General features: G+C 54.0%; 57 protein-coding genes and 3 tRNA genes (2 of these 60 only partly in view). 35 read left to right on the top strand and 25 right to left on the bottom strand.

Annotated features, from left to right (window positions below):
- The 5 genes from rodA to lipB all read left to right on the top strand — a co-directional run.
- Positions 1 to 1,132: the 3' portion of a rod shape-determining protein RodA gene (gene rodA, locus RKA07_RS17545; protein WP_200202039.1), read on the top strand. It extends 11 nt beyond the left edge of the window; 1,132 of the gene's 1,143 nt are visible here — the last part of the coding sequence; its start codon lies off the left edge, out of view; the stop codon is at positions 1,130 to 1,132.
- A gap of 101 nt (positions 1,133 to 1,233) precedes the next feature.
- Positions 1,234 to 2,157, top strand: coding sequence for a septal ring lytic transglycosylase RlpA family protein (locus RKA07_RS17540; protein ID WP_200202038.1), 924 nt, complete (start codon positions 1,234 to 1,236; stop codon positions 2,155 to 2,157).
- Positions 2,158 to 2,204: 47 nt separating this feature from the next.
- Positions 2,205 to 3,386: a D-alanyl-D-alanine carboxypeptidase family protein gene (locus RKA07_RS17535; protein WP_200202037.1), complete on the top strand. Its 1,182-nt coding sequence runs from the start codon at positions 2,205 to 2,207 to the stop codon at positions 3,384 to 3,386.
- 29 nt (positions 3,387 to 3,415) lie between these two features.
- Positions 3,416 to 3,685, top strand: a complete 270-nt coding sequence (locus tag RKA07_RS17530; protein WP_200202036.1) for an HP0495 family protein — start codon at positions 3,416 to 3,418, stop codon at positions 3,683 to 3,685.
- A 5-nt stretch (positions 3,686 to 3,690) separates the two neighbouring features.
- Entirely contained in the window at positions 3,691 to 4,350 is a 660-nt protein-coding gene (lipB, locus tag RKA07_RS17525; protein WP_310966945.1) for a lipoyl(octanoyl) transferase LipB, read from the top strand.
- On the opposite strand, the gene RKA07_RS17520 is transcribed toward lipB, so the two are convergent.
- A complete protein-coding gene (locus RKA07_RS17520) occupies positions 4,329 to 5,423 on the bottom strand; it encodes a GGDEF domain-containing protein (RefSeq protein WP_200202034.1) in 1,095 nt (364 codons plus the stop codon). The two genes, lipB and RKA07_RS17520, sit on opposite strands and share 22 nt — an antisense overlap.
- A gap of 342 nt (positions 5,424 to 5,765) precedes the next feature.
- Between RKA07_RS17520 and RKA07_RS17515 the strand changes: the two genes are divergently transcribed.
- Positions 5,766 to 7,211, top strand: coding sequence for an ABC1 kinase family protein (locus RKA07_RS17515; RefSeq protein ID WP_310966944.1), 1,446 nt, complete (start codon positions 5,766 to 5,768; stop codon positions 7,209 to 7,211).
- On the opposite strand, the gene RKA07_RS17510 is transcribed toward RKA07_RS17515, so the two are convergent.
- A complete protein-coding gene (locus tag RKA07_RS17510; protein WP_200202121.1) occupies positions 7,151 to 7,594 on the bottom strand; it encodes a YqaA family protein in 444 nt (147 codons plus the stop codon). The genes RKA07_RS17515 and RKA07_RS17510 overlap by 61 nt on opposite strands.
- 196 nt (positions 7,595 to 7,790) lie before the next feature.
- Here RKA07_RS17510 and RKA07_RS17505 point away from each other — a divergent pair, with 196 nt between their 5' ends.
- Both RKA07_RS17505 and RKA07_RS17500 read left to right on the top strand, forming a co-directional pair.
- The gene (locus RKA07_RS17505; RefSeq protein ID WP_200202032.1) at positions 7,791 to 8,033 is read left to right on the top strand and encodes a GrxA family glutaredoxin; all 243 of its coding nucleotides are present in this window, start codon (positions 7,791 to 7,793) and stop codon (positions 8,031 to 8,033) included.
- A 38-nt stretch (positions 8,034 to 8,071) separates the two neighbouring features.
- Positions 8,072 to 8,392: an AtaL-like protein gene (locus RKA07_RS17500; protein WP_310966942.1), complete on the top strand. Its 321-nt coding sequence runs from the start codon at positions 8,072 to 8,074 to the stop codon at positions 8,390 to 8,392.
- Positions 8,393 to 8,443: 51 nt separating this feature from the next.
- Here the strand turns inward: RKA07_RS17500 and RKA07_RS17495 are convergent, their stop codons facing one another.
- Positions 8,444 to 9,706, bottom strand: a complete 1,263-nt coding sequence (locus RKA07_RS17495) for a 6-phosphofructokinase (protein WP_200202030.1) — start codon at positions 9,704 to 9,706, stop codon at positions 8,444 to 8,446.
- A gap of 155 nt (positions 9,707 to 9,861) precedes the next feature.
- On the opposite strand from RKA07_RS17495, the gene mpl reads away from it, so the two are divergent.
- From mpl to RKA07_RS17475, 4 genes are all read left to right on the top strand, one after another.
- Positions 9,862 to 11,256, top strand: a complete 1,395-nt coding sequence (gene mpl, locus RKA07_RS17490; RefSeq protein ID WP_310966941.1) for a UDP-N-acetylmuramate:L-alanyl-gamma-D-glutamyl-meso-diaminopimelate ligase — start codon at positions 9,862 to 9,864, stop codon at positions 11,254 to 11,256.
- 36 nt (positions 11,257 to 11,292) lie between these two features.
- A complete protein-coding gene (locus RKA07_RS17485) occupies positions 11,293 to 11,964 on the top strand; it encodes a flavin prenyltransferase UbiX (RefSeq protein ID WP_310966992.1) in 672 nt (223 codons plus the stop codon).
- Positions 11,965 to 12,049: 85 nt separating this feature from the next.
- Positions 12,050 to 13,189, top strand: a complete 1,140-nt coding sequence (locus tag RKA07_RS17480; protein ID WP_310966940.1) for an acyl-CoA dehydrogenase family protein — start codon at positions 12,050 to 12,052, stop codon at positions 13,187 to 13,189.
- A 144-nt stretch (positions 13,190 to 13,333) separates the two neighbouring features.
- Entirely contained in the window at positions 13,334 to 15,256 is a 1,923-nt protein-coding gene (locus tag RKA07_RS17475) for a hypothetical protein (RefSeq protein WP_310966991.1), read from the top strand.
- A 171-nt stretch (positions 15,257 to 15,427) separates the two neighbouring features.
- Here RKA07_RS17475 and RKA07_RS17470 read toward each other — a convergent pair.
- Positions 15,428 to 15,514 (bottom strand) — tRNA-Leu (locus RKA07_RS17470).
- Between the two features lie 254 nt (positions 15,515 to 15,768).
- Between RKA07_RS17470 and rnr the strand changes: the two genes are divergently transcribed.
- The 8 genes from rnr (at position 15,769) to alr (ending at position 24,030) form a co-directional block, all read left to right on the top strand.
- Positions 15,769 to 18,273, top strand: coding sequence for a ribonuclease R (gene rnr, locus RKA07_RS17465; protein ID WP_310966939.1), 2,505 nt, complete (start codon positions 15,769 to 15,771; stop codon positions 18,271 to 18,273).
- A gap of 15 nt (positions 18,274 to 18,288) precedes the next feature.
- Complete coding sequence (gene rlmB / locus RKA07_RS17460) at positions 18,289 to 19,026, top strand: 23S rRNA (guanosine(2251)-2'-O)-methyltransferase RlmB (protein ID WP_200202025.1); 738 nt, start codon at positions 18,289 to 18,291, stop codon at positions 19,024 to 19,026.
- A gap of 231 nt (positions 19,027 to 19,257) precedes the next feature.
- A complete protein-coding gene (gene rpsF / locus RKA07_RS17455; RefSeq protein WP_200370257.1) occupies positions 19,258 to 19,701 on the top strand; it encodes a 30S ribosomal protein S6 in 444 nt (147 codons plus the stop codon).
- Positions 19,702 to 19,726: 25 nt separating this feature from the next.
- Positions 19,727 to 19,957 (top strand): 30S ribosomal protein S18, encoded by a 231-nt coding sequence (rpsR, locus tag RKA07_RS17450; protein ID WP_007154918.1) that lies wholly within the window; start codon positions 19,727 to 19,729, stop codon positions 19,955 to 19,957.
- Between the two features lie 25 nt (positions 19,958 to 19,982).
- Entirely contained in the window at positions 19,983 to 20,849 is an 867-nt protein-coding gene (locus RKA07_RS17445; protein ID WP_200202023.1) for a YybS family protein, read from the top strand.
- Positions 20,850 to 20,869: 20 nt separating this feature from the next.
- On the top strand, positions 20,870 to 21,316 hold the full coding sequence (gene rplI, locus RKA07_RS17440) for a 50S ribosomal protein L9 (RefSeq protein ID WP_310966934.1): 447 nt from the start codon (positions 20,870 to 20,872) through the stop codon (positions 21,314 to 21,316).
- 231 nt (positions 21,317 to 21,547) lie between these two features.
- Positions 21,548 to 22,954, top strand: a complete 1,407-nt coding sequence (gene dnaB, locus RKA07_RS17435) for a replicative DNA helicase (protein WP_200202021.1) — start codon at positions 21,548 to 21,550, stop codon at positions 22,952 to 22,954.
- Positions 22,954 to 24,030, top strand: a complete 1,077-nt coding sequence (gene alr, locus RKA07_RS17430; protein WP_310966933.1) for an alanine racemase — start codon at positions 22,954 to 22,956, stop codon at positions 24,028 to 24,030. The genes dnaB and alr overlap by 1 nt, the downstream gene beginning before the upstream one ends.
- 5 nt (positions 24,031 to 24,035) lie before the next feature.
- On the opposite strand, the gene RKA07_RS17425 is transcribed toward alr, so the two are convergent.
- Positions 24,036 to 24,392 carry a hypothetical protein gene (locus RKA07_RS17425; RefSeq protein ID WP_200202118.1) on the bottom strand — a complete coding sequence of 119 codons (357 nt, stop codon included), beginning with the start codon at positions 24,390 to 24,392 and terminating at the stop codon, positions 24,036 to 24,038.
- Positions 24,393 to 24,557: 165 nt separating this feature from the next.
- Here RKA07_RS17425 and RKA07_RS17420 point away from each other — a divergent pair, with 165 nt between their 5' ends.
- The gene (locus RKA07_RS17420) at positions 24,558 to 25,436 is read left to right on the top strand and encodes an SDR family oxidoreductase (RefSeq protein WP_200370255.1); all 879 of its coding nucleotides are present in this window, start codon (positions 24,558 to 24,560) and stop codon (positions 25,434 to 25,436) included.
- Positions 25,437 to 25,463: 27 nt separating this feature from the next.
- On the opposite strand, the gene fnr is transcribed toward RKA07_RS17420, so the two are convergent.
- Positions 25,464 to 26,219, bottom strand: a complete 756-nt coding sequence (gene fnr, locus RKA07_RS17415; protein ID WP_200370247.1) for a fumarate/nitrate reduction transcriptional regulator Fnr — start codon at positions 26,217 to 26,219, stop codon at positions 25,464 to 25,466.
- 98 nt (positions 26,220 to 26,317) lie between these two features.
- Entirely contained in the window at positions 26,318 to 27,253 is a 936-nt protein-coding gene (gene ylqF / locus RKA07_RS17410) for a ribosome biogenesis GTPase YlqF (RefSeq protein ID WP_200202017.1), read from the bottom strand.
- A 214-nt stretch (positions 27,254 to 27,467) separates the two neighbouring features.
- Here ylqF and RKA07_RS17405 point away from each other — a divergent pair, with 214 nt between their 5' ends.
- The gene (locus tag RKA07_RS17405) at positions 27,468 to 27,905 is read left to right on the top strand and encodes a Spy/CpxP family protein refolding chaperone (protein ID WP_200202016.1); all 438 of its coding nucleotides are present in this window, start codon (positions 27,468 to 27,470) and stop codon (positions 27,903 to 27,905) included.
- Positions 27,906 to 27,996: 91 nt separating this feature from the next.
- Here RKA07_RS17405 and lipA read toward each other — a convergent pair whose 3' ends face one another.
- A complete protein-coding gene (lipA, locus tag RKA07_RS17400; RefSeq protein WP_200202015.1) occupies positions 27,997 to 29,040 on the bottom strand; it encodes a lipoyl synthase in 1,044 nt (347 codons plus the stop codon).
- Positions 29,041 to 29,195: 155 nt separating this feature from the next.
- Complete coding sequence (locus RKA07_RS17395; RefSeq protein WP_200202014.1) at positions 29,196 to 30,473, bottom strand: O-acetylhomoserine aminocarboxypropyltransferase/cysteine synthase family protein; 1,278 nt, start codon at positions 30,471 to 30,473, stop codon at positions 29,196 to 29,198.
- 161 nt (positions 30,474 to 30,634) lie between these two features.
- Here RKA07_RS17395 and RKA07_RS17390 point away from each other — a divergent pair, with 161 nt between their 5' ends.
- Entirely contained in the window at positions 30,635 to 30,967 is a 333-nt protein-coding gene (locus tag RKA07_RS17390) for a DMT family transporter (protein ID WP_200202013.1), read from the top strand.
- Here the strand turns inward: RKA07_RS17390 and RKA07_RS17385 are convergent.
- Positions 30,961 to 31,395, bottom strand: coding sequence for a PACE efflux transporter (locus RKA07_RS17385; RefSeq protein ID WP_310966930.1), 435 nt, complete (start codon positions 31,393 to 31,395; stop codon positions 30,961 to 30,963). The two genes, RKA07_RS17390 and RKA07_RS17385, sit on opposite strands and share 7 nt — an antisense overlap.
- 84 nt (positions 31,396 to 31,479) lie before the next feature.
- A tRNA-Met gene (locus tag RKA07_RS17380) sits at positions 31,480 to 31,556 on the bottom strand.
- Positions 31,557 to 31,819: 263 nt separating this feature from the next.
- Here RKA07_RS17380 and RKA07_RS17375 point away from each other — a divergent pair.
- A complete protein-coding gene (locus tag RKA07_RS17375; RefSeq protein ID WP_200202011.1) occupies positions 31,820 to 32,203 on the top strand; it encodes a nuclear transport factor 2 family protein in 384 nt (127 codons plus the stop codon).
- A gap of 9 nt (positions 32,204 to 32,212) precedes the next feature.
- Positions 32,213 to 32,977: a pseudouridine synthase gene (locus RKA07_RS17370; RefSeq protein ID WP_200370246.1), complete on the top strand. Its 765-nt coding sequence runs from the start codon at positions 32,213 to 32,215 to the stop codon at positions 32,975 to 32,977.
- Here the strand turns inward: RKA07_RS17370 and ychF are convergent.
- The 8 genes from ychF to RKA07_RS17330 all read right to left on the bottom strand — a co-directional run bounded on the left by ychF (position 32,967) and on the right by RKA07_RS17330 (position 39,967).
- A complete protein-coding gene (gene ychF, locus RKA07_RS17365; RefSeq protein ID WP_200202009.1) occupies positions 32,967 to 34,058 on the bottom strand; it encodes a redox-regulated ATPase YchF in 1,092 nt (363 codons plus the stop codon). The genes RKA07_RS17370 and ychF overlap by 11 nt on opposite strands.
- 114 nt (positions 34,059 to 34,172) lie before the next feature.
- Positions 34,173 to 34,766, bottom strand: coding sequence for an aminoacyl-tRNA hydrolase (gene pth, locus RKA07_RS17360; RefSeq protein WP_200370243.1), 594 nt, complete (start codon positions 34,764 to 34,766; stop codon positions 34,173 to 34,175).
- Between the two features lie 21 nt (positions 34,767 to 34,787).
- On the bottom strand, positions 34,788 to 35,435 hold the full coding sequence (locus RKA07_RS17355; protein WP_200370353.1) for a 50S ribosomal protein L25/general stress protein Ctc: 648 nt from the start codon (positions 35,433 to 35,435) through the stop codon (positions 34,788 to 34,790).
- 185 nt (positions 35,436 to 35,620) lie between these two features.
- Positions 35,621 to 36,571 (bottom strand): ribose-phosphate pyrophosphokinase, encoded by a 951-nt coding sequence (locus RKA07_RS17350; RefSeq protein WP_200202007.1) that lies wholly within the window; start codon positions 36,569 to 36,571, stop codon positions 35,621 to 35,623.
- Positions 36,572 to 36,623: 52 nt separating this feature from the next.
- Positions 36,624 to 36,698 (bottom strand) — tRNA-Gln (locus tag RKA07_RS17345).
- A gap of 19 nt (positions 36,699 to 36,717) precedes the next feature.
- The gene (ispE, locus tag RKA07_RS17340) at positions 36,718 to 37,581 is read right to left on the bottom strand and encodes a 4-(cytidine 5'-diphospho)-2-C-methyl-D-erythritol kinase (protein ID WP_200202006.1); all 864 of its coding nucleotides are present in this window, start codon (positions 37,579 to 37,581) and stop codon (positions 36,718 to 36,720) included.
- Positions 37,578 to 38,213 (bottom strand): lipoprotein insertase outer membrane protein LolB, encoded by a 636-nt coding sequence (gene lolB / locus RKA07_RS17335; protein WP_200202005.1) that lies wholly within the window; start codon positions 38,211 to 38,213, stop codon positions 37,578 to 37,580. The genes ispE and lolB overlap by 4 nt, the downstream gene beginning before the upstream one ends.
- The gene (locus tag RKA07_RS17330; RefSeq protein WP_310966928.1) at positions 38,213 to 39,967 is read right to left on the bottom strand and encodes a tetratricopeptide repeat protein; all 1,755 of its coding nucleotides are present in this window, start codon (positions 39,965 to 39,967) and stop codon (positions 38,213 to 38,215) included. The genes lolB and RKA07_RS17330 overlap by 1 nt, the downstream gene beginning before the upstream one ends.
- A 246-nt stretch (positions 39,968 to 40,213) precedes the next feature.
- Here RKA07_RS17330 and hemA point away from each other — a divergent pair, with 246 nt between their 5' ends.
- The 4 genes from hemA to RKA07_RS17310 are packed head-to-tail and all read left to right on the top strand — an operon-like array spanning position 40,214 to position 44,183.
- Positions 40,214 to 41,503, top strand: coding sequence for a glutamyl-tRNA reductase (gene hemA, locus RKA07_RS17325; protein ID WP_200202003.1), 1,290 nt, complete (start codon positions 40,214 to 40,216; stop codon positions 41,501 to 41,503).
- Positions 41,500 to 42,585 (top strand): peptide chain release factor 1, encoded by a 1,086-nt coding sequence (gene prfA / locus RKA07_RS17320; RefSeq protein ID WP_200202002.1) that lies wholly within the window; start codon positions 41,500 to 41,502, stop codon positions 42,583 to 42,585. Before hemA ends, prfA begins: the two co-directional genes overlap by 4 nt.
- Entirely contained in the window at positions 42,578 to 43,444 is an 867-nt protein-coding gene (prmC, locus tag RKA07_RS17315) for a peptide chain release factor N(5)-glutamine methyltransferase (protein ID WP_200370230.1), read from the top strand. The genes prfA and prmC overlap by 8 nt, the downstream gene beginning before the upstream one ends.
- Positions 43,434 to 44,183, top strand: coding sequence for a molybdopterin-synthase adenylyltransferase MoeB (locus tag RKA07_RS17310; RefSeq protein WP_200370227.1), 750 nt, complete (start codon positions 43,434 to 43,436; stop codon positions 44,181 to 44,183). Before prmC ends, RKA07_RS17310 begins: the two co-directional genes overlap by 11 nt.
- A gap of 151 nt (positions 44,184 to 44,334) precedes the next feature.
- On the opposite strand, the gene phrB is transcribed toward RKA07_RS17310, so the two are convergent.
- Positions 44,335 to 45,753, bottom strand: coding sequence for a deoxyribodipyrimidine photo-lyase (phrB, locus tag RKA07_RS17305; RefSeq protein WP_310966926.1), 1,419 nt, complete (start codon positions 45,751 to 45,753; stop codon positions 44,335 to 44,337).
- A 156-nt stretch (positions 45,754 to 45,909) separates the two neighbouring features.
- On the opposite strand from phrB, the gene RKA07_RS17300 reads away from it, so the two are divergent.
- The 6 genes from RKA07_RS17300 to RKA07_RS17275 are packed head-to-tail and all read left to right on the top strand — an operon-like array spanning position 45,910 to position 50,520.
- The gene (locus RKA07_RS17300) at positions 45,910 to 46,719 is read left to right on the top strand and encodes a DUF432 domain-containing protein (protein WP_200370207.1); all 810 of its coding nucleotides are present in this window, start codon (positions 45,910 to 45,912) and stop codon (positions 46,717 to 46,719) included.
- Positions 46,720 to 46,770: 51 nt separating this feature from the next.
- Positions 46,771 to 47,631, top strand: coding sequence for a mechanosensitive ion channel family protein (locus RKA07_RS17295; RefSeq protein WP_200202116.1), 861 nt, complete (start codon positions 46,771 to 46,773; stop codon positions 47,629 to 47,631).
- Entirely contained in the window at positions 47,612 to 48,109 is a 498-nt protein-coding gene (locus RKA07_RS17290; protein WP_200201997.1) for an ATP-dependent zinc protease family protein, read from the top strand. Before RKA07_RS17295 ends, RKA07_RS17290 begins: the two co-directional genes overlap by 20 nt.
- Entirely contained in the window at positions 48,106 to 49,011 is a 906-nt protein-coding gene (gene rimK / locus RKA07_RS17285; protein WP_200201996.1) for a 30S ribosomal protein S6--L-glutamate ligase, read from the top strand. The genes RKA07_RS17290 and rimK overlap by 4 nt, the downstream gene beginning before the upstream one ends.
- Positions 49,012 to 49,014: 3 nt before the next feature.
- On the top strand, positions 49,015 to 50,079 hold the full coding sequence (locus tag RKA07_RS17280) for a succinylglutamate desuccinylase/aspartoacylase family protein (RefSeq protein WP_200201995.1): 1,065 nt from the start codon (positions 49,015 to 49,017) through the stop codon (positions 50,077 to 50,079).
- Between the two features lie 15 nt (positions 50,080 to 50,094).
- Positions 50,095 to 50,520 (top strand): secondary thiamine-phosphate synthase enzyme YjbQ, encoded by a 426-nt coding sequence (locus tag RKA07_RS17275; protein ID WP_200201994.1) that lies wholly within the window; start codon positions 50,095 to 50,097, stop codon positions 50,518 to 50,520.
- 13 nt (positions 50,521 to 50,533) lie between these two features.
- Here RKA07_RS17275 and amn read toward each other — a convergent pair whose 3' ends face one another.
- The 5 genes from amn to RKA07_RS17250 all read right to left on the bottom strand — a co-directional run.
- Complete coding sequence (amn, locus tag RKA07_RS17270) at positions 50,534 to 52,009, bottom strand: AMP nucleosidase (RefSeq protein ID WP_200370205.1); 1,476 nt, start codon at positions 52,007 to 52,009, stop codon at positions 50,534 to 50,536.
- Between the two features lie 62 nt (positions 52,010 to 52,071).
- Positions 52,072 to 53,526 carry an MFS transporter gene (locus RKA07_RS17265; protein ID WP_310966922.1) on the bottom strand — a complete coding sequence of 485 codons (1,455 nt, stop codon included), beginning with the start codon at positions 53,524 to 53,526 and terminating at the stop codon, positions 52,072 to 52,074.
- Between the two features lie 218 nt (positions 53,527 to 53,744).
- On the bottom strand, positions 53,745 to 54,326 hold the full coding sequence (locus tag RKA07_RS17260) for a TMEM175 family protein (RefSeq protein ID WP_310966920.1): 582 nt from the start codon (positions 54,324 to 54,326) through the stop codon (positions 53,745 to 53,747).
- A gap of 73 nt (positions 54,327 to 54,399) precedes the next feature.
- Positions 54,400 to 54,648, bottom strand: a complete 249-nt coding sequence (locus RKA07_RS17255) for a DUF6868 family protein (protein WP_310966919.1) — start codon at positions 54,646 to 54,648, stop codon at positions 54,400 to 54,402.
- On the bottom strand, positions 54,645 to 54,972 hold the end of the coding sequence (locus RKA07_RS17250; RefSeq protein ID WP_310966918.1) for a diguanylate cyclase domain-containing protein. The gene runs 1,127 nt beyond the window's last position; 328 of the gene's 1,455 nt are visible here — the last part of the coding sequence; its start codon lies beyond the right edge, outside the window; it ends in the stop codon at positions 54,645 to 54,647. The genes RKA07_RS17255 and RKA07_RS17250 overlap by 4 nt, the downstream gene beginning before the upstream one ends.

The raw sequence follows: 54,972 nt of genomic DNA, 5'->3' as shown, positions 1-54,972 counted from the left end.
GGAAGTGTTCAGTTCAACAGCCAGCAACCCCCTTGGTCGCCCGAGAGGTTTATGGTCTGCACTGCATCTGGATCCTATTCTGCTTTTCTTGCTCATTGTCCTGATTTCCTGCGGCTTTTTCGTGTTGTACAGCGGCGCCGACCGAAATCTGGATGTCGTAAAGGCCCAGGGCGTGCGCTTTGCCGTCGCATTTGTTGTGATGTTGGTTTTCGCCCAGCTTGATCCCTCTGTATTCAGGCGTTGGGCACCTTGGCTTTACGTACTTGGCCTAGCGGGCCTGGTTGCTGTGCTATTTGTGGGGGTTGGGGCGAAAGGTGCACAGCGTTGGTTAGCGTTGCCGGGATTGCCCAGGTTTCAGCCATCGGAGCTGATGAAGCTTGTTGTCCCCATAATGGCCGCCTGGTATCTGTCGCGGCACTTCTTGCCGCCGAAGCTGTCACGCATTGGTGTCGGGCTGGCTATTGTCCTGCTCCCGATGCTTCTGATTGTGAGGCAGCCCGATCTCGGGACTTCGCTTCTTGTGGGTATGGCGGGTCTGTTTGTTGTGTTTTTTGCCGGTATGAGCTGGAAACTCATAGGCGCATTTTTGGCAATGGTGTCTGTAGCTGCGCCAGTAATGTGGTTTTTCGGAATGCGCGAGTACCAGAAGCAGCGTGTCTTGACACTGCTTGATCCCCAGAGTGATCCGCTGGGTGCAGGTTGGAATATTATCCAGTCCAAAACCGCCATCGGCTCTGGCGGCCTGGATGGCAAAGGTTGGCTTCAGGGCACTCAGTCGCACCTTGAGTTTCTTCCGGAAAGCCATACTGATTTTATAGTGGCGGTACTGGCAGAGGAGTTCGGGTTTGTAGGGATTCTGATACTACTCAGCGTGTACTTCCTGATTATTTTGCGGTGCCTCTTTATCGCTGTGACTGCCCAGGATTCATTCAGTCGCCTTGTTGCGGGTGCGCTGACCATGACCTTCTTTATTTATGTGTTCGTTAACGTGGGCATGGTAAGTGGCCTGCTACCGGTTGTAGGGGTGCCTTTGCCGCTTGTGTCTTATGGTGGAACATCAACCGTTACCCTGATGGCGGCGTTTGGCATTCTGATGTCCATACACACCCATCGCCGGATGATCACGGCCTGATGTCAGGCCGGTAATGGTGATACGGGGCGCGAACCCGTTACAATGGTCGCAAGAGCTGTATTTTCCATTCAGCAGCGCATATTTCAGAGGGCATCTGTACAGTGATACCACATAGCGCAGGGTTATGGTTGTTGGGCTTGGCGGCTCTGGCGCTTGCCGGCTGCGCATCGGCTCCGACGCCTGCACCGGCCGGTACCGACCATTCATCACGCTACACCATTACTCAAGACCGGGCACCCACGGGAAACTTTGATGCCTCTGGCTTGTCAGATGCAGTGCCCGTATATCAGGCCCCGGTAAGGGCCGGGAACAAATCTCCCTACACAGTTTGGGGCAAACACTACACGGTAATGGACAGTAATGACGGCTATGTCGCTCGCGGCACCGCAAGCTGGTATGGCGAAAAGTTCCACGGTCACAAAACGTCTAATGGTGAAACCTTTGATATGTACCAGATGTCCGCAGCCCATAAATCTCTGCGGATACCGGGTTACGCAAAAGTGACTAATCTGGATAACGGGCAGTCTGTGATTGTGCGGGTTAATGACCGTGGGCCGTTCCACGGTGATCGCCTCATTGATTTGTCTTACGCAGCGGCTAAAAAGCTGGGTTATCAGTCACGCGGAACCGCCCGTGTAGAAGTCGCATCGATTACCGTGAAGCCCGACGGCAGCATGTTTCTTGCTGGTCAGCCTTTCGCGCTGGATGGGCAGCAGGTGAAGCGGCCGGTGCAAACGCAAACTGCGAACAGCGCATTTGACGGCCAGGGCGGCGGGCTGTTTGTTCAGCTTGGCTCCTTCAGCAGCCGCGACCCGGCAGAAAAACTACAGACCCGCGCCGTGGATAGACTTGGTAGCTCCTTGGGGAGTAACTCTGTGCGAGTACGTGCAGTAGATACTGCTTCAGGGCGCTTTCACCGGGTTCAGGTTGGGCCTTTTCAGGATGAAGGCAGTGCGCGAAAGACGCAGCGCCTTTTGGAAACTGAAGGATTTGCGCAATCAATTGTGCTGACAGACTCTGACTGAGCGTCAGATCACTTATAAAACACACTTAACGACGAACGAATGGACCCATGGCATTAAAATCAGTTTTCCGCTCACTCTCTTTTGCTTCAGCACTCCTTACGTTTGTGCTGATGCTTACGGTTTCAGGCAAAGCAATTTCCCAGACCGTGCTGATTCCTTCACCGCCGCAAATTGCTGGTAGTTCCTACGTGCTGATGGACCCGAAAAGTGGTCGCATCATCATGGAAGAGAACAGCAACGAGCGCTTGCCGCCGGCCAGTCTGACAAAGATGATGACAGCGTACATTGTTGAGCGCGAGCTGGACGAAGGCCGGATCAGCATGTCCGACATGGTTCCTATCAGCGTAAAAGCATGGAAAACAGAGGGCTCCCGTACGTTTGTTAAAGAGGGCACCAGTGTTTCCGTAGAAGACCTTCTCAAAGGCGTAATTATTCAGTCAGGCAACGATGCTTCGGTAGCCCTGGCGGAATTTGTTGCCGGCAGTGAGGGCGCTTTCGTAGATATTATGAATCAGCAGGCTCAACTTCTGGGCATGAAGGACACCCACTTTCAGAATGCTACCGGCCTGCCTGCCGCAGATCACTTTTCTACCGCCTATGACCTGGCTGTTCTGGCGCGTGCGATTATCAATGATTACCCGGAAAACTACCCGATCTACGCGGAGAAGCACTTTACGTACAACAATATCCGTCAACCCAACCGTAACAGCCTGCTATGGCGCGACGATAGTGTTGATGGCCTCAAAACCGGCCATACCGAAGAGGCAGGGTACTGTCTTGTTGCTTCAGCCAAGCGCAACAACACGCGCTTTATTGCAACAGTGATGGGAACCAGCAGCTCTGAGGCGCGATCCCAGGAAATCCAGAAAATGCTGAACTACGGGTTTCGCTACTATGAAAGTGAGCGCTTGTTCCGGGCGGGGCAGGAGCTGATTGAGGCCAAGGTGTGGGGCGGTCAATCTGACAAGCTTTCCGTGGGCATGCTTGAAGATGCCTACGTGACCATTCCTCGCGGATCCCGTGACAGCCTTGAGTCCAGTGTGGATCTTGATTCAGTGATCAAGGCACCGGTTCGTGCCGGTGATGAGCTCGGTCGGGTGAAAGTGTCCTTTAATGGGGAAGTGCTGATTGATCAGCCAGTGCTTGCTCTGACGGAGGTTCCTGAAGGCGGTTTGTTCAAGCGAATCTGGGACGCCATCAAGTTGTTTTTTGTTCAGTTATTCCAGTAAGGGCCAGTTGAGCCCGGGAGAAAAACGGCATGAGCGAGCCGAAAGCGCCAAAAATAGAGTTTCCCTGTGATTACGGTATCAAGGTGATTGGCGATGCCGCACCGGATTTCAAAGAGTTTGTCGTAGCGGTTGTTCAGCAGCACGCTCCGGGAATCAAGGAAGAAGATGTCTCTGTTAAAGACAGCAGGGAAGGTCGGTTCTGCTCGGTACGGCTGAATATTCTGGCTACTGGCGAGCCGCAGCTAAAGGCCTTGTTTGAGGACCTCAAGGCCAGCGGCCGTGTTCACATGGTGTTGTAAGCACCATGCCTGAACTCATTGTCAGGTCTTTGGGCCAGCAGCCCTATCTGGAAACCTGGGAAGCCATGAAAAGCTTCACGGCAGAAAGGGGTGACGACACCAATGATGAGCTTTGGTGTCTGGAGCATCCTCGGGTCTACACCCAGGGCCAGGCTGGCAAGGCCGAGCATATCCTGGCGCCGGGTGATATCCCGGTGATTCAGGTAGACCGTGGTGGACAGGTGACCTATCACGGACCTGGTCAACTGGTGATTTACCTGATGATTGGGCTTACCCGTCGCAAGATAGGGGTGAGGGGGCTGGTCGACATTATTGAGCAGGGCATAGTACGCACGCTTGCTGAGCTTGATATTGCCGCAGAGCCCCGGCCAGATGCGCCAGGTGTTTATGTGGGTGATGCAAAAATTGCTTCCCTGGGATTGCGGGTTCGCCGTGGATGTTCGTTCCACGGTCTTGCGCTGAATGTCGATATGGACATGGAGCCATTTGGCAGGATCAACCCCTGCGGGTATGCGGGACTGGCCATGTGCCAAACCAGTGACTTTACCTCAGCGTCTATTGATGCTGTTGAGCAGCTGTTGGTAGCCCAACTTGTTTCAGGGTTGGGCGACTCTGTAGTAAGTTATCGAAACGGCTGGGATGATCAGGCAGGCCCGTCAATCTGATACATACAAACACGGTTGCGGCCGAGGGCTTTTGCACGGTACAAGGCTTCGTCTGCATGCTGGAGAAGTTTGTCGACAGATTCCGCCCCCTCGATGCTTGCTACGCCAATACTGGCAGTGCAGTGGACTGCTGTCTGCGCCACCATCACAGCTTTCTCGGCGATTGCCTCACGAATCCTGTTGGCAATCTGCACTGCACCGTCTGCATTGGTTTCCGGCAGTAGCACCAGGTATTCCTCACCTCCCCAACGAGCGGTGGTGTCCAGTTTCCGGGCCTCCTCATGCAGTGTGTTTGCAACCAACACAATCAGCTCATCGCCTACATGGTGTCCGTGGGTATCGTTTACACTTTTGAACAGGTCAATATCTGCTAACAACACGGCAAATGGCCGGTTGGTACGAAGATAGCGTTCGTATTCCACTTCCAGTTGAGCCAAGGCCTCCCTGCGGTTTGCAAGGCCGGTGAGTGTGTCATGCTTGGCGGCGTACTCGAACTCTCGGGCCAGCGCCAACAAACCAAGTTTGCTCCGTCGCCGGCTCTGATCAAGGATGTAGCAGGTGATCATTTCAAAGCCGAGGGCTACAACCATGGTAATCCGGAAGCTGGTGCTATAGGGCAGATTCAGTAATTGGTCAGCAAGCGGGCTGAAGAACAGCAGCGTAACCCCCGTAAATCCGAATAGACAGGCGCCAACACCAAACCGCGCATCGCTGATGTAAAAAATGATGGGTGGGTAGGCAAAGAGCCAGATAATCGCCGAGCCATTCTCTAACGCGCTGACCGACACATAGATAAACACCGTGGTTGTCAGGCCAATAAACGCGCGACGCTGAAAGGTTTTGTGGCGGAACGCAGCGTAAATCAGCAAATTGATTGTCATCAGAATGGCAAATGCTATCAGCAGGCCAGCCGCGAGGTGCTCACCTTGCTCGACAGAACGGGAGGCAAAAAAGGCCAGCAATGGCACTGCAGAGATACTCAGCCAGTTGATCAGAACCGGAACTGGAATTTCACCCGATACCTGAAGCTGAGAGCGCCCATTTGCGGGAAGCTCAGGAGCAATTTTCGACATAGTGTGAGCAGGTTCTTTTGATAATTATCAGTTATTTTGATTCCGCATCCATTCAATAGTAAACGGTATTCTGGGCAGAAGTTGTGTAATACCGTAAAAACAGCCAGAGGATGACAACAAACTATTCCCCGGTAGCCTGGCTGTGTGGGCATCAGAGCAGGTATAAACCGGCAGGCAGAGGCGAGCAATGGCAGGTAAGCCGCTGAGCATGGGTCGCAGTGGAGAGGTCAGGTAGCAGAAGTATCCGTATAATGACATGAGCCACCTGCTGCTGTTACGTTTAGAGTACAAGTGAGGGGTTCTTGCAGGGTGGGTAAATTTTCAGATCCGGACAGGTCTTACATGTCATCCAGACGCTCAGGTAATTCAGTCTCCCGTATCAAGACCGGCAGCTTTGAACGTCGGTTGAGTTTGACTCGCGCCGGGCTTTTCGCCGGCACGCGGGTGGCCTCGCACATGGCAACGAACTGGTTCAGCAGCAAGGATAAGCGGGATAAACGCCACCGTGCCATGTTATCCAAGCAAGCCCATCTTCTGGTGGAGGAGCTGGGAAAACTGAAAGGCAGTGTGGTTAAAATCGGTCAGGTGATGGCGCTTTATGGTGAGCATTTTCTGCCTGAAGAGGTCACTGAAGCCCTACACACCCTGGAAGATCAGACTACCTCGCTGGAGTGGTCTGCCATCGAGCGGGTTCTCAAAGCCGAGCTGGGCAGTGATAAATTTGCTGAGCTTGAGATAGACCCCGAACCCATTGGGGCCGCATCTCTGGGGCAGGTGCACCGTGCATTGCGGCGAAGTGATGGCCTGGAGCTGGTGCTCAAAGTCCAGTATCCGGGTGTCGCCGATGCGGTTGATAGCGATCTGAATGCGGTGGCTCAGTTACTCAGAGTGGCTAGGTTGGTGAGCTTCGGGCCAGAGTTTGAGGACTGGCTGGAAGAGGTGCGACAGATGATGCACCGGGAAGTTGATTATCATCTTGAGGCTCGCACCACAGAGAAATTTCGCCAGATGCTCAAGAATGACCCCCGGTTTGTGGTTCCCCGGGTGTTGCCGGAGTATTCAGGTGCGCAGGTTATTGCCTCAACCTATGAGCATGGGCATTCCGTAAGTGCTGGCGTTGTTCGGGAGTTGTCACTGGAGCGCCGCAGTGCGCTCGGAGAAGCCGCGCTTGAGCTCTTCTTTCGGGAGCTGTTCGTGTGGGGTGAGATCCAGACCGACCCCAATTTCGGAAACTACCGTATTCGCATTGCCGGAGAAGATGGCAATGGTGTGGAGCATGATCGCATAGTGCTGTTGGACTTTGGTGCTGTGCAGTCTTACTCAAGCGAGTTTCTTGACCCGGTTATCCAGATGATCCGTGCATCTTATGAGAACGATCTGGATGCAGTGATCGATGGGGGCGTAAAACTGCGTTTCATGAACACTGACTGGCCGAAGGATGTGTTGGAGAAGTTTGGCGAGGTGTGCATGTCGGTTCTGGAGCCCTTGTCCAGCGACCATGCAAGCTGGCCTGACTACGCGGTTAACGAGAAGGGCCAGTATCGTTGGAAGCAAAGCGACTTGCCGTCAAGAGTTGCGCGACAGGCTGCACGTTCAGCCATAAGCCGTTATTTCCGCGTGCCACCCAGAGAGTTTGTATTCCTCAACCGAAAGCTCATTGGGGTGTATACCTTTATTGCTGTGCTGCACTCGGAGTTCAACGGCGAGCCCTTGTTACGCAAATACCTTTATGGCGAAGGTGATGATATGCCTGATGCTTCTGCAACCAGCCAGATCACAAAGGCGTAACGCACGCCTTTGCCTATACCTACAAGCACAATGAAGTTGAGCCAGGGCACGCGCATGATGCCGCCAACAAGCGTCAGCGCGTCGCCGCCCAGAGGTAGCCAGCCCAGTAGCAAAGACCACTGGCCGTAGCGGTTAAAACTGTTTCTTGCTTTGTGCAGTTGCGTTTCACTCAAGGGGAACCAGCGCTTGTGCTTGAAGCGGTCTACCTGCCTGCCGATGATGCCGTTCACCACAGACCCCAATGTATTGCCCAGCGTGGCCCAGAACCACAGCCACCACATGGGATAGCCCTGAACAACCAGGGTGCCAGTCAGTATCTCCGAGTAGGCAGGCAACAGAGTAGCCGCTGCAAACGAGGTCAGAAATAATGTCAGGTAAACCACAGAGTTGTCCTTACGGTGATGGGTGTTTGGGTCTTTTGCCCCACGAGGCGGCACTAAGTATGAACCGTTACTATAGCGGCTATTTAGAGCTTCAATTTTTTAATTTTCCTCAATCATGTCATCATGAATTCAAGTTTATTTACACCCCTTATAACCGCCCGGGAATCCTTCCGGGGTATCTATTTTGGAGGCTTTTATGGAACAGGTAACGATTTACGGCCGTTCAAGTTGCGGGTTTTGCGTGCGTGCAAGGAGTCTGTGTGAGTCTCGCAATATGCCGTACACCTGGGTGGATATGATCGAGCATGGCATGACCAAAGAAGACATTGCCGACAAAATTGGGCGAGCTGTACACACCGTGCCGCAGATTTTGGTGGGGGACAGATACATAGGCGGGTACGATGATTTTGCAAGCTACGTGCGGCAACTGGAGGCTTAGTCGTTTGTAGAATCTATCTGGCAGGTAAGGAGCGCAGTATGGAATTTGAGCATGTGGTTCAAGTTAATGACCTGAAGGATTCGTCCATCCCCAACCTGACCCGGAAGCAATTGTGGGAAGGCTTGGTCATGCGTGCAGAGGCGCCCCAACATTTTGTGATTGGCCTTGGGGAGTTCGAGCTCGATTGGCAAACCGATAAACGCCTGAAACGGAGCCTTGAGCTGCCCGGCCTGGTTGTTGATGATCTGGTTACCTTTGATGAAGGCCAGTTTGTACATTATGAAATTATACCAACGGCCACGGTTGCCGGTGGAAGTCTCACAATGACAATAGAAGAGCCAGAGCCGCAGAATTGCTGATCAGGACCCGGCTAACAGGGTCCCGATCAGCACTGTAGTTGCTTTAATCAATCAGAGCTTGAAATCGGTTTTCAGCTTCTTTTCTGCAAGGGTGTTTTTGAGTTTCGCCACCCGCGGCAGGCCGTTGTCAAACGGAGGGAAATTCTCGCCTGCGATCAGAGGTAGCAGGTAGTCGCGGCAGTCCTGGGTAATACCAAATCCATCATCCGTAATGTAATGGATGGGCATCTTCTTTTCCTGGTTAGCAACTTCGCTAAGCGGGGCTTCACCAATCGACCAGACGTAAGGTTTGGATTTCTCACGAACAATCGTAGGCATAACTGCCTGTTTGCCTGCCAGAGCCATTTCTACAGCCGCTTTGCCAACGGCGTAAGCCTGCTCAACGTCGGTTGCAGAGGCAATGTGCCGAGCACTGCGCTGGAGATAATCCGCAACCGCCCAGTGGTACTTGTGCCCCAGAGCCTGCCTGACCATATTGGCCAGTGCCGGCGCTACGCCACCAAGCTGAGTGTGACCAAATGCATCTTTGGCGCCGGCATCTGCAAGGAAACGGCCGTCTTCGTACTGGGCACCTTCTGAAGCAACCACCACGCAGTATCCATATTCCTTAACACAGAAATCGACCCGCTCCAGAAATGCTTCGCGGTTAAACGGAATTTCAGGGAACAGGATAATGTGGGGCGGCTCGCCTTCACCCTGACCAGCCAGACCACCAGCGGCTGCGATCCAGCCTGCGTGACGGCCCATGACTTCAAGGATGAACACCTTGGTGGAGGTTTCGCACATGGACTTGATGTCCAGACTGGCTTCCAGGGTGGATGTGGCGATGTACTTGGCTACAGAGCCAAAGCCAGGGCAGCAGTCGGTAAACGGCAGGTCGTTATCGACTGTTTTGGGAACGCCGATGCAGGTAATGGGGTAGCCCAGCTTCTCGCCAATTTGTGAGACTTTGTAGGCGGTGTCCTGGGAATCGCCGCCACCGTTGTAGAAGAAGTAGCCGATGTTGTGTGCGCGGAATACTTCGATAAGGCGCTCGTATTCCCGGCGGTTTTCCGAGATGTTCTTCAGCTTGTGGCGGCAAGATCCGAACGCACCGCCTGGGGTGTGGATCAACTCCTGAATGGCTTCATCACTTTCGAGGCTGGTATCGATCAGCTCTTCGTACAGCGCGCCCAGAATGCCGTTGCGACCTGCAAACACTTTGCCGATCTTGTCCGAGTGCTTACGGGCGGTCTGGATGACCCCGCAGGCACTCGCGTTGATTACAGCGGTAACACCGCCAGACTGAGCGTAAAATGCGTTCTTGATGGCCATCTCGGGGTGGAGTCTCCAGTTGATTCGACGATGGTGCAGATGATACGTCAAATGCGCGCAATTTTCATGGCAGGAAGTGCGGATAGCAATGCGCTTGACGGCACTGAAAGGATACGGGAGGCTTGTCGGGTTTCAACGTAGAGGGCAGGCGGCGAATGCATATTCATATACTGGGGATTTGTGGCACGTTCATGGGCAGTCTGGCTGTTCTTGCAAGGGAACTCGGCCACACGGTGACCGGTTCCGATCAGGGCGTTTATCCGCCCATGAGCACACAACTGGAAGCCCAGGGTATCAGCCTGATGGAAGGCTACCGCTCGGAACACCTTGAGCCAAAGCCTGATCTGGTGCTGATCGGCAACGCGATGTCACGGGGTAACCCGGAGGTAGAGGCGGTGCTTAACCGTAACATTGACTATATGTCTGGCCCCGAATGGTTGGCTCGGGAGGTGCTGCGGCATCGCTGGGTGTTGGCCGTTGCCGGTACTCACGGCAAAACCACCACCACAGCCATGCTCCTCTGGATTCTTGATCAGGCTGGGTTTGCGCCCGGGTATCTTGTGGGTGGCGTGCCGAAAGATTTTCCGGTTTCAGCGAGTCTCGGCGATAGCGACTTTTTTGTAATTGAAGCCGATGAGTACGACAGCGCCTTTTTCGACAAGCGCTCCAAGTTTGTCCATTACCGCCCCCATACCCTGATACTGAATAACCTTGAGTTTGATCACGCCGATATCTTCGAAAACGTAGAGGCCATCGAGCGACAGTTTCATCATCTGGTTCGCACGGTTCCGTCTCAAGGCATGATTATTCGCCCAAGCCTGGATGAGCATCTGGATAAAGCTCTCGATATGGGGTGCTGGAGCCCGGTTCAGGATATGGCTATCGGGAGCGAAACAGCCGCATCGGTTGATTGGCGTGCCGAGCTGCTATCCGAAGACGGTAGCCGATTTATGGTGGTTCATCACGAGCAGCCCGTTGCCGTGGTGAAGTGGAGCCAAACGGGTATGCATAACGTTCGCAATGCCCTTGCAGCCATTGCTGCGGCAAAGCATGTGGGGGTAACGCCCGATCACGCCGTGGCCGCGCTGTGTCGCTTCTCTGGCGTAAAGCGCCGTATGGAACTGCTGGCGGATATTGGTGGAGTTAAAGTTTACGACGACTTCGCTCACCACCCAACCGCCATAGAGACCACCCTGGACGGATTGCGCAATCAGGTGGGGAAGGAGCCGGTTATCGCCCTCATCGAGCCCCGCTCCAACACTATGAAACAGGGCGTGCACCAGCATACGCTGCTGCCGAGTGCTGCGTTGGCAGATAAAGTGTATTGGGCCAACCTGAACACTATGGACTGGCTGCCGGAACTGGTCTCCGTTTGGCAGTCCGGTAATCCGGAATCAAGTAAACACCTTGTAGAGTCCACAGTAGAAGGGCTGATTGAGCGTGTAATGGCAGATCTGCCGAGCCCCTGCCACATTGTCATTATGAGTAACGGTGGCTTTGGTGGCGTTCACGGTAAGCTCATAGCCGAGCTTGAACGTATTCATGGCTGACCCGGCACAGAAGGAGTTATATCGTTGACCCAACCCATGCCTGAGAGCGTGTCGAAAGCCCCGACCATAAACCTGGCGTTCACCGGAGCATCCGGTGCCCAATATGGCCTGCGCTTGCTGCAATGCCTGGTGGCAGCGGGTTGCCGGGTTCATGTAATGGTCAGCAAGGCGGCACAAATTGTTATTGCGACTGAAACCGACCTGAAGCTGCCGGGAAGCCCGTCAGCTATGCAAAAGGTGCTGACGGAATACGCATCAGCCCAGCCGGGCCAAGTAGTGGTGTTTGGGCGTGAAGACTGGTTTTCGCCACCGGCTTCCGGTTCTGGTGAAAAGGCCCCTTTGGTGGTGTGCCCCTGCAGTACAGGGACCTTGTCCGCAATGGCTACTGGCGCCAGTAACAATCTGATTGAGCGCGCGGGCGATGTGGCGCTTAAAGAACGACGCCAACTGATTCTGGTGACCCGTGAATCGCCATACTCACAAGTGCATCTGGAAAACATGCTGAAGCTGACCCAAATGGGAGCGGTGATCATGCCGGCCAGCCCCGGGTTCTACCACCGCCCGGAATCGATAGAGGATCTCGTGGACTTTATCGTGGCTCGAATTCTGGATCATCTGGGCCTGCCCCAAGACCTGATGCCCCGTTGGGGTGAGGCTCGAGTGAACGCCAAAATGAGTCGCAACGATGGTTTTGGCCAGCAGGATTGATGGTTTTAACCATTGAGCAAACCTGCCTGCAAGAAGAGACTTGGTGAACGCTAGTTACAACACTGTTCACTGACTGAGGTTTACCATGATTCCACGTACGCTCTTCGATGCAGACCTTGACGGCTTTCGGGATTCCGTCCGGAAATTTCTTGAACAAGAAGCCGCGCCCTACCACGAGCAGTGGGAAAAAGACGGGCAGGTCAGCCGCGAGCTATGGCAAAAAGCTGGCGAGCTGGGTTTTTTGTGCCCCACCATGCCTGAAGAGTACGGCGGTGTTGGCGCTGACTTCCGATACAGCGCGGTTATTATGGAAGAAGTCTCCCGTGCCGGGCTCTCAGGTATCGGCTGGACGCTGCACTCCGATATTGTTGCCCCCTACATACTGAACCACGGCTCCGAAGAACAGAAAAAGCAATATCTGCCGAAAATGGCGTCGGGTGAAATGATTACGGCTATCGCCATGACCGAACCGGGTGCCGGTTCCGACCTGCAGGGTGTGAAAACCACAGCCATCAAGGACGGCGATCACTATGTTCTGAATGGTTCCAAGACCTTTATTACCAACGGGCAAATGGCCGATCTGGTGATTGTTGTCGCCAAAACCGACCCAAAAGAAGGTGCGAAAGGCATCAGCCTGTTCCTGGTGGAATCTGCCTGGGAAGGTTTCCAGAAAGGCCAAAACCTGAACAAAGTGGGAATGAAGGCTCAGGATACGTCCGAGTTGTTTTTCCAGGATGTAAAGATCCCTGAAACTCACCTGCTGGGTGCGCGCGAAGGGCAGGGCTTCTTCCAGTTGATGCAAGAACTCCCTGCTGAACGCTTGCAAATTGGCCTGACTGCTATTGCTTCTGCAGAAGCAGCTTGGCAGTGGACGCTTGATTACGTGCAAGAGCGTAAAGCTTTTGGTAAGCCAGTGATCAAGTTCCAGAATACCCGTTTCAAAATGGCAGAAATGAAAGCAGAGATTGCTGCGGCAAGGGTGTTCACCGACCGCTGCCTGGAACTCCATCTGGAGAAGAAGCTGGATATACCTACTGCAGCCATGCTGAAGCAGTACACCACAGACTTGCAGTGCAAAGTACTGGATGAATGTGTGCAGCTGCACGGTGGCTATGGCTACATGTGGGAATACCCGATTGCCCGTGCCTGGGCTGATGCGCGAGTTCAGCGCATTTACGGTGGAACCAACGAGATCATGAAAGAGATCGTTGCCCGCGCGTTTTAAATCAGGTTAAAGGAAAGCCTCGGGCCAGTTCCCGGGGCTTTCTTGTTACTAAACTTTACAGATTGCCAAACCTATCAAGGTCTCCAGCTTCTACATCCCCTAAAGTAACGGCACAACCTCTAACAAGGATAAACGGTTGCCGTGATGAAGCCCCTTATTTTCCTGCCTGTTTCTGTACTTTTTCTCGCCATTGCCGGCTGCGGCAAGGAATCCGATGAGCTGCCTGTAGATGGCCGTGAGTTCGACGGGGTGCAATACAGCGACCCGGCACCCTATACAGGAAGGGTGATAGACGGCTATCTCAAAAATGCCCGGGTTTGGTTGGATATGGATGGCGACAGCCAGTACACGTCTGGGCCAATGGAGTATGAGCTGGCATCCGGTCGCAAGGTTGTTCTGCCTTCCGGAGAGCCTACTGCCATGAGCGGTGAAGATGGTCAGTTCTCTTTGGATATCTCGGAGCTCCAGTTGGACCCAAAGGTTGGGCCCAATATCAATCCAGCTAAGTTTCCTTTGTATGCGCTGGCGCTGCCTGGCAAAGCCGTGGAACAAACCCGCTCTGGAGACTTGGCGATTCCCAGCGCGTTTATGCTTTCTGCCGCGCCAGGCGTTCGTAATATTACCCCTCTGACAACGCTGGCTCGTTATCGCAGACTCACGACACTGGGACCGGTGGCGGATTCCGGGAGTTCGTCTTTATCCGGTTTTGCCGGCATTAATTTGTTGAGGGATTATGTTCTCGCTGAAGATGACCGCGCCCATGCTTATGCGCGAGCCATGGCCCGCTTCTCAGCCAGTCAGTTTCCGAAAGCATATAACGATAAACTGGCTGAGCCAGAGAGCGATGGCACAGAGCGATTCCTCAGCCCGCAGGGGGCTTTTCTTCTTGGGGTTTCCCTGTTGCAGAATGCCGATGATGTTGTTGCAGTTGTAGATTCGGCCGCTCAAGGCAACTACGCAAACGTGGATGTTGACGAGCTTGATTTGCCCTTGGTTCCGGTGGAATTGAGCGATCCTGTGCTGCTGACCAGTCAGCGTGTTTATGCATACTCCGAACGTTCAGGCACTTTGCCGGCTAACCGTTCAGACTTACAGGTGTCCGCGGAGCTGATGTTTGATTACAGCGAAGATGGTCGCCTGCAATCGATAACCTCTGAAGGCTGTCTCGCTCCATCGATGAAAGAGATTGCAAGGCTGATCAGTGTGAATGGGTATATGGCCAAGCTCAGTACCCAATGGCTGCCTTCAGCATCACTGTCGCCTCAGAGTAAAACTGCCTACTATAATCCCGGTGTTGATGAGCGACTGGTATTTGACTGGGTTGCACGCACGGCAAGGTTCGAAACCGGCACTGCCTGTCACCAGCCCAAGGGTACTCAGCCAGGATCAACTGAGATAGGAGGAGAGTCCGAGGTAACATACAGTTGGGGTCTTGATGCTGGAAAGCTGGCGAAGCTGGACGCGAAAATTCACCAGTCAGACGGCCCAACAATTATTCGAACCCTGGTACCAAAAACCGCCACCGCGCCAGATGCGCCCGAGGGTTTTCCGGGATATCAGCTTCTGGAAGATGGAGTTGAGCTTGAGTCGTTGATCTACGGAAGCCAGTTCGTTGACTGCAAGGGCATAGTGGCTGACTCTGATCAGAATGCAGCGCAAGTGGTCACGGGGGTTTATGGGTATGAGTTTGCGGGCTATGAGCCTCAACCTGCGGCCTTTTCAGGGCTTGCCCTGGAGTTTGATACCCGGGATGGCCTCAAACGACCGCTGCGTTATGGCTTCCTGGCGCCAGAGATGTCCGGGCTCAGCACTGTTGATGCGGAGAATGGATTTGAGTGGGTGTTGTATTACCCGTCAAGAACCAGCGAGACACCTCTTGGCGGTACGCCCAATCTCATCCAAAACGCCTATCTCAAGAGTTACAGTGCCAACCGTGCCTGTGGCCGCAAGTTCGAAGACGAACCGTCGGGAGTTTACGCCCGGATTGAGTACCGCTACAAAAACCTCTCCGAGTATCTTGTCGAGTTGCTGAACCAGGATGAAGTCCCTGAAAATAGAGGGAGGTAGCCGGCAAATCAAGAGCGCATCAGAGTTTCGCAACAAAGGTGCGCGTCTTTAATTGAATACAGTGCGAGAGTAAAGCAGGGCACAGAACAATGCCAAGCATAGAAAATTCGAGCTAAGTGCAGTGTTTTGAAAAAAATGTTAGTGTCTTCATCCATTTCTTGGGGAAAGAAATGGTGCCGAGGAGAGGACTTGAACCTCCACGGGGTTGCCCCCACTAGCACCTGAAGCTAGCGTGTCTACCAATTTCACCACCTCGGCAGGTGATTTGCAGCTTTGCCGTTAGTTTGTTGAAAACTGGGCGTTTCTGCCTAAGATGAACAAGGCGTCTCATCCGATGGCGCGTACTTTAGTAATTCCGGCCTAAGCTGTCAAACATTTTTTTTGTAAATACTTGGCAAGTAATTGTGCGTATTAAAGGTGGGTTGTTAGGCAGTTACTGCCTGCCGACGTATACTGTGTTGTTAATGTATATGAAGGGTGCCGCTGTGGCGCCGCATTGAGCAAGGATTTTAATGGTTTCCAGGAATAAAAAACACAAAGACCCCCACGCCAGTCGTGAGGCTCAAAAATATGATAACCCGATCCAAAGCCGGGAATTCATAATTGCGCACTTGAAAGAGCGGGGGGCGCCGGCAACACACGAAACATTGTGTTCCGAGCTTGGGCAGACAGACCCGGAAGGCATCGAAGCGCTCCGGCGACGCTTGATTGCCATGTGCCGTGATGGACAGCTTATCTGTAACCGGCGTGATGCATACCTGCCGATTGAAGAGGCCGATTTGGTTAGTGGTCGGGTTATTGGCCACAAAGATGGCTTCGGTTTTCTTGTGCCGGACGATGGCGGATCTGATCTTTTTCTCACCGCTCGGCAAATGCGCCAGGTGTTTCACGGCGACCGGGTAGCAGCCCGGGTAGACAGGGTCGACGACCGTGGCCGGCGTGAAGGCGTTATTGTTGATGTGATAGAACATCGCACGCAGCAAACGGTAGGGCGCTTCTTTAATGAAAGCGGCATTACCTATGTGGTGCCAGAAAACGCCCGCATCAATCACGAAGTGTTGGTGCCCAAAGAGCATGTGGGTGATGCGGTCCATGGTCAGTATGTGGTTGTGGATATCTTGCGCCAACCTACTGTGCGTACCCAGCCTACCGGCAAGATTGTCGAGGTTTTGGGTGAGCATATGGCGCCTGGGATGGAAATCGACGTGGCTATCCGCTCATACGATATTCCCCATAACTGGCCTACCGAAGTAGGTGCTCAGGCCGCCGCTATTGCCGCTGAAGTTGAAGAGAAGGATAAGAAGAATCGGGTCGATATCCGCAATATGCGTCTGGTGACCATTGATGATGAGACCGCCCGGGACTTCGATGATGCGATTTACTGTGAGCCCCGAGGCAAGGGGGGCTATCGCCTCGTAGTAGCGATAGCTGATGTGTCTCACTATGTGCGCACAGGCTCGCCGCTTGATGAGGAGGCGCTGCGCCGGGGCAACTCTGTGTACTTCCCGGATCATGTGGTGCCCATGCTTCCAGAGAAGCTGTCCAATGGCTTGTGCTCCCTGAATCCGGATGTGGATCGGCTCTGCATGGTGGCGGATATGACCATCAGCGCCGCAGGTAATATCAGTGGGTACACCTTTTATCAGGCGGTTATGCGCAGCCATGCACGGCTGACCTATAACAAGGTCAGTGACATGCTGGAGCGGCCAGATACAGAGCCGGGTTATCGCTTGTCGGCCCAGTACGCGGATGTGCTGCCGCACCTGCATAATCTGTACGATCTCTACAAGTTGCTGCGCAAAGCACGAACAGAGCGTGGGGCCATAGACTTCGAAACTACCGAAACCCGCATTGTTTTTGATGCTAATCGAAAAATCGAAGAAATTGTGCCGGTGCATCGTAACGACGCCCACAAAATTGTAGAAGAAAGCATGCTGTGCGCTAACGTGGCGGCTGCACGCTTCCTTAAGAAGCACAAGATGCCAGCCCTTTACCGGGTACACGACGGGCCCTCCGAGGAGCGCCTCAATTCGGTACGCTTGTTCCTGGGTGAGCTGGGTCTGCAGTTGGGTGGTGGTGACAAGCCGAGTTCGGCTGACTACCAGGCGCTGCTGGCCCAGATCGTGGATCGGCCGGATGCCAACGTCATCCAGACCGTTATGTTGCGGTCGCTGAGCCAGGCTGTGTACAGTCCGGAAGAAAGCGGCCACTTTGGTTTGGGTTTTCCAAGCTACGCTCACTTTACCTCGCCGATTCGCCGCTACCCTGATTTGATTGTGCACAGAGCAATCAAATCCCGAATCCACAATCCTGAGGTGACCAAGGATGTGGTTTCACCGGCTGTGCACGACGCTGCATTGGTAGAGTATCCCTACGATTACGCCAAAATGGAGCAGCTGGGCGAGCATGTGTCGATGACAGAACGGCGCGCTGACGATGCTACCCGCGATGTTATGGCGTGGCTCAAGTGCGAGTTCCTGAGCGACCACGTGGGCGAGGAATTTGATGGGGTGATTGCAGCTGTTGTGCCCTTCGGATTCTTTGTCGAGCTTTCGGGCGTATACATTGAAGGCCTTGTGCATGTTTCTACCCTCAATGGCGACTATTTCCAACACGACGCTGCCAAGCATCGTCTGATTGGTGAGCGCACGGCTATCAGCTTCCGCCTGGGAGATGAGTTGCGCGTTCGTGTCATGCGGGTTGGCATGGAAGATCGCAAGATCGACCTGGAGTTGGTCAGTGAGCCCAAGCGTCGGCAAGCAGATCGCGATGCCTTGGGGGTGTCCAAGCGCGAGACACGCGGTAAAGATGGCAAGCGGGCCGATAAGGGTCGTGGTCGTGGCGGAGCGTCTACTGGTGCAAAATCCGGTAAATCTGGGCGCAGTAGCAAGCCTGCGAGTGCGAAAGCGCAGTTGGTTGCAGAGGCTGCTCGTGATGCGGGCAAAAAGCCCAGGAAAGGTGCAGCGAAGCCAGATGGGGTGAGTAAACCACGCAAGCCCCGCAAGACAGGCAAATAACAGGAATTCGAATCAGTGTCCCAGGAATTTGTATTTGGCTGGCACGCGGTTGAAGCAGTTCTCAAGCGTGAGCCAGGAAGGTTGCAGCAGGTCTGGATTCAGACCGGTCGTCAGGATAAGCGCGTAAAAAGTATCACTGACACTCTGGATGAGCTTGGGGTGAAGTGGGGCGTTGTACATCGTCGGGAGCTGGATGAGCGGGTAGGTGGCGTTCATCAGGGTGTTGTTGCCGCAGTCAGTGAAAGTCGCGAATGGACAGAGGGTGATCTTCTGGCTCAGCTTGCAGCCAGCGACAAGCCCCCGTTTTTACTGGTTTTGGACGGCGTAACCGACCCCCATAATCTGGGTGCGTGTATGCGCACCTGTGATGCAGTGGGCGTGCAGGCCGTAATTGTACCCAAAGATAAGTCCGCTTCGTTGACTGCTGTCGCCCGAAAGGTTGCTTGTGGTGCGGCGGAAACAGTACCTTTTGTACGCGTGACTAATCTGGCGCGTTTTCTGCGCACGCTGCAGGATCAAGGGGTTTGGTTGATTGGTACCGCAGGCGAAGCTGAAGCCACGCTGTATCAAGCAGACTTCAAGGGGCCGGTGGCGCTGGTGATGGGGGCAGAGGGCAAAGGTATGCGCCGGCTCACCCGTGAGCACTGCGACCAACTGGTCAATATCCCCATGCTTGGTCATGTGGATAGTCTTAACGTTTCCGTTGCTACTGGTGTTTGTCTGTATGAGGCTTTGCGCCAGCGCCTTGGTTAACTCTTGCACAGAAGGCTGCGTACGCCTAGAATACGTGACCCCTTTTCCGGGGGAAGGTTTTGTATTGCCTTTAATCAGGCTTGCAAGGCTTCGCTTTTGATCAAGTCTTTTTTGTTAAAGCCTTATTGATAGAGCAAAAAAACCGGCGGCACAGGCTGCCACCTCCTTGCTTTCATGCTTCCTGGTCAGTCCGGGAATTAGCGAAAGCTGTTTAAACCGTAGGGAGAACTCATGCGTCACTACGAAATCGTATTTATGGTACACCCGGATCAGAGCGAGCAGGTGCCCGCGATGATCGAGCGTTATACCAGCCTCATCACTGAAGATGGCGGCAAGGTAGATCGTTTGGAAGATTGGGGCCGTCGTCACATGGCATACCCGATCAACAAGATTCACAAGGCTCACTATGTGCTGATGAACGTTGAATGTTCACAGGCAGCAATGGACGAGCTGACTCACAACTTCCGGTTCAACGATGCCATCATCCGTGACCTGATTCTGCGTCGCGATGAAGCTGTTACCGATATGTCTCCGATGAAAGCCGCTGAGTCCCGCGAGGACCGTCGTTCCGGCGGAGAAGATCGTCCGCGCCGTTCAGCTGAATCTTCTGATGACCGTCACGGCGAAAGCCAGGACGATTCTCAGACAGCGGATTCCCAGGACGAAGAAGAGTAATTAACCGGAGTTGAGGAGTTACGTTATGGCTCGTTTTTTCAGACGTCGTAAATTCTGCCGCTTCACGGCAGAAGGTGTTAAAGAGATCGATTACAAGGATCTGGACACCCTGAAAGGCTACATTACTGAAACCGGCAAAATCGTGCCTAGCCGTATTACTGGCACAAAAGCACGTTATCAGCGTCAGCTGGCTACCGCTATCAAGCGCGCCCGCTACCTGGCACTGCTGCCGTACTCGGATAGCCACGATAACTAAGAACAGATAGACAGGACTTGGGACCATGCGTGCACTGGCACAATTTGTAATGCGCGGTCCCCTGCAGGCCAGCGGGGTAGCAGCAGTCACTACTGCAATACCTTTGTTGTTCTGGATTGGCGCAGCGGTTGTTGGCCTGGTTATTCTCAGGCTTGGCATCAGTCAGGGGCTTAATATTGGCCTTTGGGCATTACTTCCAGCTCTTGGTTGGAGTGTGTTCGGGGGCGATCCTACAGCTCTGGCGGTGCTACTGCAGGTGATGCTTATGGCATCCATGCTGAGAACAACCCTGTCCTGGGAAAGAGCCCTTCTCGGAGGGAGTTTTCTGGCGATCGTCATGGGGCTTGTCTTGCCCATGGTGTATCCCGGTTTGATGGACGAGCTCGTTCGCACCGGGGTCAGTTTTTACGAGCAGTACAATGCTGAGGTGGCCCGTGCTCTTGGGAGTGATCTTGAGACGGTTATTCGGGACACCATGAACGCCAGCATGGCCGGTAGTTATCTGGCAGTCGGCGTGGGCATGACAATGCTGGCAAGGTCGTGGCAGTCGGGGTTATATAATCCTGGCGGTTTCCGCAAGGAATTTCATGATCTCAAGCTGTCACCCGCCGTTGCTGTGGTTCTTATCGCCACCATGGTTGTTGGCCCGTTTCTCGGGTTGAATGCTATGTTGCTGGTCTGGATAGCCGGAACGCCGATGTTTTTGGCGGGCCTGGCACTGATTCATGGCATTGTTGGTCGTAAAAATCTGAGTGGCCAGTGGCTTGCAATGTTTTACGTTGCACTGGTGCTTCTGGGCCCAAGCCTGATGATTCTGTTAGTGGTTCTGGCTTTTGTGGATAGCTGGCTGGATATCCGGAGGCGAATAAAGCCTGCCGGGCCGGCTGAATAAAGCACGAAGAGGTTAACGAGATGGAAGTTATTCTGCTCGAGAAAGTTGCAAACCTTGGCACCCTGGGCGACAAGGTAAAAGTTAAGTCCGGTTACGGCCGTAATTACCTGCTTCCTTACGGCAAGGCTGCGCCTGCCACTGAAGCAAACGTGAAGGCGTTCGAAGAGCGTCGTGCCGAGCTTGAGAAAGCAGCAGCCGAGAAGCTGGCAGCAGCTCAGACCCGCGCTGAGGCTCTGGAAGGTGCATCCTTCACAGTAACCTCCAAAGCAGGCGATGAAGGCAAGCTGTTCGGCTCCATCGGTGTGCGTGATATTGCTGACGTAATCACTGCTGCAGGTACCGAAGTAGAGAAGAGCGAAGTTCGCTTGCCAGAAGGCCCGCTGCGGTCAACTGGCGAATACGAAATCGAGCTTCACCTGCACTCTGATGTTGAAGTAACTGTTAAGCTGGCGGTTATTGCTGAGTAAGCTGTCTTCTTCGGAAGCAGTGCCGGGCTTGCCCCGGTCTCTGTAATACGCTGGTGGCCGGGTGTAAGCTTTTCGGAGATTGCAGGCGGTCAACCCAACAGGCCCGAACCGTTTAATACGGCTTTCGGGCCTGTTGCTTTCTGGTATGCTGTTAACTCCGGTAACCCCCTCCATTGCTGCGACTTTCCACAAACACTGTCGTGGCTGTGATGTTCAACTGAAGATGTGTTCATGGCCAAGCCTAATCTGAAACCTGCAATCACCGATCCGGAAACCAGCCGCATCAAGGTGCCTCCTCATTCCGCTGAAGCGGAGCAGGCCGTGCTGGGTGGTCTGATGCTGGATAACCGGCGATTTGATGAAATTACCGAGATAATCTCCGCTGCCGATTTTTATCGTCAGGACCATCGGCTTATCTTTGGCGCGGTGGAGCGGCTGGCTAGCGAAAACGAGCCGCTGGATGTTGTCACTCTGGCTGAGTTCCTGGAGCGTGCTGGCGATATCGAAGATGCCGGTGGCTTGTCCTATCTCGCGGAGCTGGCAGAGAAAACACCGGGTGCTGCCAACATTCGAGCCTATGCAGAGATCGTCCGGGAGCGCTCTATCCTTCGGCAGCTCGTGGAAGTTTCAGGCACAATTTCAGACTCAGCGTTTAACCCTCAAGGGCGCAACAGCAGCGAGATTCTGGATGAGGCAGAGCGCAATGTATTCCAGATTGCCGAGTCCAGAGTCAAGGAAGGTTCGGGCCCCCAATCCATCAACCCGATTCTGACCAAAACCCTGAGCCGTATTGAAGAATTGTTCGAATCCGGTGAGCAAACCACAGGGCTTACTACCGGATTCCGGGATCTGGATGAGCAAACCTCCGGTATGCAGCCGGCCGATCTTATTATTGTGGCGGGGCGACCCTCTATGGGTAAAACCACCTTCGCCATGAACATCGTCGAGAATGCACTGATCAGTACCGGTACTCCGGTTCTCGTATTCAGTATGGAGATGCCAGCAGATGCTCTGGCCATGCGTATGCTTTCCTCTCTCGGCCGCATTGACCAGAGCAAGGTTCGCGGCGGAAAGCTGGAAGAAGATGATTGGCCAAGGCTTACCTCTGCTGTCAGTCTGCTTAAAGACAAACCTTTGTATATTGATGATACGCCGGGTCTTAGCCCTACTGAGCTACGCTCTCGCGCACGCCGTATTGCCCGTGAGAACGGAGGCAAAATCGGCCTGATTATGGTGGATTATCTGCAGTTGATGAGGGTGCCAGGGAACACCGAAGGCCGGACCGCGGAGATCTCCGAGATTTCCCGGTCTCTGAAAGGCATAGCGAAAGAGCTTAGTTGCCCGGTGGTCGCACTTTCGCAGCTTAACCGAAGTCTTGAGCAGCGCCCCAACAAACGCCCGATTAACTCTGACTTGCGTGAGTCGGGTGCGATTGAGCAGGACGCAGACGTCATCATGTTTGTTTATCGTGATGAGGTGTACAACGAAGATACGCCAGACAAGGGCGTGGCCGAAATTATCATCGGCAAGCAGCGTAATGGCCCTATTGGCACCATACGCCTTGCGTTTATCGGTAAATACACAAAATTTGAAGACCTCGCTAGCGGTGACTACGGGGACTATGGTGGAGAATACTGATGCCACGGAGTACCGTCGCTCGCATTGATCTTGATGCCTTGCGTGCCAACTACCGCAAAGCTTGCGAGCTTGCGGGCGGTGCCGAAGTTATGGCTGTTGTAAAGGCTGATGGGTATGGACATGGCATCGCCAGGATCGCATCTGCACTGGCGAATATTGTGCCCAAGTACGCGGTTGCTTGTATTGAAGAAGCTTGGGCTATTCGGGCAGCAGGCCAGGCTCAACCTGTAGTGTTACTCCAGGGCGTACATGCGGCAGGTGACCTGGCGGACTGCGTACAAAATAACTTCGAGCCGGTACTGCATGGTGAACACCAGCTTGCGTGGATGGAGCAGGGTGGTGCTGTGCCTGCCTTCTGGCTGAAAGTAAATACCGGTATGAACCGTTTGGGCTTTCGTGCAGAGGATCTGCCTGCCGTTATGGCCAAGCTGGAAAAAATGGGAGCTACGTCCAGGTTGCTGGGCTTTGTAAGCCATTTTGCCTGTGCCGACGATGCCGGGAGCACAATGACACTAGCCCAGACAGCGAACTTTGAAGCGGCAACTTCACCTTGGCCCTCAATGATGAAAAGTGTTGGCAATTCTGCAGCCCATTTCATTCCCGGTCAGCCGCTGTTTGATTGGAGTCGACCTGGCATCATGCTCTATGGTGGCTCACCGATCGTCGGGAAAACGGGGCCCGAACTTGGTCTTGAACCAGTGATGACCCTTGAGGCGCCGCTAATCACTACCCGGGTTGTTAAGGCAGGTGAAAGCGTTGGTTATGGCGCTGCCTGGGTTGCAGAGCGCGACACCCGAATGGGTATGGTTGCCGTTGGCTACGGAGATGGGTATCCCCGCCATGCCGGAACGGACACGCCTGCTGCCATTGCTGGCTGTCGTATCCGGCTGATTGGTCGGGTTTCGATGGATATGCTGGCGGTGGATCTGAGTAATGCGCCAGAGGCCATGGTGGGAGATCCTGTTGAACTTTGGGGCCGCACTGTTGGAATCGATGAGGTCGCAAGTTGTGCTGGCACTATCTCCTATGAGCTCTTGACGGGCCTCACCAGCCGGGTTCCGAGGATTTCCCGGTAACCTGGTCAGGTATTTTCCGGCTCATGGATGATTTCTTCAATGAAATCCAGAATGGCGGCCAGGCTGCGGTCATCCAGTTTTTTAAGTACTTTGTGGACAACCATCTTGCTGCCCTTAAGCATGCTGCTAATGCCAACTTTTGCCATGCTTAACATCATCTTGCTTGCTCTTAGTCGCCGCAGAGGCTCGATGAAAAAAAAGTCCAGGCCTGCGTCGGTCATATCTATGATCAAGTTGTAGAGCTTGTCGACGGCCTCTTTGTCGGCTTTGCCCCGGCTGCGAAGTTCTTCCACTGTATAGAGGGCGCGCGTGCGCAACTCGTCGGGAATGGGGGCAACAATATGGCTGTGGTGTTTCAGCATGGTAGTCCTTGTGTTGTATGCTTCTGATAAAGATGACAGTGCTGTGCAGAGTCGCCTGGCGGCATCGTGAGATGCGATCATTCTACGAAGCGGCAGAATGAAGCCATTGGCTATAAAGGGCATCTGGCCCGTCATATCAGTAATATCCGGAGGCATTGAACCCTAGTGCATGTACTTGTTGTTCACGATTACGGCCCTTTGGGGAAAGTTCTGCTTGAGCGGCTCAGGGAAACCTCTCTGCATGTCAGTCCTTTGCTCGTCAGTGATCCTGCGGGAGCTAACCTCAGTGCTCTGGAACGCTGGATTCCGGAAGACACCGATCTTATTGTCAATGCGCTCTGGCTGGCAGATCCGGAAGCTGCAGAGTGCGACCCCGAAGGTACCCATAAAGCAGCATTTTCACTTCCGGTGGCTATTGCGGAGTTTGCCCGCGACAAAGGCATGGCGTTGTTCCAGTTATCATCGTGTTATGTTTTTGATGGTCGTAAACAAAGTGGCTATATCGCCTCCAATCCTGGTCAGCCGGTGAATGAGTTGGGCAGCTGGCAGTGGGAGTGTGAGCAAGCCTTGCGCACACTTTTACCCCGGCACATCATTTTGCGCACCGGCTGGAGTCTGGGTCGGTTTATTCGCAAGGTTCAAGCCAGCACTGCGGCAAATGAGACTCTGACATTGCCAGGACGCTGTGTTGGGCAGCCCGTATCACTGAAAGACCTTGCCAGAGTAATGACCGCTGTTATCCAGCAACTAGATTGCGGTGCAGAGGTGTGGGGGACATACCAGTATGCTGGCGCCGAAGAAATCAGCCTGTATGAGCTGGGACTTGCCATTGCTGGCTTGCCGGGTATTCCGGAAGATATTCACGTTGTGGATGAGATGCCACCATGGGGTGCTCTTGAGCCGCCTAATACAACGCTGATCTGTACCAAAATCCGCAATACATTTGGAATCAAGCAACAACCCTGGCGTTCCGGGTTGGCTAATGAGTTAGCGATGTTGAAGGAAGGTAGGGTTCGGGTGGAAGCCGGCACGCCGACGAAATAGCGGCAGCCGGTTTTGGTAAAAAGCCGTTTACTGCTGGCAGTTTTGGCGGGAAAACTCCCGGGTGACCAGTTGCAGAGCTTCAACATCCAGTAATTCTACCTCGCGGCCTCGCGCGCGGATAATGCCCTGGTTCTGGAAGCGAGTGAAGACGCGGCTGACTGTTTCAACGGCTAGTCCAAGAAAGTTGGCGATATCATTTCGTGCCATCGGCAGGCTGAAATTGGTGGGTGACATGCGCCTGCGCTGGAAGCGGCTGGACAGCGAAAGAAGCAGTGCAGCAATACGCTCTTCCGCAGTGTTCTTGCTAAGCAGCATGGCCAGTTGATGGCTGTTCTGAATCTCCTGGCTCATCAGGCGGTACATGTGGTGCTGTAAATCCGGCAGTTTGCCTGTGAGCTCCTCGAGTTTGTCTATCGGAAACTCGCACACGCTGGTACGCTCCAGCGCTTTGGCAGTGCACGCATAGGATTCACCGCTCATGCTGTCCAGGCCTACAAGCTCTCCCGGCATGAAGAAGCCTGTAACCTGCTCCTCACCACCTTCGGTAATAATCGACGTTTTGACTGAGCCACTTTTTACTGCGAAGCAGGAGCGAGAAGGCGTGCTTTGATCGAAAATATGCTCGCCACGATTGTACATGCGCCCCTGCTGCACTATGTCCTCCAGGCTGTCCAGGTCGTTGTCCTGAATGGCCAGAGGCAGGCACAGGTTGCTCAGGCTGCACTCTTGGCAGGATGCCTTGAGAGGCGAGGGTGCTTGGCGAAATCTAATTGCTTGAGCCATTTTTGGTAAACCGTCCAAATTGATGCAAGTCAAACGTTCACTCTAATACGCCGGCACTGGTTTGCCAATGATCAAATCTAAGGATATGCATATTTAGCTTAATGCCGGCGGCCGGAGCGTGTTGCTTTAGCGGTGGCTTTCTTCTCCGCAAGTTTTGCTTCCTTTTCGGCTTCTGCAACTGCAGCTTCTTTCATTTCCCGCTCCACCATTTCCGGTGTCTCCAGAGAGATCCGCCCTAGCGTGCCAGCACGGAATTCATTGAGCAGCACTTCAGAGACTTTGTTCAGGTCCGGGACTCCGCCGCGGCCGAGGAAGCGCCGCTTTTTTGCAATACCGTCCATGAGTGCCAGGCCATCTGCCGGCAACTCGTCAAAACCGTATCGGGCTTTCACTAGCTCGGGGTAGGCTTCCCGCAGGTAGTCTGCCTCAAACATCGCAATGTCTTCGAAATCCAGAACGGAGCTGCGTATGGCGCCGGTGATTGCCAGCCGGTATCCGCATTCCTCGGGTGAGAGTTTAGGCCAAAGAAACCCCGGAGTATCGTAGAGCAAGATATTATCCGGCAGTTTGATGGTTTGTTGTGCCTTGGTAACCGCTGGCTCATTACCGGTTTTGGCAACCGGACGGCCCGCGAGGGTGTTGATCAGTGTGGATTTGCCGACGTTGGGTATGCCCAGAATCATTACCCGCAAAGCGCTTATCTGGCGATCGTGGTTAGGGGTCATTTCCCCGGCTAGCCGCAGTATGTCCAGCGCTTCGCCCCGTTGATTGTGGGTGAGGGTGATGGTTCTTACGCCCCGCTCTCTTTCAAGCCAGGTTTGCCATTGAGCTGTGATTGCCGGGTCAGCGAGGTCACGCTTGTTAAGGACTCTTAGCAGCGGTGTATCGCCGCGCAAGGCGGGCACCAGAGGGTTTTCGCTGCTGAAGGGGATGCGGGCGTCCAGTACCTCAATGATGAGGTCCATCTGAGGCATGATCTTTTTGATCTCCTTGCGGGCTTTGTGCATGTGCCCTGGAAACCAGTTAATGGCCATCGGTTACGCTCCGTAAGTATGTGAATGGCGCCATTATGAAGGGGAATGACCAAACTTTCACATTTGTTTCAATGCGCTGGTGTGGCGGCTTTTGAGCGGGCCTGGCTCACAACCTGTACAAAAAGAAGGGGTGTTGGGGTGAAAAGCGAGGTCGGGATGCTTTAGGCTGTGAAACCAGTCGATTAACCAAACCAAATTGTTAACGGAGATGTTTATGAAGCTCGCAAAACTGTTCGGTACTGCTCTTGTGGCATTGAGCCTTTCTGCACCTGTACTGGCTCAGCAAGCAGGTGGGCAGCCGGATCAGGTTGACCAGTTGGCCCAGATGGTAGGACTGTCCGAGGATCAGCAAAAAGAAATTCGTGGCATTCTTGAAAAAATGCAGGGCGAGATCGGTTCCTTGCGCGAAGAGGCTCGTGCCCTGCAAGAGCAGATGCAGGCTGAGATCAAGGCAGATTACAATGAAGCTGCTATCCGCGAGCAGGGAGAAAGCTTGGGCGACGTGACCGGTGAGATCGCTACGCTTTCAGCACTCATGCAGGCCAAGGTGGATAGAGTGTTCACTCAAGAGCAGCGTGATGAGCTTGACAAGAAAATGCAGGAAATGCGTCAGCAAATGCAGCAGCGCCAGATGATGCAGCAGGGTCAGTAATACAAGCCTTGTTGCCTTCTTGTCTTTCCCGATAGGTAAGGCAAGAAGGACGTGTGCATTGCTTGCGTAGTGCTTTCTTTCGGTTAATGCCTTATTCGACGTGTTTGACAGGAATCTGCAGTGCATTTGAGGCTGCAGGCACCTCCGGGACTGCAAGCCCCAGATTGTTTTTGTCGAACACCCTGTCGGCCCGGTAGCTGGAGCGCACCATGGGGCCTGAGGGTACTTCCATAAACCCTTTCTCCAGGCCTATGTCTCGGTACTGATTAAACTCTTCCGGAGTCACATAGCGCTCTACGGGCAGATGGTTTGGCGTTGGGCGCAGGTACTGGCCCAGAGTGAGGATATCTACGCCAATCTCACGCAGGTCGTCCATGGTGGCCAGGATTTCTTCGTGGGTCTCGCCCAAGCCGAGCATCAGGCTGGTTTTGGTGAGCACGTCTGGCCGGTATTGCTTGGCATGGGCCAGCACACTGAGCGTCTTCTCATAGCCTGCACGAGGGTCGCGCACCCGGCGTGTCAGCCGTTCTACGGTTTCTACGTTCTGCGCAAACACCTCAAGGCCGGAGTCCAGTACCTTCTCTACATCAGTCATTACCGCATCGAAGTCCGGCGTTAACGCCTCTACAGCGACTTCCGGTGTGCGTTTTTTGATGGCCGAAACACAGGCAGCGTAGTGGGCAGCACCTCCATCATCCAGGTCGTCTCGGTCTACAGAGGTCAGTACAATGTAACGCAGGCCCATGAGCTCAACAGACTTGGCAGTGTTTTCCGGCTCGTCTTTGTCCAGCCAGCCGTTGGGGTTGCCGGTGTCTACAGCACAGAAGCGACAGGCGCGAGTACACACAGACCCCATCACCATGATAGTTGCCGTGCCGGCGGTCCAGCATTCGCCTATGTTGGGGCAGTGGGACTCCTGGCATACAGTGCTAAGCCGGTTTTCAGTGACGTTTTTTCGCACAGCTTCAAAACGTTCCCCACCAGGCATTTTGGCTCTTAGCCAGCTGGGCTTGCGCTCAACTGACATGGGCTCCTGGTTTGCCGAGCGCTTCTGGCCATCTTTGATAGCCGAAAAGCCATGCTCATTACGGAATTTGGAACCACTGGTGACGCGGGGCTTAGCGCTTTCGCTCATTGCAACCGAACTCTTGGTTAAGGCTTGGGTATCCTTAGAGAATAATCCGCTGGCAGGGCAGTTACAAGGCAGGTAAGGGCAATCACGGGGTGTAATGAGGGCATACCGGGCACGACTTTCGTCGTACCCGGTTGGAGGCATTTGGTTGAATCTGATTAAGCCTGGGCTTTTTCCAGTGCCTGGGTAACATCCGCGAGAATGTCATCAATGTGCTCAATGCCGATAGATAAGCGCACCAAGTCTTCGCTTACACCCGCATTTTTGAGCTCTTCGGCGTTTAGCTGGCGGTGAGTAGTGGTGGCCGGGTGGCAAGCCAGTGACTTGGCATCACCAATGTTCACCAGACGGTAGATCAGATCCAATGCATCAATAAACTTTGCACCTGCTTCACGCCCACCTTTGATGCCGAAGCTCACAATTCCGGACGCTTTGCCGCCACAGATCTTGTCGCAGGTCGCTTTATAGGGGCTGTTTTCCAGCGCAGCGTAGTTTACCCATTCAACAGCAGGGTGATTTTGCAAGAAGTTGGCAACCTTCTCAGCGTTCTCGCAGTGGCGCTCCATGCGCAGGCCCAGCGTTTCCAAGCCCTGCATGATCAGGAAGGAGTTAAATGGGGAAAGTGCAGAGCCGGTGTTGCGCAGTGGCACAACGCGGCAGCGGCCGATAAACGCAGCAGCACCCAAGGCTTCGGTGTAAACCACACCGTGATAGGAGGGGTCTGGTTCGTTCATCATCGGGAACTTGGCACCGTTGGCCTTCCAGTCAAACTTGCCAGAATCCACAATAATGCCGGCTACGGTTGTACCGTGACCACCGATGTACTTGGTGAGGGAGTGCACAACGATATCTGCGCCATGCTCGAAAGGGCGGCAGATATAGGGTGTTGCTACGGTATTATCTACAATCAGCGGAATGCCGTGTTTGTGAGCGATTTCGGCCCAGCGTGCAATATCTACCACGTTGCCAGCAGGGTTGCCGATGGACTCGCAGAACAGTGCGCGGGTCTGGTCATCAATGGCTTTTTCAACTGCATCAAAGTCGTCGTGGGCAACCATACGGCATTCAATGCCCTGGTTCGGCAGTGAGTGTGCAAACAGGTTGTAGGTGCCGCCATACAGCTGGCTGGTGCTTACTATGTTGTTGCCAACCCGGCAGATGGTTTGCAGGGCGTAGGTGATGGCAGACATGCCAGAGGCAACTGCAAGAGAGCCTACGCCGCCTTCAAGAGCAGTCATGCGCTCTTCAAGTACCGAGTTGGTCGGGTTCATGATTCGGGTGTATATATTGCCGGCAACCTTCAGGTTGAACAGATCTGCACCATGCTGGGTGTCGTCGAACGTGTAGGACGTAGTCTGGTAGATCGGTGTGGTTGCGGCTTTTGTGGTCGGATCGCCTTTGAATCCGGCGTGAAGGGCAATCGTCTCGAATTTCATAGTAACTTCCTTGCGAATGGATGGTTGGCGTTGTTGGTTTAGGGCGTCAGTATGCCATATAGATTTGGCGGGGTTTATAACGGTATGCAATCGTGGCATGCCTGAACATAATATGCAGGCCCGACAGGGCGATAAACCATTGAGAGTGAAGGGTATGGCTGATGAATAGTTGGGTTCTGCTGGGGGTGGCTATAGTGGCGGAGGTTGTGGCCACTTCTGCGCTTAGAGCGAGTGAGGGGTTTTCCCGGCTGGCGCCGTCTTTAATCGTTGTTTTCGGCTACGGCTTGGCGTTTTATCTGCTTTCGCTGGCTTTGCGCACGATTCCGGTCGGTATCGCCTACGCGATTTGGGCGGGGCTTGGCATCGTGCTTATTGCGGCTGTGGGCTGGATAGTGTTCGGAGAAAAGCTGGATGCCTGGGGACTGGTTGGTATGGGGCTGATTATCTCTGGTGTGTTTGTGTTGAATGTTCTGTCCCGGACAGGAGTTCACTGACCGGGAGGCGTCTCTGCATCCGTATCGGGGAAAATGGTGTCGTAGCACCAGGTAAAAACGAAGGCATACACCAGATAAAACAGTGCAAAAGAGACATCAACAAGAAGCGCTTCCAGCAGGCCTATACCCATCCACCAGGCGATAATTGGCAGGAAAGCGATCAATAGGCCTGATTCAAAACAAAACGCATGAATGAGGCGATGCTTCAGGGATTTATGTGTTGAGCCAGTAAACCGCTTGAGTGCGTGGTCAAAGCCCAGGTTGAAGATGTAGTTCCATAAGGTGGCAAGCGTTGCCCCGATAAGGCCGAGCACGCCGGTTTTTTCAAGGGAGTAACCGAAGGCAAAGGCTGCGAGGGGAACGGAAATGAGCAGCCCGATGACTTCAAAAGAAACAGCTTGCCGGATTCTGTCGCCAGTGGTTCTCATGATGAATCTCCACAGAAGCTGGGTGCTTATATTGCCCGGAAATAAAAAAAGGCCGCGACGTTAATCGCGGCCTTTTTCGAATACTGGTAGCAAGGGGCGGAGTTGAACCGCCGACCCCAGCATTATGAGTGCTGTGCTCTAACCAACTGAGCTACCTTGCCATCACTTCACCAATGGAAGCGGCGCGTATGTTATGTACGCAGAGGCGAAGTGTCAAGAGCTAACAGGCAAATCCCGACCAATAACTGCTTTTTTGTGGGAGGGGATTGGGTTTTAGGCATTGTAAAACAATGGCCTGAGGGTTTTATGTGTGCAAAACCACATCTGAATATTATCTGTGGGCCGGGATTCAGGTGAATCTGCAAAATAACGTGTATTATTAGGTGATTGTCGGACGACCTCATCTCAGAAGTGGAACCTAACTATGCAACCAAAAGAACTAGTGGCGCAGTTTATTGCTTATATCCAGGCTCAGCGTTTTGATGAGGCTAAGAGCTTGCTGGCTCCTGAGGGGTTTGAATATGTGGGGCCAAACATGCGATTCCTTAATCGTGATGACATGCTTTCCTACCAGTTCGGAATGGCTGCCATCCAGAAGGACTTGATTGTTCGCCAACTCAGTGCTGACGGTGAACACGTGTTTGCAATCCTGGACTACCAAACTCATTTCCAACCGATTGGCGATGTACGGCTTGCGGTCTGGTTCCGTGTTGAAGGTGACAAAATCCACACGGTTGAAGCTTTCTATAATGCGGCCGTGGTTGAGAATATGCTGGGCGGTAACCTGCCTTCAGCAAACCCTTTATAAGGGATTGTCGTGAAGTCGAAGACTTACCGGTTGGATCGCTATATTAGCCGGAATAGCGAATTCTCGATTTCGGATACCCGCCTGTTGGTTGCCCAAAAGCGAATAATTCTGGATGGTTGTTTGGCCAGTTCAGTGCAGCAGCGAGTGACTGAGTTCACCCACGTTGTACTGGATGGCCAATGCCTGAACGACAGCAAACCCGTTTACCTGATGCTGAATAAGCCCAGAGGGGTTGTCAGCGCGACGAAAGACCTTGAGCACTCGACCGTTCTGGACCTTATTGAACACCCTCGGAAGAATGAGTTGCACATTGTTGGGCGTCTCGACCTTAATACGACGGGGTTGGTGCTGTTGACCAACGATGGGGCATGGTCGCGAAAGATAAGTTTGCCTGAAACGAAACTGGAAAAGACCTATGAGGTGTCTCTTTCCAAGCCGCTCAGTGAAGAATATGTGGCTGCGTTTCGGGAAGGTATTTACTTCGCTTATGAAGGCATCACAACGCGACCTGCAAGTTTGAAAATACTGTCAGAGCACACGGCCAGGCTTACGCTGGTTGAAGGCAAGTACCACCAGGTTAAGCGGATGTTTGGTCATTTTCGGAATCAGGTATTGGCGCTTCACCGGGTTTCTGTGGGGAGTATCACCCTCGAAGGTGAAGGGGAACAGCTTGCTGAGGGGAGTAGCAGGCCGTTAACGGAAGAAGAGTTGAGCCGTTTGGGTGTCAGGGCTGCCAAACATCAGTTTGACAGCCCAGCCAGGATTAAACGTTAAAGCGGAAGTGAATGACGTCGCCGTCCTGAACAATGTATTCCTTGCCCTCCAGGCGCCATTTTCCGGCTTCTTTTGCCCCGGCTTCGCCGTTGTATTTCACGAAATCTTCATAGCCGATGATTTCGGCGCGGATAAAGCCTCGCTCAAAGTCTGTATGAATCACTGCAGCGGCTTGTGGGGCCGTAGCGCCGATTCTAACGGTCCAGGCCCGTACTTCCTTCACACCTGCCGTAAAGTAGGTCTGCAGGCCTAACAGGCTGTAGCCGGCACGGATAACCCGGTCAAGACCTGGCTCTTCCATTCCCATCTCACCCAGGAACATACTCTTTTCGTCATCTTCCAGTTCTGAGATTTCTGCTTCAATTTTATTGCAGATCGGCACTACAACGGCGTTTTCTTCTGCCGCGATTGCACGCACTGTATCGAGGTACGGGTTGTTCTCGAAGCCGTCTTCGCTCACGTTGGCGATATACATGGTTGGCTTGATTGTGAGAAGACACAGTTCGCGGATCAGCAGGAGTTCGTCTTTGTTCAGCCCCATGCCGCGCACTGGCTTGCCTTCGTTCAACACAGGCAGAAGGCGTTCAAAGATTTCAATCTGAGCCTTGGCCTCTTTGTCGCCGCCTTTAGCAATGCGCTGAACACGCTTGATGGCTTTTTCAACGGTGTCCATGTCGGCCAGGGCAAGCTCGGTATTGATGATCTCGATGTCAGCCGCCGGATCGATTTTGTTGGCGACGTGAATGACGTTGGGGTCGTCAAAGCAACGTACCACGTGTGCAATGGCTTCGGTCTGGCGTATGTTGGCAAGGAACTGGTTGCCCAGGCCTTCACCTTTGGAGGCGCCCTCAACCAGGCCGGCTATGTCCACAAACTCCATGGTTGTGGGTACGGTGCGCTGGGGCTTAACGATCTCCGCCAATTTGTCGAGCCGGGGGTCGGGCATGGCGACGACGCCAGCGTTAGGCTCAATGGTGCAAAACGGGAAGTTTTCCGCGCCAATGCCTGCTTTGGTCAGTGCGTTGAACAGGGTGGATTTGCCGACGTTAGGTAGGCCGACGATGCCGCAGTTAAAACCCATGGAATGCCTCTGCTGGTACTGGAAAGTTTGGCCGGATTATACCGGTGTACGCCAAAGGGTGCGAGTGAGGGAAATCAGGGCTGGTAGATTAGCCTGAAGTGGTCTCTGGCAGACTCAGGCGGTAGTTGGTTTGAAGCTGTGTAAGCGGTTCATGGCGGCTGCGAGGTTGCCAGAAACTGCATCGGGTAACACCCGCATGGTTTCATTGAACACCTCGTTCAGGTCTTCCGTTTCACGTTTGCCTAAACGGCCAAGAACGTAACCGGTAACCTTGCGGCTATCGCCAGGGTGGCCGATTCCAATTCGCAGTCTTTGAAATTCGTTGGTGCCCAGATGGGCTATAGTGTCTCTCAAACCGTTGTGGCCACCGTGTCCTCCGCCTTTTTTAAGCTTGGCGGTGCCGGGAGGGAGATCCAGCTCGTCGTGAGCAATCAGTATCTGACCGGGAGAGATTTTGAAAAAGTCTGCGAGTGCTTTTACAGAAAGGCCGCTGCGATTCATGAAAGTAGCGGGATTCAGCAGGTGGAGCTCAAGGCCTTGCCACTGAATGCGGGCATAGTGCCCGTGGTATTTCTTTTCGGGGCGGAGCGACTGACCCGCTTCGCGGGCCAGTGCTTCAACGAAGAGGGCGCCGGCATTATGGCGGGTATTCTCGTAGTCCGGACCGGGGTTACCCAGCCCAACCACCATGACAATATCCTGTGCCATCTGCCAACGCCTCCGGAGTAATTACTCCTTATCTTCGCCTTCTTCGCCTTCTGCTGCTTCGTCTTCGGCATCGTCAGACTTGACGCCTTTCGGCTTGCTGACAGACACAACAGCCTGGTCGTGCTCTGCGCCGTGCTGCAGCGCCGGGATACGAACGCCTTCTGGCAGTTTCAGGTCGCTCATGTGAATAACCTGGTCCATCTCGACATCGGCCATATCGATTGCGATGAATTCAGGCAGGTTTTGCGGCAGACAAGCTACCTCAACTTCGGTCATCAGACGGAAGGCAACGCCACCAAAGGTCTTGATCGCAGGAGCTGTATCTTCATTCAACAGGTGCAGAGGAACGTGAACAAAAATCTCCTGGTCTTTCTCAACGCGCTGGAAATCGGCGTGAGAGAGCAGCAGCTTGTACGGGTGCCGCTGAAGGTCTTTGATGATGACGCTTTCTTTCTTGCCATTCAGTTCAATGGTCAGAATGTGAGAGAAGAAGGCTTCGTTTTCCAGAGCTTTTTTCAGCTCGTTGTGCCAGATGGAAATCGGAGTAGCTTCTTTGCCAGCACCATAAATGATGGCTGGGATTTTACGCTCTTCGCGACGCAGGCGGCGGCTCGCACCTTTCCCCTTGTCGTCACGAGGAAATGCTTCAATAACAAAGTCCTGAGACATGGTTTTTACCTCAATCGTCATCTGAACTGCCCGCGACCAGGCGTTTGGACAGATGATATTTTCGAAAAGCCGGGTTTTCCGGCTGACTAAAAGAGTCGGGAGCCTTGTGGGGCTCCCGACTCGGTATCTTGATGAAAGCTGTCGGTAACTTGCGTTATATCAGCGTGTTACCGCAAGCAATCTACTCAGGCGTTCTCAAACAGCGCGCTGATCGACTCTTCGTTGCTTACGCGACGAATGGATTCTGCGAGTAGTCCGGCCATGCTGAGGGGGCGGATTTTAGCACAGTTCTTCGCTTTGTCACCCAGCGGGATAGTGTCGCATACAACAACTTCGTCAATTACTGACGCGTTGATGTTTTCGATAGCTGGGCCGGAAAGGACGGGGTGAGTGATATAAGCCACCACACGGGTTGCACCGCGCTCTTTCAATGCGTTTGCAGCTTTGCACAGAGTGCCTGCGGTATCGACAATGTCGTCCACAAGGATGCAGGTCTTGTCTGCAACATCACCGATAATGTGCATTACCTGAGAAACGTTGGCCTTGGGGCGACGCTTGTCAATAATGGCCAGGTCGGCATCATCCAGTAGCTTGGCAATAGCCCGGGCGCGCACAACGCCACCTACGTCTGGTGATACTACAACAAAATTCTCGAACCGTTGCTTTTCGATGTCATCGAGCAGAACGGGTGTGGCGTAGATGTTATCTACCGGCACATCGAAGAAGCCCTGAATCTGGTCAGCGTGCAGGTCTACCGTTAATACGCGATCGACGCCGATGCTGGAGATCATGTCTGCAACAACTTTGGCGCTGATGGCAACGCGGCTGGAACGTACCCGGCGATCCTGGCGAGCATACCCGTAATAAGGAATAACTGCCGTGATGCGTGATGCAGAGGCGCGGCGCAGGGCGTCGGCCATCATGATCAGTTCCATCAGGTTGTCATTGGTTGGGTAGCACGTGGGCTGGATAATGAATACGTCGTGACCACGAACGTTTTCGTTGATCTCGACGGTAGTTTCGCCATCGCTGAAGCAGCCTACAGTGGCTTCTCCCATCGGAATGTGGAGTTTTTTAGCGATAGCGTGAGAAAGCTCGGGGTTGGCATTGCCAGTGAAAATCATCAATTTGGACACGACGGCATCCTTCTCGTTTTCGGAGGTTGAGTCAGAAGAAGCGGGAGAAAGGTGGCTGGGGTGGCAGGATTCGAACCTGCGCATGACGGGATCAAAACCCGTTGCCTTACCACTTGGCGACACCCCAGTATCGTGCTTTTTCGGCATCATTCTAGCTCTGTCAGCTTTTGGTGGAGTGGTGATATGTTCACCCCTTTAGCTACGAACCCGGTGATGCCGGAAGGTTTGCTTTCCCAGATGATCCGGGCTGCGGATTCTGTAGGGAAACGTCCAAATATGCAAGCCCCGGTTCCGGTTAATCTTGCAGGTCCGAATTTTGTGAGCCAGTCCATGCTCTGCTTGACTTCAGGATATAGTTTTTTAACCACATCTTCACAGTCATTTCGGTACCTCGAGGCGTCTCCCTCAAAAGCGGGCGCTATTGTCATCTTCGGGGTGTTCCTTGTCAACCCTTGTTCTGAAAATATCTTTCCGGTGTTGATGTCGCAGGCCGGCTTCAGAACCAAAAACCAGTCTTCTGGCGGGAAAACAGGAGTTAGCTTTTCTCCGACGCCTTCGCCGAAAGCGGCATGGCCGCGAACGAAAACGGGCACGTCTGCGCCGAGGGCAAGACCGATTTCCGCAAGCTCATCGAGGTCCAGTTGCAGTTCCCAGAGACGGTTTAACCCCAACAGAGTGGTAGCTGCGTTAGAACTCCCTCCGCCGAGGCCCCCGCCCATGGGCAGACGTTTGTTAATGCTGATGCTAACGCCTGGTAGCTCGCCTGGCGCCTTTGTTGCAAGGGCGCGGGCAGCCCTTATGATCAGGTTGTCTTCGTCCGGAACGCCGGGGATCGGATTCTCAAGGCGGATTCCTGGCTGCCCAGATGTCAGGCGGAGGGTAATGTCGTCGCCGTAGTCGAGGAATTGAAACAGTGTTTCAAGCTCGTGATAGCCATCCTCGCGCCGGCCGACAATGTGCAGAAAGAGGTTCAGTTTGGCTGGGGATGGAAGGGTGATTGATCTGGTCACGGGTTCAGGTCCTGCCAGTCGCTGACAACAAGCCGCACGCGTTTGCTGTCTTTCAGTGCTGTGATTCTGGCGGGTAGGGCGGGTGTGTCGTCTTGCAGTTCGTGCCAGCGATCGTAGCGTATTTCCCAGCCGTCCTGGCGAATTATGGCCAACTCACCACGGGCATCGAACAGTAGGCGGAAATCACCTGCTGGCGCTGGTAGGCCGCGTATCCACCAAGCCAGGCTTTCAAGTGGCAGTTGCCATCCCGTGGCTGCCTCCAGTAGCGAATCCGGATCTCCGGAGCGGTAGGTTTCTCCGTTGGAGAGGGTGAGCTCGATAAAACCCGGAACGCCCTTAAGCTGTGTGCTGCCCATTCCCAGGAACGAGGACGACAGGGCCAGGTCGTATGCCTCGCCTTCCTGGATCCAGTGGTTAATGATAGCTGTGCCACTGTCTGTTGGCTGGCGCACTGCCAGTTTGCCTGATAGTTGCCAGTGATCAAACTGCACCAGTTTCGCTGAGCGGTCTTGCCAGTCGGGTGGAGGCTGGTCTGTCATCCCCTCCGGTAGTGGCTCCAGCTGGATGGTGCTACAGGCGCTTAGGCCCGCCATAAACAGTATGGCTACCCATGAGCGAAATGCCTGACGCATTACTGCTCACCAGTGTTGGTCAGCCGATCGATGGTTTCCCTCAGCACATCGTGCTGCATGTCCTGCTCAAGCGCTTCTTTCCAGATTATTTGTGCCTGCTCTTCAGCACCACTCATCCACAATGCTTCGCCGTAGTGGGCAGCAACTTCCGGGTCAGGAAATGCTTCCCAGGCGCGGGATAGATATTCGAGTGCGGGCTCAATCTGGCCTTCCTGAAACAGAACCCAGCCCATGCTGTCGAGAATGGCCGGGTTTTCCGGGTCCAGTTCCAGGGCTTGTTCAATGTAGCCACGGGCTTCGCTGAGGCGGTCAGTGCGGGTGGCCAGAATGTAGCCAAGCGCATTAAGCGCGACTGCGTTTTTGTGGTCGTTTTCAATAATCAGCTTGAGATCGCCTTCTGCCTTTTCGGGCTGGCTCAGGGCATCGAAAAGCATGGCTCGGGCGTAGCGAATCTGGAGGTTTTCCGGGTAGTCTTCAAGTGCGCTGGTGGCGGCCTCTATCGCTTCTTCTTGAAGTTTTTGGTCAAGCAGCAGGTTGACCTCAAGTAGCCAGAAATTTTCAGCTTGTGCCGGGTTGGCGCTGCGCATGGAGCGGATGTCTTCCAGTGCTTCGTTTAGCCTGCCCTCCGCGGTTAACAGGGCACTGGCGCGCGCAATGGCTGGGAAGTAGTAGTTGCCTTCATCCACGCTTTGGTAATAGCCGATAGCCTGTTCCGTATTCCCTGCTTCGTCCTCTATTCTGCCCAGATAGTAGTTGGCTTCGCTGGTGTGGTGCCCCTGATCGGCTAGCAGGTTCAACTCTTCTTGCGCCAGCTCCAGTTGACCGTTTTCCAGTGCGACAAGTGCGTGCGACAAGCGCAGGCCAGGGTTGTCCGGATAGCGTGTTACCAATCGGTTGAACTCGTCCTGGGCGGCTTGCAGCTCCCCTTCACTGATCAGCATGCGCCCATACAAGGTGCCCATTTGACGGCTGGCCGGGAAGCGGCGAGTGTTAACCATAAGGTGTTCAAGCGCTTCTGTTTCTCTGTCGCTCTGGTACAGAAGGTCGCCCTTGAGGATGATGGCCGGTAGAAAGTTGGGCTCTTCCTTTAGCAGGGGTTCGAGGCGACTAAGGGCTGCCTGCGGGTTGCCGACAATTTTCAGCAGCAGGGCGATGCTGTACTCCAGCTCAGGCGTGCCGGGATGACGGTTTGCCAGTTCATTGTAGAGAGCAATCAGCTCTTGCTGTTGCTCCGGTGGCAGGTTACCAGCCATGGCTGCAAGGCTGTCGAAGTCTGCATCTTCGCCCTGGTTCAGGATTTGTTCCATGTAACCCAGTGCGGATTCGAGCTCATTCCGTTTAACCGCCTGAATGGCAGAGACTCGAAGTGCTTGCAGATTGTTTGGGTCTATCTCGAGCCAGAGTTCTGCGAGCTGCTTCTGCGCGTTGTCGCCATTGAGCGACTGCGCAATGCGCATGGCACGCTCAATCACATTGGTGTCTCTGGACTGTTTGGCTGCCCGGAGGTAGTTGACCAAAGTAACGTCGTACCGACCCCGCTGCGCTGCGATTTCAGCTGAAAGCAGTAAATACAGTGTTTCCGGCTCAAAGTCTGCGTACTCTACAGGCGGCTCGCTACTGGCCTTTCTGGAATCTTCCTGCGTGGGAGTCTTTTCATCAGCAACGGATGAGTGGCCGGAACCGGTTATGCTGGCGCAACCTGCCAGTGAGAGGCCAAGCAGGCAGGTAACCAAAAGCGGTGCGGATTTGTACATGCAACTTCCTGTGAATTATTGACTACGCGCCCTGAATAGCCCGGAACACTCTCTTTTTTGAGCTGAGTCGGGACCGGTGTGCGCCGATTCCCTATAATGGCATAAGCTCCTGTTCTTGCCCAACCTGTCCGCACTTCCCGAAGCGTTAGTGGTTATGGGTGGCAGCTGAAGGCTCAGACCGCTAAAATGCATTCACAGTGGTGCTCATGCACACAGTTTATTGGTAGAGGATTGTAGAACCAAGAAATGGCATTGCTAACGCTGGGAATCAATCACCGCACCGCCCCCGTTGAGTTAAGGGAGCGAGTCGCGTTTACGCCTGAGCGTATGTCAGAGGCGTTTGCAGAGTTGCGGGCGGCATCAGGCGCCAGCGAGGCTGCCATTCTTTCTACCTGCAACCGCACCGAGTTATATCTGGCAGGTGACGACGACTGCGCGCCTCTGGTTTTGCGCTGGCTGGCGGGCTTTCACGATCTGGATGCTGCGGAGCTGGAAGAGGTTCTGTATATCCACCGCGACGCGGATGCCGTGCGGCATATGATGCGAGTTGCTGCCGGATTGGATTCCATGGTTCTGGGTGAACCGCAGATTTTTGGCCAATTAAAGGATGCCTATGCGCTGGCCCGGGAACACGGCGGTAGCGGTTCTTTTCTTTCTCGCATGTTTGAGCAAACGTTCACCGTAGCAAAGCGTGTTCGCACTCAAACGGCAATTGGCGAAAACCCTGTTTCAGTTGCGTACGCTGCAGTGAGCATGGCGAATCGCATTTTTGCTGACATGTCGAAAAACAAGGCATTGCTGATCGGTGCGGGTCAAACCATCGAGCTGGTTGCACGACACCTTGCAGATGCGGGCGTTAAAAACTTTATTGTGGCTAACCGCACTCTTGAACGGGCTCAGGCGCTGGCAGAGACCAGAGGTGGTCGTGGCATTGTGCTTTCTGAAATTCCTGACTACCTGGCAGACGTAGATATTATTATTTCATCCACTGCCAGCCCTCTGCCGATTCTTGGTAAGGGTGCGGTGGAGCGTTCGTTGAAAAAGCGCAAGCACCGGCCATTCTTTATGGTTGATATTGCCGTACCGAGGGATATCGAGCCGGAAGTGGCATCTTTGGCGGATGTGTATCTCTACACCGTTGATGACCTGCGCCAGGTAATCGAAGAGAACATCCGTACCCGGGAGGGCGCTGCCCGTGAAGCGGAAAACCTTATTGCTGACGGTGTGCAGGAGTTTCTCAGTCAGCTCCGGGCACTGGATGCGGTCTCCACACTGAAACAGTTCCGCCAGCGTGCGGAACTGTTGCGAGACATAGAAACGGAAAAGGCCCTGCGCGCCCTGCGTAATGGCGGTGATCCCGAAACAGCATTGCGCAGCCTGGCGCGAGGCCTTACAAACAAACTCCTGCACGAACCTTCGATACAGGTTCGCAAGGCCACCACCGAAGGGCGAACCGAGGTGACTGAATGGCTTAGAGAGCTGCACCAGCTTGATGTGTTGGAAGTAGACGCGACGACCACCTCGGAAAAAATATGAAACCATCCATACAGTCCCGCCTCGAGCAGCTAGTCGAACGCTACGAGGAGGTGAGCGCTTTGCTCAGCGATCCTGCAACCATCGCCAAACAGGACAAATTTCGGGAGTTATCGCGGGAGTATTCCGAGATTGAGCCTGTAGTTCAGTGCTTTCAGGCGTGGAGGCGCTCACTGGACGACATAAATGAGGCAAAAGAACTGGCGAAAGACGGCGATGCCGACATGCGGGAGATGGCCGCAGAAGAACTTGAGCTTGCCGAGCAGAAAACCGAAGAGCTGGATCAGGAGCTGCAGCGCCTGATGCTGCCAAAAGATCCAAACGATGGTAAAAACGTGTTTCTGGAAATCCGCGCGGGAACGGGTGGTGATGAAGCTGCCATTTTTGCCGGTGACCTGTTTCGCATGTACAGCCGCTATGCTGAGGGTCGCCGCTGGCAGATTGAAGTGCTGAGCCAGAATGAAGGTGAGCATGGCGGTTACAAGGAAATAATTGCCCGGGTTGCCGGCGACGCTGTTTACGGCGCACTGAAGTTTGAATCGGGTGCGCACCGGGTTCAGCGGGTGCCGGAAACCGAATCCCAGGGCCGTATTCATACCTCTGCCTGTACCGTTGCAGTTATGCCAGAAGCCGATGAGGCGGAAGCCGTTGAGATTAACAAGGGCGACCTGCGCGTGGACACCTTCCGTGCCTCAGGCGCTGGCGGTCAGCACGTAAACAAAACCGACTCGGCCATCCGGATTACGCACTTGCCCAGCGGCATAGTGGTGGAGTGCCAGGAAGAGCGTTCGCAGCATAAAAACCGTGCCAAGGCTATGAGTCTGCTGGCCTCAAGGCTGCAGAACGTCGAAACTGAGCGCCACCAGCAATCCATGGCAGAAACCCGCAAAAGCCTGGTTGGCAGCGGGGATCGTTCCGAGCGTATACGCACCTACAATTTCCCCCAAGGCCGGGTAACTGACCATCGCATCAACCTCACGCTATACAAGCTTGATGATGTGATTGCCGGGGATCTGGATTCCGTGGTTGTGCCTCTACAGCAAGAGCATCAGGCGGAGCTTCTGGCCTCGCTTTCCGATGACTAGTAAGCCTTCACTAACCTGCGAAGCGTTGCTGAGCGATGCAGCGCGCCGCATCGCCGGAGATACGCCCCGGCTTGATGCCGAGTTGCTTCTTGATCACGTAACGGGTGTTGGCCGTTCTGGCTTTCGTGCTTTTCCCGAGCGTGAAATCGAGCCCCGCCTCGCAGCTGAATTCGACGATCTTGTGCGCCAGCGTGTGCAGGGAATGCCAGTGGCCTACCTGTTGGGCCACCAGGAGTTCTGGTCCCTCCCGCTAAGCGTAAGTCAGAGCACTCTTATTCCACGTCCGGATACCGAATGCCTGGTTGAGCAAGCGCTGGAGTTGCCCCTACCGGATGATGCCCGAGTGGTTGATCTTGGTACCGGCACTGGTGCCATAGCTCTGGCGCTGGCCAGTGAGCGGTCGGGCTGGGTTGTCAGCGCCTGCGACCTGATGAAAGACGCTGTGGAATTAGCTCAGGCAAATGCCCGCCATCTGAAGTTGCCGGTAGAGGTTTTCCAGAGCCGATGGTTTGCCGGATTGCCCGCGGGCAGTTTTGATCTGATTGTTTCCAACCCACCTTACATTGCTTCCGACGACCACCATCTGGATGAAGGAGATGTTCGTTTTGAGCCTGCCTCTGCGCTGGTATCCGGAGCGGACGGCCTTGATGATATTCGCCTGATCGTTGCGGAAGCGCCTGCCTGGCTGAATGCCCGGGGTTGGCTGCTTCTGGAACACGGATATGATCAGGCTGAAGCTGTTCAAGGGCTGCTCGCCAGCCGTGGGTTTGCTAAGGTGGAGAGCCGGAAAGACTATGGCGGCAACGACCGCATGACACTGGGGCAATGGCCCCGATATGGAGCACACCATGCTCAGTGATGAAGAACTCCTGCGTTTCAGTCGCCAAATATTGATGCCCCGTTTTGATATTGCGGGTCAGCAGGCACTAAAGTCTGCCCGCGTTGTGATCGTTGGATCGGGCGGCCTTGGTTGCCCGGTTGCGCTTTATTTGGGCTCGGCAGGTGTTGGCCATTTAACGCTGGTAGATGACGATGTTATTGAGTTGCCTAACCTGCAGCGGCAGATAGCGTTTGAAACCGCACAGATTGGCGAGTCCAAAGCAGAGACTCTGGCCGCCCGAGTGCGCAGCATTAATCCGGCCGTGTCTATTTCTGTAGTGAATCGTCGCCTTGATCAGGATGGTTTTAAGCGGGAAGTGGCCGGAGCCAACCTGGCTTTGGACTGCTCGGATAATTTTGCCACGAGGTTTGCTCTTAACCGTGCTTGTGTGGCGGCGGGTGTTCCATTGATCTCAGGGGCGGCGATTCGCGGAGAAGGCCAGGTCAGCGTATATGATAGCCGGAATCCCGAATCTCCTTGTTACCACTGTTTATACCCTGAGCAGGGTAATGAAGATCTGACTTGTTCTGAAGCCGGTGTAATTGCGCCGCTCGTTGGCATGATTGGCTCTGTTCAAGCGATGGAGGCCATTAAAGTGCTTTCAGGTGTGGGTACACCGCTTGTGGGCAGGCTGCTGATTCTGGATGCTTGGGAAATGCAGTGGCGAGAAATGAAGCTTGCAAGGGATCCTGATTGTCCGGTTTGTGGGGCTGAGTAAGTCTTGAACTTGCTTGCCTAACCGAAGCGGGCGTGTGAACACTCTCCAAAACACGCTGTTAATACTTCCCTGTACGCTCGGCTCCGCCATCCATGGCTCCGCACGGTTTTGGAGAGTGTTCACACGCCCGCTTCTACAATGGCTTTCTGGTCTAGTCTTTCAGCGCCTGAAACTTCGCTATTGCCTCTTTTCTACTCTCTTTCAGATCAACAATTGGCCTTTGGTATCCGCCCGGTATTACTCCACCTTTTGAAGGATCGTGGATGCGTTTGTTATCCAGCTTTGCCAACTCAGGCACCCACTCGCGGATGAACTCACCTTTCGGGTCAAAGCGCTCACTCTGAGTCACCGGGTTGAACACTCGGAAGTAAGGCGCTGCGTCTGTGCCGGTAGAGGCACTCCATTGCCAGCCGCCGTTGTTGGAGGCCAGGAAACCATCCACCAGTTTTGACATGAAATAGGCCTCTCCCAGCCGCCAGTCGATAAACAGGTTTTTGGTCAGGAACATGGCGGTCACCATGCGCAGGCGGTTGTGCATCCAGCCGGTTTGATTGAGCTGGCGCATGGCGGCATCAACGAGAGGAATGCCGGTGTTGCCGGATTTCCATGCCTCGAAGTGCTCACCTGGGTCGTTCCATTCCAGTGCTTCAGTTTCTGGTTTGAATGCGCGGTGCATGCTCACTCGGGGGCAGTGGTACAGCGTATGAATATAAAAATCCCGCCAGGCAATTTCGTTTATCCAGGTCAGGAAGCCTTCCTGATTGCCTCCCATGCCTTGTGCTTGTTTTGCTGCGATCAGGCACTGGCGGCCGGAGAGTACGCCGTTGGCCAGGTAAGGGGAGAGCTGGCTGGTGCCATCAAGGGCAGGGAAGTCTCGTTGGTCTTTATAGGCACCGCCCTGTTCACTCAGGAAGCTCTCCAGTTGAGAGTGCGCGGCGTCTTCGCCTGTTCCTACAAGTGCTGGCGGTGCGTTTTCAAAACCCTCAGGAATGCTTGCGATGCGTTCCGGCTGAATCGCATCGCCCCGTGCTATGGGCGCCGGGTACAGCGTTGGCTGGGTTTCATCAATCCAAGTGCGCCAGCGACGGGAGAAGGGGGTGAATACAGAGTAGGGCTCACCTTGGCCAGTCAGTATTTCACCCACCGGCGCTACGGTCTGGTCTCGATACTTGCAGGTGGCTATGCCCTGCTCATCAAAGCGTTGCTTCACAGCTTTGTCGCGCTTGCGCTCGTTAATGCCATACTCTTCATTGAAGTGAAGCTGGCGCACGCCGTGTTCACAGCAGTGGCTTTCTAACGCAGTAATGCTGTCAGAGAAGCGCTCGGCGTAAATAAAACTGAGTGGTATACCCAGCTTTGCCAGTTCCTCCGCCAGTGCATTTGCGTGTGCAACAACAAACTGTACCCGTGCAGGCGACCAGTCGTGTTCCTGCCATTGAACCGGTGTGAGGATGAAGCAGGCGCGAACGTTTGAATGGCCTTCCGTTTTGCCAGAGTCTTTGCAGGCAGCGGTAAGGGCTGGGTTGTCGGCAATTCGCAGGTCGTTCCTGAACCATACCAGTTGTGTCATGGGTTATTCCGTTTCGGGTTGAAGCGTTTGGAGTAGGGGTAATTACATCGCACTGAGGCAATAAAATCACTTAGTTAGATATTCGCCCGAGGCCCCTGATTGGATTATAGTCGTCACAACTTTAGTGGCCGTATTCGTTGGAGAATTATAGCGTTCATGAGCACACAAACTGACAGTCGGCGCGACGGCGTATGGGCTCAGCCCTACGAGCTGGCCTCTGGCCAAACCCAGCATCACAAGCTTGGGCATGTTCGGGTGTGGGTTACACTTCTGGATAAGGAATGGCAGGTGCGTTCTGAAACACGGGCGCCCGAGACTGACCCGGTGGGCTGGACAGAATCCATAGGCCACCAACTGCCGCAAACAAGCGTATCTCTGCAGCGATTTATCAGGCAAGGAGATTCGTCAGTGGTCACTTTTATACCTGCGGTGGCTAACCTTCCAACCGTCATTCGCCCCTATCATCCGCTAACCATCCCTGGCGGCGCACGCTGTACTATTTACGTGGGAACCGTTGTCTGGATGAAAATATGCGCCGGCGCGAGCCAGACTCTCCTTACTGAAGTACCGCTGGCGGCACCCTCATTTACCTGGGTGGGCAGGAATACGATGGAAGGTGAACTGTGCTATTCGTCGTCAAGTTTTGGTCGGTTGGTGTTGGATGCCTTGCCGAAACGGCCGTGGCGAGCAACTACTCCGGTTACCATCATTAACCGCAGAACAGAGCCTTTGGTATTGGAGCGCTTCAGCTTGCCTACGCCATTGCTGTCATTGCATCTGAATGAGCGAGGCCAGTTATGGACACCCGGTGTGGTAGTGGAAGTGGCAACGGATATGAACTCTGCAAGTCTGCATGTGGATGAAGCTTTGCTCGTGGCGGCCGGGCCGTGCGTGAAAGTGGCTCCAGCCCGGGAGAAACCAGCCAAAGGGCGGCTGGTACGAGCTATTGACCGGGTGTTTGGCTGATGCGCATTCAACGGGGTAACAGCTGTGACTGAAGAGCTGAAAACAGGGGCAATGAGTGTGTTTACCGATATAGCTTGGGGGCAGTGGATCAGCGCTGGCTTTTTGATGTTGCTGGGTATTGTTCTCGCATCCTTGGCAGCGCGCAGTGTGTCAAAGGTGATGGCCAAGCGCACTTCCCGGCACCACACCGTTATGGTTCGGCGGCTGGTGTTCTACGTTATCTTTTTATTGTTTGGCGTTGCGGCGCTCAGGGAGGCTGGGTTCTCGCTGGATGTGGTATTGGGCGCGGCCGGTATTCTGACTGTGGCCATTGGTTTTGCATCGCAAACGTCTGCCTCAAATATGATCAGCGGTTTGTTCCTGCTTGTTGAAAAGCCCTTTGAAATTGGCGATTTCATTGAGGTGGAAAAAACCATGGGTGAAGTGGTGGGAATCGATATGCTGAGTGTAAAACTGCGCACCCGGGATAACCTTTATGTGCGTATTCCCAATGAAACCTTGATCAAGACGCCTGTTGTTAACCGCTCACGTTTCCCTATTCGCAGAATCGACCTTCAGGTGGGTATTGCCTATGCTGAAGATGCTGAGAAGGTAGAAAAGCTACTTCTGGAGCTGGCAGAAAAGAATCCTGTTTGTCTGGAGGAGCCCAAAGCCTTGGTGCTGGTTACCGCATTTGGCCCGTCCTCGATAGATTTGCAGTTTTCTTTCTGGGTACCCAAAGACAAGGTGCTTGAAGGTAAAAGCGGTATGCTCGTTGCTATAAAGAAAACGCTGGATAAGGCGGGTATAGAGATACCCTTCCCTCATACCAGCATCTATGCTGGCAGCCACTCCGAGCCGTTCCGGGTGCAATTAATGGCGCCGGAAAAAGTCACTGAAAAGGAACAATTGGATGTCCAAAAAGACAGTTGAAGCCCTCAAAACCGTGGAGCCGATACCTGCTGAAAATAAAATCAGCCTGGGGTGGCGGGAGTGGGTGGCGCTACCTGATCTGGATATTAACCGCATCAAGGCAAAAGTGGATACGGGTGCGCGCACCTCGTGCCTCCATACTTTTCGGACGGAGCCCTACACACAGGATGGCGAGCGTCGAGTGCGGTTTTGGGTGCACCCGGTTCAGAACGATATGCACCAGGTTGTGGAATGCGACGCTCGTGTGCTTGATGAGCGTGAAGTAACGGATTCCGGCGGCCATAAAGAGCTGCGACTGGTGATTGAAACTACATTGGTGATTGGTGGCCAAAGCTGGCCCGTTGAAATGACGCTCACGAACCGGGATACCATGCGGTTTCGTATGCTGATTGGACGCACCGCGATGGAGGGCCGATCCATGATATATCCTGAAGCTTCCTATCTCGCCGGGGAACCGGCTTTAAGGCCTGAAAAATGAAAATTGCAGTTCTGTCCCGTAACCGGCATTTGTATTCAACCCGTCGTCTGGTGGAAGAAGGCGTTAACCGTGGCCATGAAGTGAAGGTGATTGATTGCCTGCACTGTTCCATGAACATCACATCCGCCAACCCGAAAATTCACTATCACGAAGAAGTGCTGGAAAATTTCGACGTGATTATTCCCCGAATCGGGGCATCCGTTACCTTCTATGGCACAGCGGTTCTGCGCCAGTTTGAAATGATGGGAACCTTCCCGGTGAACGAGTCGGTTGCCATCACTCGTTCGCGAGACAAGCTGCGCTCTCTTCAGCTGCTGGCCCGTAAAGGCGTGGGTATGCCCATAACCGGTTTTGCCAACAAGCCGGACAACGTGCCCGAACTGCTGAAAATGGTGGGTGGTGCGCCCGTGGTGATCAAACTTTTGCAGGGCACTCAGGGTATTGGTGTTGTGCTGGCGGAAACCCGCACCGCGGCGGAAAGTGTGATTGAAGCCTTCATGGGCCTCAAGGCCGACATCCTTGTGCAAGAGTTTATCAAGGAAGCTGGCGGTGCAGATATTCGCTGCTTCGTGATTGGCGACAAGGTTATTGCCGCTATGAAGCGCCAGGGTGCCGAGGGTGAGTTCCGCTCCAATTTGCATCGTGGGGGCAGTGCCTCTTTGGTTCGTATCACGCCGGAGGAGCGCAAAACGGCCATTACCGCCGCAAAAGCCATGGGCCTGAACGTGGCGGGTGTGGATTTGCTGCGTTCAAGCCGTGGGCCGCTGGTGATGGAAGTTAACTCCTCACCGGGATTGGAAGGTATAGAAAACGCTACCGGCAAAAACGTAGCGGGCATGATTTTGAACTGGATTGAAAAAAACCAAGCGCCCTGGCGCACCAAAACCAAAGGCAGAGGATAATCGATGGCGCGAGCGCCCTTTGAGATGGCTGGAGTGCAGGTAAAGCCTGGTACCCGGCAACAAGTGGAAATTCCAATTGCGAAGCTTTATACCCACACGCCTTTGCATATACCCGTGGAAATTGTACATGGGCGCCGCGATGGCCCGGTACTCATGGTGTGTGGCGCCATACATGGTGATGAGATCGCTGGTGTGGAAATTGTGCGCCGTGTGCTCACCAATTCGGCGCTTCGCAATTTGCGCGGAACCTTGATCGCCGTGCCCATCGTGAACATCTTTGGATTTGTGCACCGTACCCGTTACCTGCCTGACAGGCGCGACCTGAACCGCTGCTTTCCTGGTAGCGAAAGAGGCTCCCTTGGCGGTCGTATTGCTTACCTTCTGCGCACACAAATAATGGAGCACGTGACGCATATTATCGATTTGCACACGGGCGCTATCCACCGCTTCAACCTGCCGCAGGTGCGGGCTGAGCTGAAGAACCCCGAAACTGCACGCATGGCGGAAGCATTTGCGGCACCGGTGATTATTGATGCAGGCCTCCGGGAAGGCAGTTTGCGTGCTTATGCTGACTCGCTGGATATCCCCGTTATTACCTATGAAGGCGGCGAAGCCTTGCGCTTTGACGATGTGGTTATCGGTAGTGGTGTAAAAGGTGTGATGCGAGTGATGCGCGAACTCGAAATGGTTCCGCCACGGAAGGGGCGCGCAACATTGAAAAAACGCTCGGAAATTGCGGCCAGCTCCCAATGGGTGAGGGCAGAGATTGATGGCATCATGCGGCCGGTGGCAAAGCTTGGCCAGAAAGTGCGTAAAGGTCAGAAGCTGGCCATGGTGGCGGATCCCTTTGGCGAATCCGAAACGGCGATTGTGTCACCTTGCTCAGGCATTGTTATTTGTGTAAACAATTTGCCGTTGGTTAACGAAGGTGAAGCCATTTATCACATAGCCCGATTTGACGAGCTTAACGAAGCAGAGAAGGCTATGGATTACTTCCGCAGCTCATTTGAGACGGAAGTGAGTGAAGCAGTTGTGCCCATGCACCCATGGGATGAACTGCAGAAATAAACCGAAGGAGCTGCCATGATCTGGCATCAGACATTCGTTGACCTGGCGCCTTTGCCCAGAGGGTTTCATCTGGTAACTAATGAAATCCTCGCGCAGGCACCGGACATGACCAACTGCGAAGTGGGGCTGCTGCACCTGTTTATCCAGCACACATCGGCTTCGCTGGCGGTAAGCGAAAACGCTGACCCGGACGTGCGCGGAGATCTGGAGCGTCACTTCAATGTGATGGTGCCCGAAAGGGCGCCGCACTATGAGCATGTATTAGAAGGGCCAGACGACATGCCGGCCCATATCAAGAACGTTCTTATTGGCCCGTCGCTCACCTTGCCCGTTAACCATGGGCGCCTGGCGCTGGGAACCTGGCAGGGGCTTTATCTCTGTGAGCACAGAGATAAAGCCGATGGCCGTCGGATTGTGGCTACGCTGCAGGGGCGCTGGTAGCCGCGACTCGTATTTACCGGAACGGTGGCTCGTCAAAGCTACGCAGCTTGCGCGAGTGCAGTGTGTAACGCTCACTGCGCATCAGTTCCAGAGCGCGGATGCCGATATGCAAATGTTGGGTAACCGCACTCTCGTAGAAAGCTCCGGCTGCCCCGGGTAACTTGATCTCGCTGTGCAGTGGTTTGTCACTGACACATAGCAAGGTGCCGTAAGGTACGCGGAACCGATAACCCTGCGCAGCGATGGTGCCGCTCTCCATATCGACCGCGATAGCGCGGGCCAGGTTGATCTGTGAGCGCTCCTGGGCCCAGCGCAGTTCCCAGTTACGATCATCGTAGGTTAATACCGTACCGGTACGCAGTCGCCGCCGGAGGGTGTCACCTTCGTCACCGGTTATCTCTGCCGCGGCCTGCTGCAACACTTGCTGCACTTCGGCTAACGCAGGTAGAGGAATATTCGGTGGCAGTACCCGGTCAAGAATACCGTCGCGGCGCATATAGGCATGGGCCAGCACATAGTCACCAATGACCTGCGACTGCCGCAATCCACCGCAATGGCCAATCATCAGCCAGCAGTGCGGGCGCGTTACAGCGAGGTGATCGGTGATGTTTTTGGCGTTGGAAGGCCCCACACCAATGTTTACCAAGGTAATACCCTGGCCGGGCTCGGCCGCCTTCAGATGGTAGGCTGGCATCTGGAACCTGTGCCAGACCACTGAGTCCACAAGCGCCTGCATTTCATCTGCGGGCATACCCCGTTCAATCACCACATTTCCGGGCAATACCATGCTCTGAAAGCGTGAGTTGCCCTGCAGCATATCCAGCCCATGGCGAATAAACTGGTCAACATAACGATGGTAGTTGGTCAGCAATATCCATGGCTGCACATGCTTCCAGTCGCTGCCCGTGTAATGCACAAGCCGGCGTAATGAAAAATCCGTTCGCGCGGCATCAAACAGGGATAACGGCAATTGCTCAAGCGCTTGCCAGTCGTGCAGGCCGTCGGCGGTGCCATCGCTGGTGGCGGACAAATCGGTACTCGGAAATACCTGGGAAAGTTCGCGGGCAGTGATGCCCGAAGAGCCCAGCTCGTCGCCTTGCTCAACAACATAAGGGTAGGGAATGTTGACCTGGCTCCAACCCACCTCCAGAACAACAGTGAAGTCCCTCATAATATGGTTCAGTTGGCTCTCCAGATAACGCCTGAAGGCCTCTGGCTGAGTCACCGTAATGCTGTAAACGCCGGGCTCTTGCAGCCGCGCGTAAGCACGTATGCTGCTGGGTGCCTCGCCTTGAGCTCGATAAGTCAGTCGCAGTTCGGGATAGCGAAAGGCGCAGTGGGAGTCCTGCGGAAGCTGGCGGTCAACAAGGTACTGCTGCAGCGCCGAGCGCAGTGCGCTTGTGGCTTGTTCGTACAGGGCGGCAAGGCGATCAACTGCCGCTTCAGGGGTGGTCACTACAATAAAATCATCATCACTGGATAGTGTCACGACATGCCTCAGAGTTGTTTGACTGTCTTTATAGTGCCTGCTGCTGCGGTTGCGGCCAACCGCTAGTTCTGCGCGCGCCGGTCGCGTAAGTCCTTAAAAGCCATGGCTAATGCTAGCAGAGTGATCAACGTGATCGTCAGCAACCCAAGGCTCACTGCCGTGTGCCATGAGCTGTAAGGGCGCAGGGCGAACACAATGGCTGTAATGATCGCAATCCCTACAGAGGTGCCGATACGTTGCCCTGTTTGCATGATGGCTCCGGAGCTGCCTGCATAGGCGAGCGGCACCTCAGCAAGGGTGAGCGTTTGGTTTGGGCTGATCACCGAGCCCTGGCCAAGGCCAAAAAAGGCCAGCGACAACAGCAACCACCAGATACTCACGCCCAGATGCTGATGCAATAGCACCACCGCGATACTGGACAGCAATCCGAAAACAGCAAACATCAATCCGCCAATGACAACCTTGCGACCGTAGTGGTTGACTCGCTTTCCGGCCCAGTTGGAGGACCAGGCAGAGAGCAGTGCCGAGGGGATGCCGATCATGCCGGCTTCAAATGCTGAAAAGCCAACACCCTGCTGTGCGTACAAGGGGATCAGTACCCAGACACTGGTCATGCCCAAGAAATACAGAAACATTATGACACTGCCATTACGGTAGCTGGAGGTGGCAAAGATTTTAAGATCCACCATGGGGCTGTATCCGCGCCGGGTATACCAGCGCTCCCAATGTACCCAGAGGTAAAAAAGCAGAAGTCCCGCGGGAAGCAGCAGCCACATCAGCCCGTTCGAGCGGGATTCAACAAAGGGGTAGAGCACGGCCAAAACACCCAAACCCAGTAGCAAGGCGCCCATGGGGTCCAGCGATCTCAGGCCTTTATGTGCCATTAGCTTGGGCTTGTGTATCAACGGCCTTGGAAACCACAAAAACGCCAGCGCTATGGTTAGCAAGCCTACCGGAACGTTAATAAGGAACGTCAGGCGCCAGCCAATCTCCGGGCCACCCAGGTGAATCAGAATGCCACCAAGAACCGGGCCAATGGCAACAGATACACCCACTGTGGTGCCAAAAAAACCAAAAGCGCGAGCGCGGTCAGGGCCCCGAAAATACTGTTGGATCATGCCAATGCCCTGGGGGTTCAGGAACCCCGAACCAACACCCTGAACAAAACGCGCCGCGTTAAGCCAATCCGCATCCGGTGCCAGACCTGCGGCAACCGAGGCGAGGGTGAATATGGCAACGCCAAGAATAAAAAAGCCGCCGCGCCCCATCAGATCCCCGGCGCGGCCCGCACTTACCAGCACCACGCCAAAGGTGAGTGCATAACCGGACAGCACCCACTGGATATCAGACTGGCTGGCATCCAGCCCTTGCTGGATCGAGGCCAGGGCGACGTTGATCACACTCACGCTCATCAGCGACATAAAAAACGCCATGAGTAGCACTAAAAGAACACGCCAGCGGTCGGAGTCGCTGATGGTATCGGTGGAGGTGTATTGCTGGGGGGGCAGCTCGGTCATGTAATAGCCATAAAAGATGCGAACAACGCACAGAGCAATGAGTATGGAAGCGTACCAGAGTCGGCGGCCAGATCTACCTACATCATCTCTAAGGAGTCACTAACATGCATAGCCCGGCAGGTTTCACACTCGACAACCAAGTGGCGGTTTTTACCGGAGGGGGCGCTTAAATCAGTTTTGAGCGACGGCACAAAATCCGGGAGATCTTTGAAAGTTCTTTATTCGCTCTCCTCCATAACCCGCTCTATCCTTTTATCCGGCACCAGCCAGAGCAGTGCTACACCCACATAGATGGCTTGTGCTGCCCAATGAAACTTGAACGATAAGCCCACTCCAGCCAAATACAGAACCATGGATAGCTTTCCTTTCCAGTCAGACCCTATCGCCTCATGCAGAACCGAACTGCAGCCATCTGTCGCCATAATGCAGCGCTGCAGTATGTTGTAAGCAATAGCGGCCATAAACAATACAAAGCCATAGACGGCTGTCGGTAATGGCTCAAAGTGATTATTGCCCATCCAGGCCGTAGTGAAAGGAAACAGTGAAAGCCAGAAGAGCAGGTTCAGGTTAGACCAGAGCACGCTGCCCGAAACATGGCCCGCGGCGTGGATCAAGTGGTGATGGTTATTCCAGTAAATACCTACATAGATAAAGCTGAGAACGTAACTGAGAAAACTGGGCAGCACGGGAACAAGAACATCCATTCCGGAACCCGTCGGAATCTTCAGTTCAAGCACCATAATGGTAATGATGATGGCGAGAACGCCATCGCTGAAGGCTTCTAACCTGTTTTTACCCATGGGCTACCCTGGTTGTGTTCACGGAGTTGCAACGGCCGTTTTTGGTCGCGCACTGATGCAGTAGTCGAGCAGTTTAATGGCCCATAATCTTGAGCGCCAGATAGGGCGCAATAATGAACACAAAGGAAAAAATTTTGTAGTTTGCCAGATAGTTGAAATAGCTGGTTGCCAACTCGCTTTCTGGAATGCCAAACATCCTGCTGTGGATTGAAGTGATGAACGGCTTCATGACAATAAGCAAGATGCCGGCAAAAATCAGCATGCCCAGATTCAGGATCGAGGCCCAGCCGAGCAGCTCCGTGAGCTGTGAAATTGTCATCATGATGAGGTCCTGGCATACCGAAGCGGCCGCTGGTTGTATAATCGGAAGCAGTTTTTTCCGCTTTTTTTGGCAGCATACATTGCTTTGTCTGCCTTGCTGATCAAAGTGTCCACGTCTGTTCCATCTTTGGGGAAAACCGAGATACCAATGCTCGCACCGATGGTGGCAGTGCCATTATCAAATTGGAACGGTTCGGACAGGTTGTGGAGGATGCTTGAGGCAACGGCCCCGGCGTCTTTTTCGGATATCCCGCCATTTAACTGAATGATGAACTCGTCACCACCAAAGCGGGCAACAACGTCTGCATCTCGAAGGCTGCTTTTC

It is taken from the genome of Marinobacter xiaoshiensis (genome assembly GCF_031631795.1).
GTDB classification, from domain to species: Bacteria; Pseudomonadota; Gammaproteobacteria; order Pseudomonadales; family Oleiphilaceae; genus Marinobacter; species Marinobacter xiaoshiensis.
Note: the sequence above shows the minus strand (reverse complement) of the source record. Positions and strands in the feature narration are given on the sequence as shown.

Excerpts from the sequence above, each read along its gene's own strand:
- RKA07_RS17535 (WP_200202037.1), top strand. The coding sequence starts at position 2,205 with ATGGCATTAAAATCAGTTTTCCGCTCACTCTCTTTTGCTTCAGCACTC.
- RKA07_RS17530 (WP_200202036.1), top strand. The coding sequence starts at position 3,416 with ATGAGCGAGCCGAAAGCGCCAAAAATAGAGTTTCCCTGTGATTACGGT.
- lipB (WP_310966945.1), top strand. The coding sequence starts at position 3,691 with ATGCCTGAACTCATTGTCAGGTCTTTGGGCCAGCAGCCCTATCTGGAA.
- RKA07_RS17520 (WP_200202034.1), bottom strand. The coding sequence starts at position 5,423 with ATGTCGAAAATTGCTCCTGAGCTTCCCGCAAATGGGCGCTCTCAGCTT.
- RKA07_RS17515 (WP_310966944.1), top strand. The coding sequence starts at position 5,766 with ATGTCATCCAGACGCTCAGGTAATTCAGTCTCCCGTATCAAGACCGGC.
- RKA07_RS17505 (WP_200202032.1), top strand. The coding sequence starts at position 7,791 with ATGGAACAGGTAACGATTTACGGCCGTTCAAGTTGCGGGTTTTGCGTG.
- RKA07_RS17500 (WP_310966942.1), top strand. The coding sequence starts at position 8,072 with ATGGAATTTGAGCATGTGGTTCAAGTTAATGACCTGAAGGATTCGTCC.
- RKA07_RS17495 (WP_200202030.1), bottom strand. The coding sequence starts at position 9,706 with ATGGCCATCAAGAACGCATTTTACGCTCAGTCTGGCGGTGTTACCGCT.
- mpl (WP_310966941.1), top strand. The coding sequence starts at position 9,862 with ATGCATATTCATATACTGGGGATTTGTGGCACGTTCATGGGCAGTCTG.
- RKA07_RS17485 (WP_310966992.1), top strand. The coding sequence starts at position 11,293 with ATGCCTGAGAGCGTGTCGAAAGCCCCGACCATAAACCTGGCGTTCACC.
- RKA07_RS17480 (WP_310966940.1), top strand. The coding sequence starts at position 12,050 with ATGATTCCACGTACGCTCTTCGATGCAGACCTTGACGGCTTTCGGGAT.
- RKA07_RS17475 (WP_310966991.1), top strand. The coding sequence starts at position 13,334 with ATGAAGCCCCTTATTTTCCTGCCTGTTTCTGTACTTTTTCTCGCCATT.
- rnr (WP_310966939.1), top strand. The coding sequence starts at position 15,769 with ATGGTTTCCAGGAATAAAAAACACAAAGACCCCCACGCCAGTCGTGAG.
- rpsF (WP_200370257.1), top strand. The coding sequence starts at position 19,258 with ATGCGTCACTACGAAATCGTATTTATGGTACACCCGGATCAGAGCGAG.
- rpsR (WP_007154918.1), top strand. The coding sequence starts at position 19,727 with ATGGCTCGTTTTTTCAGACGTCGTAAATTCTGCCGCTTCACGGCAGAA.
- RKA07_RS17445 (WP_200202023.1), top strand. The coding sequence starts at position 19,983 with ATGCGTGCACTGGCACAATTTGTAATGCGCGGTCCCCTGCAGGCCAGC.
- rplI (WP_310966934.1), top strand. The coding sequence starts at position 20,870 with ATGGAAGTTATTCTGCTCGAGAAAGTTGCAAACCTTGGCACCCTGGGC.
- dnaB (WP_200202021.1), top strand. The coding sequence starts at position 21,548 with ATGGCCAAGCCTAATCTGAAACCTGCAATCACCGATCCGGAAACCAGC.
- alr (WP_310966933.1), top strand. The coding sequence starts at position 22,954 with ATGCCACGGAGTACCGTCGCTCGCATTGATCTTGATGCCTTGCGTGCC.
- RKA07_RS17425 (WP_200202118.1), bottom strand. The coding sequence starts at position 24,392 with ATGCTGAAACACCACAGCCATATTGTTGCCCCCATTCCCGACGAGTTG.
- fnr (WP_200370247.1), bottom strand. The coding sequence starts at position 26,219 with ATGGCTCAAGCAATTAGATTTCGCCAAGCACCCTCGCCTCTCAAGGCA.
- ylqF (WP_200202017.1), bottom strand. The coding sequence starts at position 27,253 with ATGGCCATTAACTGGTTTCCAGGGCACATGCACAAAGCCCGCAAGGAG.
- RKA07_RS17405 (WP_200202016.1), top strand. The coding sequence starts at position 27,468 with ATGAAGCTCGCAAAACTGTTCGGTACTGCTCTTGTGGCATTGAGCCTT.
- lipA (WP_200202015.1), bottom strand. The coding sequence starts at position 29,040 with ATGAGCGAAAGCGCTAAGCCCCGCGTCACCAGTGGTTCCAAATTCCGT.
- RKA07_RS17395 (WP_200202014.1), bottom strand. The coding sequence starts at position 30,473 with ATGAAATTCGAGACGATTGCCCTTCACGCCGGATTCAAAGGCGATCCG.
- RKA07_RS17390 (WP_200202013.1), top strand. The coding sequence starts at position 30,635 with ATGAATAGTTGGGTTCTGCTGGGGGTGGCTATAGTGGCGGAGGTTGTG.
- RKA07_RS17385 (WP_310966930.1), bottom strand. The coding sequence starts at position 31,395 with ATGAGAACCACTGGCGACAGAATCCGGCAAGCTGTTTCTTTTGAAGTC.
- RKA07_RS17375 (WP_200202011.1), top strand. The coding sequence starts at position 31,820 with ATGCAACCAAAAGAACTAGTGGCGCAGTTTATTGCTTATATCCAGGCT.
- ychF (WP_200202009.1), bottom strand. The coding sequence starts at position 34,058 with ATGGGTTTTAACTGCGGCATCGTCGGCCTACCTAACGTCGGCAAATCC.
- pth (WP_200370243.1), bottom strand. The coding sequence starts at position 34,766 with ATGGCACAGGATATTGTCATGGTGGTTGGGCTGGGTAACCCCGGTCCG.
- RKA07_RS17355 (WP_200370353.1), bottom strand. The coding sequence starts at position 35,435 with ATGTCTCAGGACTTTGTTATTGAAGCATTTCCTCGTGACGACAAGGGG.
- lolB (WP_200202005.1), bottom strand. The coding sequence starts at position 38,213 with ATGCGTCAGGCATTTCGCTCATGGGTAGCCATACTGTTTATGGCGGGC.
- RKA07_RS17330 (WP_310966928.1), bottom strand. The coding sequence starts at position 39,967 with ATGTACAAATCCGCACCGCTTTTGGTTACCTGCCTGCTTGGCCTCTCA.
- hemA (WP_200202003.1), top strand. The coding sequence starts at position 40,214 with ATGGCATTGCTAACGCTGGGAATCAATCACCGCACCGCCCCCGTTGAG.
- prfA (WP_200202002.1), top strand. The coding sequence starts at position 41,500 with ATGAAACCATCCATACAGTCCCGCCTCGAGCAGCTAGTCGAACGCTAC.
- prmC (WP_200370230.1), top strand. The coding sequence starts at position 42,578 with ATGACTAGTAAGCCTTCACTAACCTGCGAAGCGTTGCTGAGCGATGCA.
- RKA07_RS17310 (WP_200370227.1), top strand. The coding sequence starts at position 43,434 with ATGCTCAGTGATGAAGAACTCCTGCGTTTCAGTCGCCAAATATTGATG.
- phrB (WP_310966926.1), bottom strand. The coding sequence starts at position 45,753 with ATGACACAACTGGTATGGTTCAGGAACGACCTGCGAATTGCCGACAAC.
- RKA07_RS17300 (WP_200370207.1), top strand. The coding sequence starts at position 45,910 with ATGAGCACACAAACTGACAGTCGGCGCGACGGCGTATGGGCTCAGCCC.
- RKA07_RS17295 (WP_200202116.1), top strand. The coding sequence starts at position 46,771 with ATGAGTGTGTTTACCGATATAGCTTGGGGGCAGTGGATCAGCGCTGGC.
- RKA07_RS17290 (WP_200201997.1), top strand. The coding sequence starts at position 47,612 with ATGTCCAAAAAGACAGTTGAAGCCCTCAAAACCGTGGAGCCGATACCT.
- rimK (WP_200201996.1), top strand. The coding sequence starts at position 48,106 with ATGAAAATTGCAGTTCTGTCCCGTAACCGGCATTTGTATTCAACCCGT.
- RKA07_RS17280 (WP_200201995.1), top strand. The coding sequence starts at position 49,015 with ATGGCGCGAGCGCCCTTTGAGATGGCTGGAGTGCAGGTAAAGCCTGGT.
- RKA07_RS17275 (WP_200201994.1), top strand. The coding sequence starts at position 50,095 with ATGATCTGGCATCAGACATTCGTTGACCTGGCGCCTTTGCCCAGAGGG.
- RKA07_RS17265 (WP_310966922.1), bottom strand. The coding sequence starts at position 53,526 with ATGACCGAGCTGCCCCCCCAGCAATACACCTCCACCGATACCATCAGC.
- RKA07_RS17260 (WP_310966920.1), bottom strand. The coding sequence starts at position 54,326 with ATGGGTAAAAACAGGTTAGAAGCCTTCAGCGATGGCGTTCTCGCCATC.
- RKA07_RS17255 (WP_310966919.1), bottom strand. The coding sequence starts at position 54,648 with ATGATGACAATTTCACAGCTCACGGAGCTGCTCGGCTGGGCCTCGATC.